Raw genomic sequence first — 57,671 nt, forward strand, 5'->3', positions numbered from 1 at the left:
GAAAAATAATTAATTTACAACAAGGCAATGTAAATATAGATGGGCAAAAATATATTATTGTTAAAGGTAGTATCATTAACAAAACTATGAATATTTTTTATTACGTACCTACGAATACAGTGGTAATTAATTCAAGAGGAATTATAAAGGCAACGGTAATTGTAGTATTTGTATGTTTACTCTTATTGTGTGGATTGGTGTGGTTATTTTCAAATACCCTTGTGAAACGTATATTAAAATTAAATAGAAAAATGGAATTGGTAGAGTGTGGGAAGTATGATATTCAGGTATCTTCAAATTCTAAGGATGAAATAGGTCAACTATACAATAGTTTTGGTAATATGATAAAGAAAACAAATTACCTAATTGAAGAGGTATACAAAAGCAATATTACTCAAAAGGAGGCAGAGTTAAAATCACTCCAAGCACAAATAAACCCTCATTTTTTGTATAATACCTTATCTGTTATTAATTGGAAGGCAACAATGATAGGTGCAAGTGATATTAGTCATGTAATAAAGACTCTGTCAAAGTTTTATAGGACAACCCTTAATAAGGGTGAAAATACTATATCTATAATAGATGAAATAGGAAATATACAGGCATATATCGAAATACAATTAGTGATGCATGACAATAGCTTTGAGGTGCAATATGATTTTGACGAAGAAATTTTTAATTATGATATGATTAATCTTGTATTACAGCCCATAGTTGAAAATGCTATTGAGCATGGAATAGACCATAATCAGAATAAAGAAGGAGTACTAACTATTAAAGGAAAAATTAAAGGAAAATGTGTAGAATTTATAGTGCAAGATAATGGATGTGGAATGAAAACCGAGACAGTTGAAGAAGTTTTTATTAAGCATTCAAAAGGGTATGGACTGAAAAATGTACAGGAAAGAATATTATTATTTTTTGGAATGGAATATGGTATGACAGTTAATAGTGAATGTGGGAAGGGAACTTCTATAAATGTACTTATTCCAAAGTATAATAAACCACCATATAATGAGTAGTTTACTAAAAGTTTAGGATAACATTATTTTAATATGCGTGAATTTTTGATATGTTTCTAAAGGATTCAATATTTAATGTAGGAGGCTTTAGAGATATAATAAGAACATAGGAATCTTAACTAAATTCCATGGATGTAAATCAATTCACAAATGTAAACGATATTAATTAAGATTAGTAAAGAAAGTATTCGGGGGGGGTTTATAATGAAAAAACAACTATCAATTATTCTTGCTTTATCAATTGTTCTTTCTACTGTATTAACTGGATGTGGCAAAGGTAGTAATTCATCTCTGTCTACTACTGAAGTTAAACCTACTAAAAAAACCGTTATAACTTTTGCAAATTGGAATAAAGAAGAAAACTGGAAGGATTTTATTGCGGTTATAAATGCAAAGGTTCCTGAAGCTGATGTACAATTTCAATTTGTAGACAACAAACAATATGATAATGTAATATCTACACAATTAGCTGCTGGCGAGGGGCCGGATTTATTGTGCGTTACTCAAGCATATATTAAAGCTGGATATGTATTAGATATAACAAGTGAACCTTATGTTAAAAAATATAGTGATTCTGGACTTATTGGATACCGTAGCAATGACAAAGTGTATGCTATACCTGCTAATAGTTGGTTTGAAGGAATGTTTTATAATAAGGAGATATTTAACAAATTTGGGCTTAAAGCACCTAAAAATTGGGCTGAATATATGGCCTTACATGAAACTCTTAAGAAAAATGGTGTACAGCCACAAGTTATGGGAGCTAAGTCATGGGAATCATTGAATAAATCAGCCCTTGGGTTCCTTTTAAATGATTTTTATCAAACAAATTCAGGAAAGACTTTTGACAAAGATTTTAATGATGGGAAAGCTACTTTTACTGGAAACTTTAATGAATCATTAAAAACATGGTCACAATTAATATCTAAAGGATATATTACTAAGGATATGCTAGGTTTAGATTATGACCAAGCACTTGATGCATTTGCTACTGGAAAAGCAGCAATGTGGGAATCAGGACCTTGGGCAGTAGACACAATTAAACAAAAAAATCCTAACTTGAAACTTGGTATGTTTCCTTTTGTTGGTACAAAAGAGGGCGCAGGTTGGTTAGTTGGTGGTACTTCGACTGGATTCGGTATTAATTCTAAGAGCAAAAATATAGACATAGTTAAGAAAGTTCTTGCTGCAATAACAACCCCAGAAGCACAAAATGCAATGTTAAAGGCAAATCCAGGAAGTAGCTCTTTCCTTGTAGGATTAGATACTACTCTTGATCCAATATATACAGATTGTGCAGCTACTTTTAAGGCTGGTAATGTTTATGATAATTGGGATAGATGGACTAATTACAATAATCAAGCTTTAATTCAAGAGCAGGGATCTCAATACCAAAAATATCTTGGAGGTAAAACATCCTTAGATGAAGCAGTGGCAGCGATGGATAAAAAAGCATCTACAGTTAAAATAAGTGAGTAAAAGACATTTTGCATTAAATGAAAAACATTAAAAATATAAAGGCTGTGGGATGTAAAATTCTGCAGCCTTTATAAAAGAAAGGTTGATAAAAATGAGGGCACCAAAAATAAAGAATATAAAAAGAGAATTGAGCTATGAATTGTTTTTGTTACCTGTTCTAATTGCATATTTCGTATTCTTTGTCATACCGGTTGTCTCCTCTTTTGCATATAGTTTTACAGATTGGAATAAATTTAGCCAGAGCGTTCATTTTATTGGAATTAAAAACTATATAAATTTGTTTGGAGATCAAGAGATTTTAACTGGTATCAAAAATTCGTTGATTGTTGCTGCTTTGTTGACATTTTTTCAAAATATTATTGGCGTTCCATTAGCAATTATCTTGGATAGACCACTTAAAAGCAGAAATATGCTTAGGGCAATTTTCTTTTCGCCGGCAGTATTGAGTACGCTGATTGTAGGATTTTTATGGAGCTATTTAATGTCTTCTGCAGACTATGCCGTTCTTAATAGAATTTTGAATTTAGTTGGTATTCATGCTGTAAATTGGTTGGGTGATAGTGAAATAGCGCTTTATTCGGTAATAGCTACACAAGTTTGGCAGTGGACAGGATGGGTAATGATTATATATATTGCTAATTTACAAAGTATACCTCAAGAATTGTATGAGGCAGCAAAAATTGATGGTGCAAGTGGGTGGAAAACATTTACTCATATAACAATGCCGCTACTATACCCTGCTGCTTCAGTATGCTTAGTAACGGGGCTGGTTGGAAACTTGAAAGTTTTCGATATTATTTTCGCCTTAACTCAAGGAGGGCCAGGTGGTGCAACAGATACAATATTGACAGTTTTAATAAAACGTGGAACCTCAGAAGGATCTTTTGGCTATGCATCCGCATTTGGTATGGTATTTTTAATATTAGTACTATTAATTACAGGCATTGTTATGAAGTTTCTTAAGAAATGGGGGGATAGCTTATCATGATTAATCAAAATTTAGCAATTAGTAAAAAAGAGAGAATTACAAATTGGATTTTTGAAATAGTAATGATATTGTTGGCATGTATGGTATTGCTCCCTATTTACTATTTATTCGTAACTACATTAAAAACCCAGCAAGAAGCTACATTGAACCCTTTTGGGCTTCCTAATCATATTAGTATCTCAGGTTATATAAATGCTTGGAACACTATGAGATATCCAAGAGCTTTTATGAATACACTAACAATTACCATGTGCTCTGTAAGTGGTATAGTCATTATTACTTCTATGGCAGCTTACACTTTAGCAAGGAGAAATAATAAGTTGAATAAATTTATTTTCATGTTTCTTTTAGCAGGTATTATGGTGCCATATCAGGTATCAATTATAGCCTTATATAAGATGGTAATTTACCTTCATTTGATGAATAAACTCTATGGAGTAATAATTATTGTCATAAGTTTGAATTTACCAATGGCTACTTTTCTTTTTAAAAATTTCATAAATACGATTCCAATTGAGTTAGAGGAAGCAGCAGCTATTGATGGAGCAGGTATTATGCGTATTTTCTGGCAGATTACATTTCCTCTTCTAAAACCTGTTATGGCTACGGTTATTATACTAGATACCTTGGCAGTATGGAATGACTTTATGACTCCATTATTATTTTTACAAGATAGAAAAAACTCTGTAATACTTATGGAAGTCTTTAGAAATGTTGGTCAGTTTTCTACGGATTGGACTAGCACCTTCCCTATGCTAGTTTTAGGGATTTTACCTTTACTAATTTTCTATATATTTATGCAAAAGTATATTATAAAAGGTGTAGCGAGTGGATCTGTAAAAGGTTAATGGATTCTGGCACACCATCTACAATTTTATAGAAGTCTAATATTGTCCACTACTGTGGTATCACCTAACCTTATGTGTACGCTTGAAATGAAAAAACTAAAGATTTTAAATCAAAAATGCTAGTGGTAACAACTTTTTATGATTGTTAACACTAGAATTTTTTTGCTATGATTTAGTTTCATTACTTTTACAACTCTATAATAATTATATGTAGCTCTTGATAAACTTGATCCACTGAGCGGGATATTTTGAAGAGATATTATGTTTTGGATCAATCTCTAGGAGAATTAGCCTGTGATAGTGATAAAAGCTACAGTCAATTTGCAAGAATGAAGAGAAAAGCCTTAGAGAAACTAAGAAGACTTATGTAGAATTAATATTTTTAAAAAAACTCCGCACAAAACTTTTAAAGGGCATATATATTCAATGAAATCAAAATGAAAGGGGGAATTAACATGGCAGTTAAATCAACAAAGGTAGCCAGTGCGCTAAAACTTACTATGGTAGTAGGCGTTGACCTAAAAGGCAAGGACAAATATGCAACAAAAAGATTAAGCAATTTAAAAGTTGCAGCATTAGACGCGGACATATTTGAAGTAGGACAAGCTATCTCCAACATTAAAACTTACCCACTATTCGGACTAGACAGAGAAGATCAGTACAGCTTAGTTAATGCTTAGTTGCTAGCTGAAAATTGAAAGTGAAAATTCAAAACCTTGAGTCAAATAATTAAAAGGAGGAAAAGTGATATGCATAAATTAGCTATGAGATTTTTAACTTCTACTGAAGGTAAGTATTTTACTTTAACGGTAGATGACATTAAAGCTGATGAAAATGGAGTTCCAACTGTTACAGAAGCTGAGGTAAATTCTCTTATGGATTTAGTAATTGCAAAAAACATTTTTGCATCAGCTAATGGTAACTTAGTTGGCAAGAAGGATGCTAAGATAGTTACTACTGATACTAGTACAGTTGAAGTAGCTTAGGGAAATAGTGCCTGCAAGGGCACTATTTTTCTGCTTAAACATTTAAATAGGGAGGATGAGAATAATGCTTAGATTATGTTTTGATTATGGTCATGGTGGAGAAGATAGTGGTGCTTTATACAATGGAAGGAAAGAATCTAATGATGTTTTAAGTTTAGGTAGAGCTATAGCCTCAGATATTAGAAGGCATGGAATTACTGTAGATGAAACAAGAACTAGTGATGCGACAGTTAGCCTTAGAGATAGAAGTGATTTTGAAAATAGAAGCACATATGATTATTTTATATCCTTTCACAGAAATGCGTATCTACCTGAACAAACTAAAGGAGTTGAAACCTACACTTACTTAAATCCAGGTGCAAAGTCTAAAGGGTTAGCAAAGAGGATTCAAGCTTCACTTGTATCTATGGGTTTTGTAGACAGAGGAGTAAAGGCGGCTAATTTTCATGTGCTAAGAGAAACCAAGGCCTCAGCTGTGCTAGTTGAGATTGGGTTTATTGATAGCACTAATGATAATAACGTTTTTGATAGTAAAAAAAGTGAGATTGTTAAAGCATTAACTAAAGTTATACTTGCAGAAGTAGGTGTAAGCTAAAATGAACCTTCATTACCGGAACAAGCAAGCGTACAAAATATTTATAGGGTTGTGGCAGGTTCATATGCTACACGGGAAAATGCTGAGAAACAAGTTGAAAAGTTAAGGGGGGCGAGGTTTGAGGCAATAATTAAGTAATGCTAACTAAGTATGATGATACTTAGGATAGAAGTGAAGAGCAAGCGCTAAGTGTTTCATAATCAAATTATTAGCAACCACAGGTACAATTTTTGCTATACAAAAGAAAGAGGTCCTAAAGCATAATACCTAGATATAAGGTATATATACTTTAGGAACTTTTGTATTTAGGCTTCAAATAACATCCTAGTAACCTTTGTTTAGTTTAAATCAAATTATCTAAGCCATTAACCATAGTTTGTTCATTGTCATTAATAGGAATAACTATGCATTTTCGGCCATCAATTATTTGAGATTTTATTTGAGATATTTTTTCGGGTTTTACTTGAAGTATAACATCATAATGAGGAGTAGCCTTACTATCTTCTGGATTTGTATCCGGAACTTTCTCTAGATTAGTTCCTAAAATTTCTTCTAGATTAGTTTCTAATGTTTCTTCTAAATCAGTTGTTGAAGCTTCTTCTAAAATCACATTATCATCATTAACTTCTGTAGAGAGGTGAGTTTCATTATCTATAGCATTCTCTTGTTTAATTTCATCAAGTCTAGCTTGAAGTATTTCTACTTGTTTGTGAAGGCGTTCTTCCTTTTTTCTTTGCGCATTTTCTTTAAGGGTCTTTGCGTCAATTAAATTTTTTGCTAAGGGAATATCGTCACCAAAGCTTTCTACATAGCATTTTTCAATCTTAGCAGTAATTTCGACCGGAACTTCACTTTCTATTAAAAGGTTTTGTATATCCTTCTTTGTTAAGCTTATAGGTTCACAATCTGTATCTTCATAAAGAGTATTATATTCTTCTATCATAGTGTTTAGGTTTTCTTGTATATCATTAAAAATTTTATCAGCTTTCTTTTCATCAGAACTAAAAGAATCTTTAATAATTGATTGGAAGGTTTCCTTTTGCACCGTAGCAGTTTGTTTTGAAGGACAACCTAAAGCATTTTCCATTAATTCAGTATGTGTATCCTTTGCATTTTTTGTGTAATACATAATAGAGTTAACAACTGAACTACGGTCAATAAAAGCAGGAAACACAAAGCCGTTAGTGGGGGCCTCAACTACCCAATCTCTAATACGTGCTTTTATTTCATTTTGCTTCTCAAAGTATCTAAGACCAGGCTCTGAAAGTGAAACAGGACATATTGCACATAACACATATTCATATACTTCTTCAGATTCATCTATCTTTACATTATCTTTGGTTTTGCTAATAATATCATAAGCATCATGAAAAAGGAGTATTAAAAAATTACCAGTGTAATCATAATTATCTATAATCAAATCATAAAGATTATCAAGAAGAGCATCATCTTTTAATTGACTGTTTTTAAGCTGCATAAGAGAAATTTGCCTTTCATTTATAAAATCTTCATTAGTTTCAAAGTTAAGCTCTAAAATATTATTTCCGATAGTTCCAGACAGTACTTTTTTAGCGATTTCTAAGTATTTAAAATATTCGTCCTCATCTAAATTTAGAAAGCTTTCTCTAAATTTTAAAATAGTATGTTTTTCTCCATTAACATAACAACCACACATTTTAGTGAAGGTGCATTCTCCTTTCTTTAGACGTCTTTTTAACTCAAGTATATCTTTTTTTCTCATATATAAACTCCTCAAATTATAGACAAACCTTGCGTAAGCTTATAACTTAAGTGGTTTGTCTTTAGTATTTTTTATTTGTAGCTATAATTAATATATTATCATTATTAATTATAGTATTTTTTTAAAATTAAATAAAGGTTTTATGTATTAATCAATTTTTCATTATGATCTAACTTTTACATTTAAAGATGGTATGGAGTTAAAGTGGAATATACAAAGATGAACAAAACCCACAAGGTTCATAGCTGTTATAAAAGACTTTGTGACAAATTAAGGTATATTTAAACAATGTGGAGAATATAGAGATATATGTAATTAGATGCTAATTAACACAATTATACATACTCATTTAATATAGGGTCTATTTTTATAGGGGGTGGCATAATTTCTATAATAGGGCCATTTTTGGAGATATAATATCTTGAGTTAAATTTAAATGGTAAATAAATATAAAAATAGAAAGGTGGATTTTTATGAAAATAAGTTCAGAAAAGAAAAAAGAAAAGAATTTTCTACTTAGAAATAATGTGACCCTATTCTTCGCTGTTTTCGTCGTACTTGGGATTTTCATATCAAAAGAAACGCCCTATAACATGATGAATGTACTTGTACAGAGTTTTACTGGCTACTCTCTCCTTGTCCTCTCTCTACTCATACCAGTAATGGCGGGTATGGGCTTTAACTTCAGTATTGTCATTGGGGCAATTGCCGGTCAGCTCGGCGTCATCATGGCTGTGAACTGGGAGTTGTCAGGGATTTTAGGCTTCCTGACTGCAGCTCTTTTTGCCACCATCTTTGCCGTTTTACTTGGCATTCTAACAGGGATGCTGCTCAATAAGACTCGTGGTCACGAGATGATTGCCTCATGGTTTGTTGGTTATTTAGGAAATGGCATATACATGTTCATCGTACTTGCCCTCATGGGGTCTGTTATTCCAATAACTTCCGCTGAGCTTTTGTTAGGTGACGGCGTAGGTCTTAAAAACACAATTAACCTAAAAGGCACACTTTTGCATTCTGTTGATGGACTACTGCAAGTCCAGTTCTTCTTACTTCTCATCATCGTAGGGATTCTCTTTCTCGGATTCACTATTTATCACTTGATGAAAAAGGATGCTCACTTTGACAAGAAGACAGGTTACACCAGAATAGCCCTATTCACTATCATCATTCTTATGAGTTCTTTGATTATGTATGGTGATGTCCTTCCAAAGGAGATCAATGAACTTAAAAATATTCAGTTCCCCGTGATAACAGGTGTACTCATTTGTGCCGTTGCAGTTTTCAGCCTAATGATTACTCGCACCAAGATTGGGCAGGACTTCACTCAATTATCTTCTAATCAGCAAAATCCCATAGACTCTCATCGACACAATTCAAAAGTCAGAATCACTGCCATCACCATTTCCACTATTGTGGCGGCATGGGGGCAAATAATATTATTGCAAAATAGAGGTTCTTTTAGCACCTATGGTTCTCACATGGGTATTGGCGTATTAGCTGTGTCTGCACTCGTTGTTGGTGGTGCTACAATCAGTAAAGCAACAGTCCGAAACGCACTTCTTGGAATCATAGTCCTACAAGGTTTTAATATTATTTCGATTCCAGCGCTATTTCCATCAAATGTATCTGAGATCCTTAGAGTCATCCTTATAAACGGTGCAATCCTTTATACCTTTATAAGGTCTAGACGTGATAACCAGATCGGATAAAAAACCTCATCAAATCATGATCCAACCAACAGCCGATTGTCAGGATGAATCGGTGACTGAAGTAATCAGATTGTAGATAATAGAGAAGGTCTATAGGGGAGTTCCATTCTTGGGATGCTTTCAATTTACCGGCAAGGATCGATAGAAGCATTGTAATTGTTATGCTGATTGTGCATGTACTGGCCTGCCTCCAAAGAAGGCTCTATGGGATTAGTTATAAGCTATGGGTGGAAAATTAAGTAGCAAAGGGACATAGGGGTATAGAGGCACAAAAATACCATGAAGAAATAATAAGGTCTCAAGAAGAAAAACATTTTAATGAAGAAGCAAGACATGAAGAATTATTACGTCAGAATGAAGAAAATGCACATAAAAGAGAAGAATTTAATAAGAAGGTAATAATACAAAATGAACAAATGATAAAGCAAAATAAAGAAAAAATCAAAATAGAAAAACAGAGGTTAGCAGAGTCAGAAAGAATTAGAAGAGGGATGGAAGTGCAGATCGCTAACAAACTTTATATCATTATAGTGTTTAGTTAATAAAGCCGAAATGTTTGGGGCAGTACTTATTTTAATTACTGTGATTTGATTTTAAGGTATATATATAAATAAAGTGAATGCAACATAATACTGATGGGTTACTTCTTCTTGGCTGACTTTAACTTCATTGACATGAATGTGTGTGCACTTTTTAGCAGAAATCCTATACAATTTAGCGATAGTAAATTAATTATCATTTTGAAAAAGTCGCTAAATTGTATCAAAATCATAGTCATTATACAACCTTATCACTGTCCGTATTCTTGTTACTATTACTTGGTTCTACCTTGAAGATAACATCAATACGGTCAACATAGATTATAATTCTATGTACAAATGTTTCAATAACTTTCCTTTTAACTTCTGGATCCTCAACTTCGAGGTTTTCCATAGAAGCTAAGAGGAATTTTTTTATTTTGTTTTCATCAAGCCAAGAATAGTCTTTATTATCAAGTTCTGACTGTTTTTGCAATATAGTATTTAATTCTATTTCTAATTCATTTGTTTTTTTAGCAAGTAATGTATTGGTTATTTTTTTTTCAAATGCCATATCAAAGGCCATATCAATTTTAGTTTGAATTGTTTTTTCTTGAATAATAAGAGAGCTTTTTTCTTTTTCAGTGGAAATATTTTTTTCTTTTAGTTTATCATATATCCCTGAAGTGATTTTTTCTATAGCGTCAATATTAAAAACATTTTCCTTAAGTTGTGTTATAACATAACCTTCTAAAATATCCTGCCTTATATTTTTATTACTACAGATATGACTTCTCTTATTTGTACATGAATATATTGGGTACTTGGCTCCGTTTCTACCAGGAACATATCCAGCACCTACGCAAGAAGCTCCGCATTCTCCACAAACGATTTTCCCTGTAAGTAAATAAAATCTTTTTTGGTTCATTCTAGGACCCACCTTCTTTCCATCCATTTTAGTTTTAACAGTTAAAAAATCAACTTTAGATATTATCATTGGGATGGATTCACAAAAGAATATGGAAATAATATTCGCGAGAGTGTATTTCATGAAGTGAAAAAAATGATGCAATGTGGTTCGCTAGAAAATGGATTTTTGGAGTTCAAATGCGACACTTGTGGTGAAACTAAAAATGTAGGATTTACTTGTAAAAGTAGATTGTGTTCGTCATGTGGAAAAATAAGAATAGATGATTGGGTAGGAGACCTTATTAAAAGGATGGCGAGAGCACACCATAGGCATGTCATATTTACTATACCAAAAGAGCTTAGAATAATTTTTCAAAGACATAGGAAATTGTTAGAGCTACTACCTAGATGTGCGGCAGATGCGGTAAAAAGTTGGTACTTAGATAAAAGTAAGAGTGAAAAATTTATGCCCGGTATTGTTGCGGTAATTCATACTTTTGGCAGAGATTTAAAATGGAACCCACATGTACATATGCTTCTCACCGAAGGTGCTATGGGAGAAATTACAGCATGGAAAAAAGTGAATTTCCTCCCTTATGGAATATTAAGAAAAAGGTGGCAAAAGATATTGCTTGATGCAATAGAATTAGAACTAGGTAAAGCAAAATTTAGAAAACTTAAAAATATGTTATACAATAAACTTGAAGATGGTTTTTATGTATATGGTAAAAATGAAGTAAAAGATACTAAAGGTGCGGCAAAGTACATAGGAAGATATACAGGCAGACCTGCTATCGCAGAATCTAGAATAATTAAATATGACGGTGAAAAAGTGACATTTTTTTATGAGAGACATGAGGATAATAAAAGAATTGAAGTAGAACTAGATGCTTTTGAATTCATTAAGAAAGTTATAATACACATACCAGAAAAACAGTTTAAAATGATTAGATACTATGGAATTTATGCTAAAAATAATAGATACAAAAACAAATTCTTTAAACTTGTAAATGAGAAGATAGCTATGGAATTAAAGAAACTTAGAAAATGGGAATACAGGATTTTAAAAGCTTTTGGAATAGATCCATTAAAGTGTGAGAAATGCGGCAGCGCTATGCATTTAGATGGAATATACTATAATAAATCGGGAAACCTCGTTGAAAAATATAAAAGAAATTTATTAAACAAAGTTAAACTTAAGATAGAAGAATTAAGGGAAATAAACACGTCAGTAAAAGTCCTAAGTCCATTAGGAATGGGGGCTTTGTTTGCTGAGTAAAAATTGGAGGAGAATCATGGCTGTAAGAAAAAAAAGAGTTAAAAAGGAAGAGAAACAAATACTATTTAAATGCAATGGATGTGGAACAGAAGAGTTTATACCAGAAGATGTAGTTAACTATTTTGATACTCTTGATGGTGGTGATACTAGCGTACCACCAAGATTTACTTGTGAAGAATGTTCTGAACTGATGGAGCCAGTTGAGTATGAAGGCGTTCATGGAATAACATATAAAATAGAAAAATAACTAAAATCAAAAAGCTACGCTTTAAAAATAGGCGGTAGCCGGTCTATTAATTTGCGTAGCAATTTGAAAGTATAAATAATTATTTTAAAAACTATAGTTTTAACAAAACCTAAAATTTTGAAAGGGCGGCTTTGCCGCTTTTTTTATTATTAATTGACTATTAGGGGTAGTAACCGCGAAACGCGGAAAATATACGTTAATACATATATTACCAAAATACCAATATATTCAGAGGGAATATTAAATATACTCATGTTAATTTAATATTTTTCTCGAAGATTTTATATTAGCTAACAAATATTTTTTATTACTATCTTAGTTAGTATTATCAATACTATAATTGTACTTTAACTAACTTGTTTCGAGCAAAAAAAGAAACAACAGTTCGAGCCAAATATTGCACCAGATATAATAGCTCCTAATGTTAAATACAAATGTGTGTTGTTATAGCAAGCTGTACAACAATAGGCATCATAAGTGCTGATGTTCCCCAGAAGGAACTTGGTTTCTTTCAAAAATAACTTTATGAGCATTACATTATTTAATGATTTGTTCGCCATCTAAGGTTAATATTGTTTTATACCATTCAGGCCTTCTATCCCTGAATAGTCCCCAAGAAGCCCTTTTTAATTCTATATCATCTAGATCAAATTCCTGAACCAATACAGTTTCTTCAGTCCTGTTAGCCTCTTTAACCTTACAGCCAGTCATATCAGTAATGAACGAAGACCCGTAGAAAGTTATACTTGAATCATCAATAACTTCAGTACCAACTCTATTGGATGTTATTACAGGAACCAGATTAGAACCGGAATGTCCCTGCATACATCTTTGCCAGTGGTCACGAGAATCAATGCTCCCATCTTGAGGTTCTGAACCAATAGCAGTAGGATAAAAAATCAATTCTGCTCCCATTAAGGTAAGGCTTCTTGCTGTTTCTGGATACCATTGATCCCAACATATACCTATTCCTATTTTTGCATATTTTGTCTTCCAAACCTTAAAGCCTGTATCTCCAGGATTAAAATAATATTTTTCTTCATAGCCTGGACCATCTGGAATATGGGTTTTTCTATATACTCCAAGCACTTCTCCGTCTGCATCTATAACAGCGATAGAATTATATTTCGCTTTATTATGTCTTTCAAAAAAGCTAATTGGAAGAACAACTTCAAGCTCCTTTGCAATTTTCTTAAAATGATTAATAGCTTTGTTGTTTTCTACTTCACTTGCTAGTTGTAAATATTTAGGTTTTTCTTTCTGGCAAAAATACGGAGTTTCAAAGAGCTCCTGGATAAGAATTATTTGTGCTCCTTGGGAAGCTGCTTCCCTGACTAATTTTTCTGCTTTACTGATATTTTCTTCTACATTCCAACTGCAGCTCATTTGTGTTGCTGCTACCGTTACATTTCTCACGAAATAATCACCTTCCTTATATAAATTAGCTATAATCTAATGCATTAACTTTTGGGTTTTACCTACTTTGTTTAAAGCATTGATCATTGCGAGGGATGCACCCTTGAGAATTTTAGGTACTGCTCCTTGCATATCCGCTTCCTTGAGCATGCGAATAGTTTCAAAGATGTCCAACAGCTCCTGCTTTGAGAGATCAATGTTATCAAGTATGTATCTAACTGTTCCAGTTGTTCTTGTTATTGCTCTTTCAGAATAGCAAACTTTTAAATTGAAGTCCATGGCTTTTGTCAGATTGTATCTCTTAGACGTTCTCCTTTCTAGGGAGTCGTAAAAAGTCATGAGCATAGTGAATTTTCTTGAATAACCTCTAGATTTACTAGATATTGTTTTTAACTACTTGAACCAACTCTTCAAACGTATTTATATTCATTTTATTATAAATATTTGATAAATGCTTTTTTAGTGTGTTTTCAGAAATACAAAGTCGTTCAGCAAATGTTGAACGAAGAAACCCTTCGTTTATGTAAGCTATAATCTCTCTTTCTTTTGAGGTGAGTCTATATTTTGGGGATAATGGGCATGAAACTTGAGAAGTATATACGTTTGTGTAACCATTAGGAAATTCATATACTAATCTTATGGAAAGATGTTCATTTATAACGTTAAATATTTTTATATCTTTATCTTTAAAATCGCCTTCTGATTGTGATCTAAATAAATATATATTGCCATATGGGTAATTATTTTGAGCAACAGTCATGCCCATAGAAAAAAACATATTAAAAGGTGTAAGCCATTTTTTCATTAATTTAGAATTCTCTCTAAGAGAATCTGATATTAAATCTGTATCCCTAAAGACACGAGGAATGGGTTCATCTGCATACCAGTTAATAAAGTCAGTATTTTCATATCTATCGCTGTATAGTTTTAAATGTTCTTCTGGTAAATCTCCACTACTATAATTAAAGCATACTATTGAACCTCCAACAATAGCGGAGTAATGGTACATTGAATGAGAAAAATATAGTGTTTTTTTCAATTCTTTTATAGTAGTCATAAATAAGTCGTTAATAGCAATAGTATAGATTTTTTTGATTATTTCATTTAATTCATTCCACTCTTCTGAAGAAATTGTATTCAAATTTAGTTCCCCCCATTTATATGTAAAATAAGTACTTATAATTACTCAAGCATCGATTTATCTAGTTTTTTAGAGACGTTAGGATTAGTTTTAATTGCTTTAACTCACATTATACTGCTCAATCCAAGAAAATGCCAACAATTCATTTATTATACAGAGCTGAAGCATGATTTTTTTCAAGCACTAATTTAACTTAAAATTATAAATTACTATTACTATTTGTGATTCGCAGATTTTTTTATATAATATTGCTGATAAAATAAGCTTCAATTCATTTTCATAGTTCACTTTTGGTAATAAACTGAACGCCAAAAAGACCCTCGCGAAAGAGCACTATAAATATTTACATACATTAAATTCATACTAAGCACCAAGGGCGTACGCCCTTAATCAATAATGAAAGTTTCATTACCAACTAGCCTACTAGTCTCCACTGGTACCTATTGTCTTTTGCTATTGCCGACAGGCGTATTTTATTAAGAATATCTCCTGTACATGCTTTGAAAATAAAAGTTATTAATCCTCTTATGCCTAGCTGCATAACCTTTTTTGCTAGAAATTCACTGTTTACAAGTAACACATTTATGAATCTACCTATTTTCATAAGATGGTGAAATCCAACCATAGCATTCCAATTATAGGAAAATCAGTGTTCATATTGATATCCTTGATGTTTTACTACAAGAAAATTATTTTCAATTTTCCATCGATAGCGTCCGATCTTAATACACTGATTTTCTACATTACTTTTAGTAAGCTCTTTCCCAGATATCCATACATATCTAGCTGATTTTAGTTCAATTTTACCAGTAGTCCTGCTTGTTTTTTCCCAAGTCTCTTCGCAAGTTACTGCGTGTAGCATTGTTACTGCAATTTTGAGTTTTGGAAACCTTGCTTTTACTTTTTTAGAAAACCGATAAAAAGCTTTGCGTTCACAGTCTTGTTTATCAGCACTAACATCATTATACTCCTCATCCTCATTATTTAAAAATTCGCTCATTAATGGCAAAGTTATTCCATTATTAAAAATAACCACTGACTCTAAAACATATACATAGAATTGTTCTTGTTTTTCTTTACCAACATGACGCTCCAAATATTCCTGTGACCATTTTTCATTTCTCATGAATTTCTGAGTACCTCTTTGTTTGTCTAGGATCTTTGATTTTACTCATTCTTTTAAGAAGTATCGGTAGCAGTCTACTATAAACCTTTAAGGCTGATTCTGTAGTTTCCTGTCTATCCGTCATTTCTTCTTCAGCTGTGTTATAGCTGCATTTTTTATTAGCTATATTTTTTTTCTTTCTATAATGTTGCCTTTAAATAATAATTCCTTTGGCTTCTAACTCTTTGTTTTTAACTTCTTTTTCCTGTTCCCTTTTTTTCTGTCGTTCTTCTGCTCTATTCATCAGGATTCACCACCTTGCATGGTTTAAGTCCCTTAAGACAATCTTTAAAATCCTTTTGGAGTGGATACATATAGATAGCTTTGGGAGGTAATAACATCTCTGTATTTTTGTCCATTCTGCCACGCCCTTTGGTATGACCTAGATATGTCCAGTTCGAAGCTTTATAACAGGTACCCGCAAATTGAGAGATATCTACAAAGGTCTCTAATAACACTGGCGAATAACAATATTATGTGAGCCAATCTATTTGAATTTGTTTTATGGATAAAGCTAATACTTTACTTGCTAAATTTTTGATATTAACCCAAGGAAATATTAAAAATCTACTATTATTCAGTATAAAATGAAGCCTTACATTTTTATCTTCAATACTCCATCCTATCCATTCATCACGTGATTTAAGTGCCCACGCTGACGCGGAAATTGAAGACACCCAAGCTTCTTGTCTCCACTTTTAACAAAATAGTACAATCTAGAACCAAATGCCTGCTAATTCTCTTCTTGATAAATGAGAATATTTATTTCTTGTCCATTTGATAAGTTCTATATCTTCTGAAGTGAAATTTCGTCCGGAGGATGCCATGATAATATTGTCCATATTGTGCCCCACCTACCTTTCCAATATTATCATAACATTTGAGCTGTGGTGTTGTTCAGGGGCATTTAAGATTTCAAAAAAAACTTATAGTCCTTGATATGCAAGGGCTATATTTTTATGATTCAGGTCTGTTTAGTAGAGGTTTATTAATTTGCAGAAATGATGTTAAAAAAGATAATATTCAAATTTAAATTTTATAATTATGTAAATATTTAGAGTTACAAATATTGTGACTATTTGAAAGATACTTCTTGAGTACTTCAATGTAATTACAATTATAAATAATGATTTGGGGTAATTGCAAGTGGTATTTAACATAATTTAATATGTACTTATTAAATGTAAGAAAGGGGGTTTAATAATGACAGAAGAAATAGTAAGGTCAAAAAAGAAGATAAAACTTTTACCAATGATATGTATGATGTATTTATTCATATCGGGTGGAGGTTTTGGATTAGAAGACATGATAGGAGGTGCAGGTCCGGGAATATCATTAATTATCTTATTGATACTTCCTATTGTTTGGGCGTATCCATATGGACTTATTTGTACTGAACTTGGAGCAAAGTACACAGAGGAACCTGGATTTTATGGATGGATTAGACGTGCATTGGGGAAATTCCCAGCATATATTGCAGGCTGGGCAATGACTCTTGGGAATTTTGTTGATACTTCTGTATATTTAGTTCTTTCAATGGAATATTTAAATTCTGCATTGAATTTGAATTTAACGCCAAATCAAAGATGGATGATAGGATTAGTATTTGTAGTAGTATTTTGCGTACTTAATATTTTAGGAATTGAAGTATTAGCATTTTCAGCAACAATTTCAGGGATAGTGATCTTATTACCATTTGTACTTACGATAATCTTGGCAATTCCTAAGCTTGCATACAATCCATTTGTACCGATATTTGCCAATGGTTCGTTGGGTATAAAAGGAAGCTTGGGTAATATAAACACAGCACTATTGGTTGGATTTTGGATGTTTATGGGGTATGAATCTCTGCATTCTTTTAGTGATGAAGTTGAAGGAGCTGGACCATTAATTTCAAAAGCGTTCATGTGGGCAGTGCCAATTGCAACATGTATGTATATTTTACCTACATTTTTCGGACTTGCGGTTACAGGAAATTGGCAAACTTGGTCAACTGCGGGACCTATAGACTATGTGGCAATGGGGAAAATTGTAGGCGGTAATTTTCTTATGATACTTTTCTTAGTTGCAGGTATTGTTGGTAATCTTGGATTGTATAGTAGTTATATTGCTTTTGGCTCTCGTATTACAGCTGATATGGCAGAGGATGGATTGTTTTTTAAAGGATTTGATAAAACTAGCAAAAAATACGGAACACCATATGTTTCTATAATAATAGCTTCAATAATTACTGCTATATTAAGCCAAGGTTCTTTTTCAAGCTTAATAATTATAGATGTAGTTTTAATGTTAATACCAATTATGCTTATTATTGTTTCTGGTATTGTACTTAGATTTAAAGATAAGGATAAAGAATGGGATTGCTTCACAATTAAAGTGGGAAATAAAGTATATATATTAATAGCACTATTACCACTATTACTTGCTAGTTATGCAATTGCTACAACAGAAATAGAAATTCTAAAAGCGGGAATTTGGTGTCTAGTAGTAGGAGTCATTATGTATTTTATTTTCCCTAAGATAAATAAGAAAAAAGAGATATAGAGGAGGAAAAAATTAAAATGAAAATTAATAAAATAAAGAACTATTTAGATTGTTGGGATTACTCTACTGAAGAATTGTTGGAAATGGTTAGCCTTATTCGTCAGTTAAAACAAAATGCGAAGGATTATTGTGTTCCTAAAATACTTAAAGATCAATCACTGGCTATGATTTTTAATGGAAATTCTACTAGAACTAGAGTATCATTTGAAGTTGCAACACACCAATTAGGAGCACATGCTTTATATCTAACAGGAGGAGAGCATGGAGAACTTCATTTAGGAAAAAGAGAAACCATTAAGGATAGTGCACTAGTAATTTCCAGTATGGTTGAAGGCATTTCTATGAGATGGGGCGATGTTGATGAAATTGAGGAGTTTGCTAAGTATTCATCAGTTCCAGTATTTAATATGATGGATTACATGAGACATCCAACACAAACATTATGTGATCTTACAACTATTATAGAAAATCTTCCTGAAGGAAAAAAACTTAAGGACATTAAATTAACTTTTATAGGAAGTGATGACTTAGGTGAGTCTAGCGCAGGTGATTTAGCAAAACTTCTTCCACGTTTTGGTATAACTGTAGTTATGGGATGCCCGGAAAATCATGCCTTTGATGAAAGATTCAATATGATAGATTCAAATCATGATCAAGAGAGAATTAGAAGAACTCTTGAGCAACGTGCACAGGCTTGTGAAGAGGGTGGTGGAAAAATTTATTCAACACACGATCCAATTGAAGCAGTAAAAGGTGCAGATTTTATTTATACAGGCTGTTTCTGTTATGAGGGAATGGAAAACGATAATAATTTTGAATATTTTAATAAAATTTTTATTGATGCTGGTTTTCAGGTTAGTGAAAAGCTTCTTTCACATTGTAAAGGGGCAAAAACAATGCATTATCTTCCAGCTCTTAGAGGAAAAGAAATGACCGATTATGCTATGGATTTTGAAGGCTCTCTTCTTTGGAAACAGGCCGAAAATCGTTTACATACCCAAAGAGGTTTAATGGCTTACTTAATGGGTTCAAGAACAATTAATGAGTATAAGCTAGTAGAAAATACAGAAGCAGAAAGACTTGCCGTTGAAAAAATTAAAAAAATGTATGAGACTTTTGGTTCAGAATATACACATAAATAATTAGAAAGGAGTAAAAAAATATGTCATCACAATTATTGAATACATTACCTATTGAGGATGGATTTGTAATGCCTGCTGAATATGAGCCTCAAGAATCCGTATGGCTTTTACTTGCATATGACATAACGAATTGGTATAACGGAGGATTTCCAGCTAGAAATGCACAGTTAGAAATTATTAAAGCAATAAATGAAGCGGGTACACATGTAAATATTGGAGTTCCAAAGCAGTTGTATTTAGAGGCTGAGTACTTATTTTCAGGAATGGATGTTTCAATTTATGAGATTTCATCTGTGGATTGTTGGGCAAGAGATACAGGTGCAATTTATGTGAAAAATCGTGAAACAGGAGAAATAAGAGGTGTTGATTTTAAGTTCAATTCCTGGGGTGGTGAGCAAAGAGGCAGTCATGGTTGTACTCTTGATTATGGCGATGATGATTTGGTTGCAAGAAAAATGTTACAGATAACTAATCATGATAGATATAGAACATCTTTTATTTTGGAAGGTGGTTCTATTACAACTGATGGAGAAGGGACAGTAATTACTACTGAGAGTTGTCTCTTGAATCAGAACAGAAATTATGCTCTTTCTAGAGAAGAAATAGAGCAAAAGTTAAAGGAATATTTAGGGTTTGAAAAGGTAATTTGGTTACAACGAGGAGTTGATCTTGAAGATGGAGAAACAGATGGACACATAGATGATGTGTGTGCATTCATTGGTCCTGGAGAAGTAGTAACGTGCTATACAGAAGACGAATCAAATGAATATTATGAAATTTTTAAGGAATGTTATCAAGCCCTTTGTAATGCTACAGATGCAAAAGGCAGAAAACTAAAAGTGCATAAACTAGTAGCTGCAAATCCGTTTAAATTTAATAAAGAAGAAGCAGAAAATATGACAGTGTTGCAAGGAATTGCAGAGGATAAGGATGAAAAATGGAGAGCAGAAGGTGATTTTGCAGTGCCTAGTTATGCTAACTTTCTTATTACAAATGGAAGTATCATTTTTCCAATCTATGGTCTTGATACAGATCAAGAAGCGGTTGAGTGTATGCGTAAAATTGTAGGAGATAGATATAAAGTAATACCTGTAAATGCACATAATCTAGCCCTTGGTGGAGGCTCGGTACATTGCATTACACAACAACAACCATTATCAAAATAGAAAAGGAGAATGAAATATGTCAAGAATTGTAATTGCCTTAGGGGGAAATGCATTAGGAAATAACGCTCAGGAACAACAAAAAATGATTGAAGATGCGGCTCCTTCTATTGTTGAATTAATTAGACAGGGACATGAAATTATTATAAGTCATGGAAATGGTCCACAAGTTGGAATGATTAGTCTAGCATTTGACCTTGCAGCTAATGAAAGCGATAAAGTTGCACCAATGGAGTTAATGGAATGTACTGCTATGAGTCAGGGGTACATAGGTTACCATCTTCAAAAAGGAATTAAAAAAGAGTTGCAAAGACAAAAAATGCCTTGGAATGTTGTATCGGTTATTACACAAGTAGTTGTTGATAAAAATGACAAAGCCTTCAACAATCCATCAAAACCAATTGGAGGATTCTATACGGAAGAGAAGATAAAAGAGCTGGCTGTAAAAAAGCCAGAGCTACAATTTGTTGAAGATGCCGGAAGAGGGTATAGACGTGTAGTCCCATCTCCAAAACCTGTGGATATTGCAGAAAGAGATTCTATTTTAAATCTTTTGAATAATGGGTATATCGTTATAGCTTGTGGAGGTGGTGGTATTCCGGTTATTGTTAATGATGATGGTGATTATGAAGGAATTCCAGCAGTAATTGATAAAGACTTTGCAGCTGCGAAACTAGCAGAACTAGTTGAAGCTGATTATCTATTCATCTTAACTGCTGTAGATAGGGTTTCTATTAACTGGGGAAAACCAAATCAAGAAGAATTGTCCGAAATTACAGTAGAGAAGGCCGTGCAATATTGTGACGAAGGTCATTTTGCACCAGGAAGCATGCTTCCTAAAGTACAAGCAGCTATTAGTTTTGTCAATAGTAGGGAAAAAAGAAGAGCAATCATTGCATCTTTAGAGAAGGCATCACTAGCTATAAGAGGAGAAAGCGGTACATTAATTACTGGAAAAATATAATTTATTGTGTTTTACAAGTAAGCTACACATCCTAAACGTGATATAGGAGGTACAAGGCTTTGGAGATTTGATCCAAATGTAGACTATGGTGTCTTGAATAGTCTATCTAAAAACAAATTACGTGAAGACCTTATAATTAAGTCCAGGGATGATATGCTTAGGGTTGCTGGTTCACTTAAACTTGGAACCAGCAACCCTACAAGTCTTATAAAAATGTTACAAAGAGGCGGGAAGCCAACTATGCTTGGTCGTGCAATGGGCGAATTCGGACGAATTTTTAAGACCACTTACGAACTGTCATTTTTGGATGACAAGAATTATCGCAGGCGTATTTTGACACAGCTAAATCGTGGAGAAGCGGAAAATGGGCTTAAAAGAATCGTTGTACGGCAAGAAAGGAGAGATTCATCAACCTCACCGTTAAGGTCAGGAAGATCAATTAAATACGTTAGGGTTAGTTACAAACGCTATTATCCTCTGGAATACAGTCTATATGGAAAAAGCATTAGATGCTATTCGAAATGCAGGGTATATCGTGAATTTAGATGACGTAAAACGAATTTACCTCTTGGCTATGATCATATAAATATTGTAGGGAATTATTCATTTGACTTAGCAAAAAATTATCTGGTAAGCTGAGACCATTGCAACCAATGGATAAAAAACCATTTGGTAATAAAAGGTAATTACATTGCCGTTTCTGTCCCATTACTACACAACCCCCTATACGGCGTGTATTCCGACAGTATAAGGGTAAGGATACCGGCGAAATCAATGGATTTACTGTAGTAGTTGGCTAAAGTGTTGAAGAATATTTATTTGTGAGAATATTAACACAATATCGTTTGTGACGTCATTATTTTACATTTGAATTGAATAACATACCCCAAAATGCAATAGTTATTTGATAGAGCTTTCCCAATATATAATTCAATATTATATTAAAATATGGGGGTTATAACTATGAGGTTTAGCATCAAGACAAAGTTGTTACTGGGATTTGGCATTACCTTGATCATCTCGATTATTGCTATGGCAATCTTATATTATGCTAATATTAGTACAAAGACACTTTATAATAACTTAATTCAAAAGGATGAGTACAAGGTATCTCTTGCAAAAGATATCCGTTTTTACGACATAACACTTACGGATTGTGTTAGAGGGGTCATCATAGATCCTGGAAATAAAAATGAAACAGATAAATATAATGTTTATGGAGTAAAAATTGATGAAACCATAAAGAAAGTAAAAAACATGAATTTGTCTGTAGAAGAACGAAAAATATTTAAAACCCTTGATACTAATGACCAACAACTCGCTGATTTAGAAACTAAAATGATGGATTCTAAAACTGATAGGAGTAAGGTTCTGGAAATATTTAATGGTGAATACAACAAATTAAGAAAAGTCTTTTCAGATAATCTAAGTGATTTTGATGCAATACAATCTAGTTTAATAAATCAAAAGACTTTAAATGTAAATAATAGCGTTAATTCAAAATTGAACTGGGTTTTAATATTTATGGGAATGTATATACTGACAGGCATATTTGTAAATATTATTACCTCCAATAAAGTAACAAAGCCCATAAAATTATTACAACATAGTCTTACAGTATTGAGTGAAAAGGGTGGAGATTTAACACAGAAAATTGATATTACATCAAAGGATGAAATAGGTGCTCTGTCAGACTCAGTAAATAAATTTCTTGGAAACCTACGTGAAATTATTACAGGGGTAGTCTCTGAAGCAAAAAATGTAGAAAATGCAGTCACTACAGTAAATAATAATGTAGTAGAGCTTAATAAAAATATTGAAGATGTTTCTTCAACTACTGAGGAGCTCTCTGCTGGCATGGAGGAAACAGCCGCTTCTATGCAGGAAATGAATGCCACTTCAACTGAAATTGAAAATGTAGTAGCATCAACAGCTGCAAAGGCTCAGCAGGGATCAATCTCAGCAGGTGAAATCAAAAAACGTGCTGATGAATTAAAAACTATAGCGGTTTCATCACAGAAGATAGCTCACGATATTTATCTAAGTACTCAGGGCAAATTGATGAGGGCTATAGACGAATCTAAGGCTATTGATGAAATTAATGAATTGTCTAATACTATATTAGCTATTACCGACCAAACTAATCTTTTAGCATTAAATGCTGCAATTGAAGCTGCTAGAGCTGGAGAGGCTGGAAAGGGCTTCGCTGTTGTTGCAGACGAAATAAGAAAACTTGCAGATCAATCTAAAAATACTGTCGGTAAAATCCAAAACATTACAAAATCGGTAGTAACTGCAGTTGAAAATTTGTCCAGCAGTGCCCAGGGTGTATTGGGTTTTATTGATAAACAAGTTCTTAAGGATTATGAAATGTTAGTTAGAACTGGTGAGCAATATAGTACAGATGCAGAAATGATAGACAGCTTAGTCGGAGACTTTAGTGCTACATCTGAGGAATTGTTGGCTTCCATGAATAGTATGGTAGATTCAATAAATGAAGTAACAAGAGGAACAACTGAAGGAGCTGAGGGAACATCAAACATTGCAACAAGAGCAACATCAGTTGTAGAAGAAGCTGAAAAGGTTATAGGTCAAGTAAATAATGCCAAAGTAAGCACAGACAAACTTATTAGTTTAGTTGCTAAATTTAAAGTTTAAGTAAATATAGCAACTAAAAGGAGACAGTCACATGGATTATGAATATAGGTATGTACAAACTTATAACACAAGTGACTGTTTATTACAAAATTGATTACAGATGAAGCAGCAATTTAGCCACCTAAACACATTTAAAGTATAAGTCGGTGCTTTAACACTAGAAGCTTTAAAGCAAATTGGAGAACATATGCTAGATAATTTAACCCCGCAGACTATGGTGTATAAGGGGTCTCTGTAGCAATGGAACGAAAACGGCAATGGAAAATACAATTTATAATCTCTAGGGTGACCTGTTGATGCATAATAGTGATTAATAAAGCTTTGAGGAATTAACTCGGATAAGTCAATATATTGGTCAAAAAGTTTAATTAACTTTGGTTTATCTTGCTGAAAATACTCATCAAGATCTGTATAAATATCAGCAAGAGATAACTGTTTTAAATTTGATTGCATGGAATTCTCTCCCTTCGGTGAATTTAGTTGTGATGAATATAAATTCGACAAAAGTGGGGGAATTCCTGTATATATAAAATTGCAAAGCCTTGCAGTCACTTGATTACAAGGTTATGCAATTAACTAAATAAATATTACAAAAGGGGAATACTATCATGAGCGACTATAACGCAGTATTAGCAAGAAATACGGAAAATGCTCCAAAAGGTATCGGTCCATATTCACAAACTGTAGCTTTCTCTCATTACAATAATCTTTCAGCTCAATTACCTATCGATCCAAAATCTGGTAAATTGGTAGCTGGTGGTGTAAAAGAGCAGGCGAAGCAGTGCTTTAAAAATATCAAGGCAATTGTAGACAGCATCGACCATGGTATGAGCGATGTTGTTAGAATCACTGTATTCGTTAAGAATATCAAAGATATTGACGCTGTAGACGAAGTTTATAAAACATTCTTCCCAAGCTATGTTCCTACACGGACGATAGTCGCAGTTGCAGCTTTGCCTATGGATGCTTTGGTGCAAATTGAAGCACTTGTTTCAAACGGTGAAGGTACAATTCCAAACGCACCACAAGCAGGCGACCTCATAAAGCTTACAAATAACACGGCAAATGCGCCAACAAGTCCTCTATCTACGCAAGCTGTAGCTTTTTCTCATTACAATAATCTTTCAGCTCAATTACCTATCGATCCAAAATCTGGTAGAGTGGTAGCCGGTGGTGTAAAAGAGCAGGCTGGACAGTGCTTAAAGAATATCAAGGCAATTTTAGAAAGTATTGACGTTCCTTTTGACGATATTGTTAAAATTAACATCTTCCTTAAAAACCTCTCGGATATTGAAGCCGTAAACGAAGTTTATACAACATTTTTCCCAGACTCGGCTATCGCCAGGGCCGCAGCCTATGTCCCTGCACGGACAACAGTTGCAGCTTCAGCTTTACCTATGGATGCTTTGGTACAAATTGAAGCAGTGGTGTCACACGGAGATGGTACACCCCCACAAGCTGTTGAGGACAGGCATGTACTCATCATAGAAGCAAACAATACGGAAAATGCACCAAAAAGTTCTCTATATACACAAACTGTAGCTTTTTCTCATTACAATCATATTTCAGCTCAATTACCTTTAGACCCAAAAACTGGTAAAATGGTAGCTGGTGGTGTAAAAGAGCAGGCTGGACAGTGCTTAAAAAATATCAAGGCAATTGTAGAAAGTGTCGGCCACGTTATGGACGATGTGGTTAAAATAAATATCTTCCTTAAAAATATCGCAGATATTGATGCTGTAGACGAAGTTTACACAACATTCTTCCCAAGCGGTGTTCCTGCACGAAGAACAGTTGGCGTATCAGCTTTACCTAAAGATGCTTTAGTCCAAATCGATGCAGTTGTATCAAACGCTGAAGGAACACCTCCAAAAGCATAACAGGCATTTGTTTGTAAATACAGGAAATATCAAAGTTACTTGTTAATGCCGACGGTGAAAATACTGATTTTAAAGTGTCTTTGGATGTTGAAAAATATTTAAGTGCTCGATTGGAACTACTAAATAGTAAATTAAAATATGTGTCTGATAATATAAAAACACTGAAAGGTGTATCTATAGAAAATAATAAAATTGTATTATCAAGATTAGAAAAATCTGTTCCTGATGAGGCAAAAAAATTATCTACTAAGATTTACAGTTTAATGCCTAGAGTAAATTTATCAGATATAATTATAGACATTTGTAAATATACTGCTTTTGATAAAAAGCTAACCCATGCCTCAACTAGCAAAGAACCTAAAGATAATGAAAGAGCCTGTGTAACAGCTGCACTTATGGCTCTAGGTACAAATATAGGACTTAAGAAAATGGAACAAGCAGCAAAAAGAATAAGCTACAAACAAATAAGTAATGCTGTAACTGGAGAATGAGTGATGATAATATGGAAAAAGCTATGACAGATATTGTGAATTGCCAACATAAACAGCCCTATGCTAAATATTGGGGAAATGGCAGTACCTCGTCGTCAGATGGTGTAAGAGTTAAATCGGCAGTTGAAGCTTTAAATGCATGCTATAACCCTCATTATGGCTTAGACAAAGGTGTGACAATGTACTCAGCTGTAAGTGATCAGTATTCAAGATTTGGAATAGGTATTATAAATACAAATTCAAGAGATGCAATTCATATGGTTGATATACTTCTGAACCATAAAACAGAGCTTGAGATTGAAGAACACTATACTGATACAGCAGGTTATACTGACCAAGTATTTGGTTTAACTATTTGTTAGGTTTCAGATTTGCTCCAAGACTTAGAAATATATCAGACTGAAACTATATTACATTGAAAAAAAAGAAGATTTTGAAAATATTCAAGAAGTTATAAAAGGAAAGATAAATACTAAAATTATAAAAGAAAACTATGATGATATATTGAGACTTGCATACTCAATAAAAGAAGGTAAGGTTTCAGGATCATTAATAATGGGTAAGCTTGGTTCTTATGCAAGACAAAATAGTTTAGCTAAAGCCCTAAGCAAACTTGGAAAAATAGAAAAAACTATTTTTATCCTAGATTATTTATCAGACGAAGATTTCAGAAGAAAAATTCAGATAGGATTGAATAAAGGTGAAGCAATGAATGCACTGGCTAGAGCTATATTCTTTGGAATACGATTTATTTACCTAAAGTAGTTGAGAAACTTAAAGAAAAAGAAGACGTTAATGAAGACTTTCTGAAACATGTTTCTCCACTTGGATGGGAACATATCAATTTTATTGGTCAATACAATTTTGATGATAATTCTGATTATGATTTAGTAGATAACATGAGACCTTTGAAAGTAATTTAACATTACTCCGATAATGGGTATAATATTCCTAAAAGTTACGTCAAATTGATAAATTAATGCGTCATATAAAGTATTAATAAACACATGTAAGTGGTAATTTAGTAATTTTAAAAAATGTCTTGTTTTCTATTTTAAAGCACTATATGATGTTTATAGACATCGATGTACTTTATAAAGAAAGGAAGAATTATGAATATAGAAATTCAAAAAACTTCGTTTTATAGAATTGCTTATATAAGGCAGGTTGGATCTTATGGGCAGAATAATATTAAAGTAATGGAAAAATTAAAGAAATGGGCTAAGTCTAATGGACTGCTTAATGAGCAATCTATCATACTAGGAATTGCCTATGATAACCCTAAAATAGTAGAACCTGAAAATTGTCGTTATGACACAGGTCTCGTTATTTCAAATGATTATTGCATTAGTGATGATTATATTAGTGATGGTAGCATTCTTGGAGGAAAATATGCAGTTTTTAAAATAAGACATACAGCTGAAGAAGTTCAAAAAGCGTGGCTTGCAATTTTTCCGGAATTATTCAAGAAAGGGTATCAACTGGATGAGGCAAGACCTATTCTTGAAAGGTATAAAACTGAAATGGTTAAAAACCATTTTTGTGAAATTTGTGTACCAATTCACTAAAGTTTAGTTTTAATAAATTATAGTTTATAGAATTTAATAAAATACGTAAGTCTTACGTATTAGTTGTGTCCCATTCTTCATACTTTACATCATAACAGCCACAAAATAGTAGTTCCGTTTTTGATTTATAGTTCATCAAAAATGGAGAATACTGTCTTATGGCTGTTTTTTTCAAGAATTGTTTCAATACCCCATATATTTAATAACTGTTTTATTATCACTAAATAGAATTATATGCTCCACCATATCATTTTTAAGCCATATTTGGTTAACAGTTTAAGGTTTATATAATATTAATAAATAATGGCTTACATTCAAATATAAGTTATTATAATATGCAATCAATTTTATAATGTTTTGTTTCAAGTTAATCTATATCCATAGATAAAAAAATTAGGTCTTCTTCATTCCGTCCGTATATAACTATTGACTCTTTGCTTGATTGATAGAATGATTGATTAGTAGAATTAGTATTTAGTACATCTGATTCATTAGTATAATTAGTTATTAGTAGTGTTCGATTTCCTGTTTCCAGCTTATCTGTATACAGTTCATCCGTTTGCTCGTGGCTAATACCAATCTATCTCAGAGTAATACTAGAGGAAGAACGATTAAAAGTATCCATGATTAAAGATGCCACAGAAGCTGAGAAAGCAAGCATTATCCTTGCTTTAAATTTTTTATCAATCCTTTCATGTGGTACTCCTAAATTTATCAAGCATTTTACATTGGAATTTATACATAAGCTAAACTGTTGTCTCAGTAGGGGTGGGGCATGAAACTAAAGAATAGATTTCAATATGTATAGCCTAGTACCATACCACTTTTCAAGTCTACCTTTTTAATATTATTTCACCCATTAAATTATATCTCCCATGCTCATCTCATTTATGATTTTAAACTATCTGATATTCCTTTGAAGAAATTTCCAATAGAAGCACACACACTTGCGAACCAACCTTTAGCCTTATCACTATCTAATGTATTTTTCATTGTACTAGCTACACCCTCAAGCTGTCCTTTTACTTTGCTGTAATCCAAGTTTAATTTATTTACATTTGTCATTAATCCAACAATACCACTTACATCATCTTTAGACAGGTTGTAATTGTAATCATTTGTTACATTATTTACTATTTTTGTTATACCTGCCTCATTCTTAGGTTTATCTTTTATAACTTCACTCTTTACTTCATTGATTAATCCCGCAGCTTTATCTTGTCCAATTTTTTCACCTAGTTTGCCTGTAACTGCGACCTCTTCATTAGCTGTTTTCTTTGTACTTTCATCTAATTTCTTACCGTCTTTACTATTTTCGAATCCTTTTAATATGCCAGTCATAGCTGCCGTACCTGATACAGAGAATGGTGCAGAAACTTTAACATTAGCATTCTCAATTCCTGCTGTAATTAGGGCATTCTTTATCATACTAGCATTTACCCAGGTTACATTATTTGTATTCACTACTAAACCACCAGTAGTTGTTGGCTCAATATAGGAACATGATATTGACTTATTACCTAATTGATCTCTAGATACTGTGCCTCCTAGATATTTCTTCTCCTCATTAGCTGTAACTTCAACAACACTCGCACTATTCTTATCTACACCAAAATACTTTAGCATGTCCTCTTTCTGTTGATTCGTCAAATCATACCCTATAGTAACACTTTTATATGAATCAGCGTATACATTGTTTATAGGTGTTGCAAACAAACTTGCTGTTAACATTACACCTAAGACTAATTTCTTATTCATTTAACAAGACCTCCTTAAAATGGCTATCAATATTAATAATATTTTTTATTATATTATAATGTGATAAAGAATTATGTTAAAAAGCGTATATTTGTTATTTTTTTAAAAAAGACTAATTAATTTTTCTTTTGAAATTGTAATTCCGCCAAAAGATTCAACTTTGCAATTCTCTATCATTTCAGTCTGGCATTGATTACATATTCTTTACATTTCCTAATCCTCCATGCTTCATTAATTATCTTCATTTTATATCACTGTTGCTACACTTCATTATACAATTGGTTCTAATCTTGATGCAAACTTTTTACTTATATAATTCAATTCTTCCAATGGACAGTGATATAGTTAGGTACGGTCCGCCTCCACCAACCATAAACAACAATTTTGATACAATGGAAAACCCTTGAATTCAGGGGTTTTTGTTGTTTTTTGATTAAAATGAAGTGTGAAAATTGAACTTGAAAACACAAAAGTTTGGATTAAATTGAAATAAATGCACACCCATTATGGAATTTTAGTACTCAACTAATTAATAGATTAGTTGAGGGTTTTCTTATGCTTTAACTTAGTTGGATTAGAGCGATGAGGGGTGATGCTTATCACACTATACTATAAAACTAATATTGTAGATTAATGAATTATCTTAAAAGATAAAATATGTGAGTAGAAATAGTTCACATTATTACCCTTATTTGTGCAGTTAAATGTATTTTTATATATTCTTAACTATAATATAATTAATTATGGTAACAGAGTTAGATGTAAATTTATTATGCTATTTATAAGAAGGGGTGTTAATGGTGAAAAAAATTGGAAGAAAGACTTTTGAAAAAGTGGAATTTGGGATCTTTGTGATGCCAGTAATAATATTTATTACAGTAACAATATATATTCCTTTTATAATGAGTTCTTTTTATTCTTTAACTGAATGGAATGGAATAGGAAGAACACCACATTTTATAGGGTTTAAAAATTTTATTGATATTTTTAAGGGGGATAGTAGTTTTAAAACTGCATCTATATTTACTTTGAAGTATAGTATTCTATATATTATATTGATAAATGTACTTGCACTTATTATAGCCGTTATGTTAGATAAAAAATTAAAAACTGTAAAATTGCTAAGAGCAATATTTTTCATTCCTTATATTTTTAGTTTAGTAGTTGTAGGTTTTATATGGAAGTTTATTTTCTCGCAGGGATTTCAATCATTAAATGAGATTACGGGATTTGAAATTTTTAATTGGAGTTGGCTTGGAGATCCCAAATTAGCGTTTATATCAATATTGGTTGTTTCAATATGGCAATCTATAGGTTTTTTTATAATTATTTATATTGCAGGACTACAAGGGGTACCACAGGATATATTAGAAGCAGCTACTATAGATGGAGCAGGGAAGATGCAGACATTTATCAAAGTAACATTACCAATGTTAGCTCCAGCAGTGACTACTTGTGTTTTCTATGCCTTAGTTAATTCAATAAAAGTATTTGATGTGATTTTAACTTTGACTGGAGGAGGCCCAGGAGGATCTACATACAGCGTGACCTATGATATATACAGAGAAGCATTTCAAAATAACGCTTATGGATATGGTACAGCTAAGGCTATGATACTTTTTGTTGTAGTACTAATAATAACAATGGTCCAACTTAAATTCTTTAAGGGTAAGGAGATTGAGGCATAATGAAGATAAAAAAAAGCAGAACAATATTATTTGAAATATTAATGATTGCGATAGCTTTAGTATTTATATATCCTATCATTTTAGTGGTTACCAACTCATTTAAAACATTTCCTGAAGTAATGACTAACGTAGTTTCTTTGCCAAAACATTTAAATTTTCAAAACTATATCTATGTGTGGAAATATGTAGAGTACCCAAGACTATTTTTAAATAATTTAATCATTGTTAGTGTAGGAGTTTCGGGAATAATTTTTTTCAGTTCATTCGCAGCTTATAAACTTTCAAGAACAAAAACAAACTATAGTAGTGCAATATTTATATTTTGTATAACACCCATGTTGATACCTTTTCAGACTATAATGATAACTGTGGTAAAGGTTGCAAAAATATTACACCTTTCTAATAGTGTATTAGGGTTAGGAATTCAATATTGGGGATTTGGTGCACCGCTAGCAGTGTTTATATATCATGGGTTTATGAAAAGTATACCAAAGGAAATGGATGAGAGTGCTATTATGGACGGAGCCTCAAGCTTTAGAGCCTTTTTTACTATAATTTTTCCTCTTCTGAAACCAGTAACTACTACAATAATGATAATTGATGTAATGTGGATTTGGAATGACTTTCTATTACCTTTGCTTATGGTAAATGGCTCTAACTCAACAAAAACATTAACATTAGCTGCATACTCCTTTGTTGGACAATATACAACAGATTGGCAATATACAATGACAGCGGTAGTTATGGCAGTTTTACCTTCGGTTATATTTTTCATTTTTATGCAGAAAAATATTATTAAGGGGGTAACTGATGGTGCAGTTAAAGGTTAGAAAGGTAAGAAGAAAATAAAACACTATTTTAAAATGAGAGGATGCTTTATGATGAAAATAATAAATAAGGTTAATGAAATAATATCTAAAGTAATCCAAAAAATTGCTAGTAAACTAGTAAGTAAACTTATACTGATTTTTACTACAATTATAGTTACTATAGTTGTATCACTAACATTTATATCCTACAAAATTATACAACACGAATCAATTAAAAACATTATTAGCAGTAATACTAATAATCTTAACCTTGTAAACAAAAATTTTGAAAAATACTTTTCAGATATAGGCAAAAGTTTTTTTCCACAATATAATTATGACAAAGTAATGAATGCAGTAGCAAATGAATCAGAAGATTATACTCAAAGAGCATACTTGGAGGATTATCTTAGAAGCTTTATTTATAACAGAAAAGATATTTACAGTGTATATTTATATTTTCCTAATGAAGAAAAGTATTATTATATAGAACGTGGCTATGATGATTTAAAGGTAAAAACAAATTATAATGAAAATATCTCTAACAAAGAATGGTATAAAAATTTGATGGACAGTAAGACAAATACATATATTGAGCCGTTGTTCTTGTCTAAAAATACTGAGTACTTAGCAAATAATCAAAATGAGTTTATGGCATTTCATAGGGTTTTAAGAAATATAACAGATAAAAAACCTAAAGCAGTAATTTCACTTTATTTTAATTCACTAAAAAAGGAAGATATTCTAAGTGACATACCAGTGAATAGCGGTGAGCACACAATTCTTTTAGATGCAAGTAATAATTTTTTATATATGGATACTAAGGATGTTTTAAATAACTTACAAAGTAAACTTTTTTTTAATAGTATTTATAGAAAAAAGAATAATGATTATTTCTATTGGGAAATAGATAAAAATAAATTTTTAGTTATATACGATATTTCAAAAGTGGATAATTGGAAGTTAATAAGGTTAATACCCTACAGCCAAGTAAATAAATTTGCTCAAATTAATAGCAATCTAAGTATTTTAGTTGGTATAATCTTTCTCGTTTTGTCAGTATTAACGGTAAGGTTTACGTCAAATTCTATAACAAGACCATTAAAAACACTTTCTAAAAAAATGAGTGTTTTTGGTAAGGGGAACTTTGATACTCAAGTTGAAATTAAAGGAAGAGATGAGATAGCTCAACTATCAAAGCAATTTAATGAGATGGTTATAAAAATAAATGAACTTATAAATGAACAATATAAAATGAAATTGGTACAAAAAAATGCTATTTTAAAAGCTTTGGAAGCAGAGCTAAACCCACATTTTTTGTATAATGCTCTTCAAGCTATATCTACTAAGGCATTAAAAAGTGGGGTGGAGGATTTAAGTGTAATGGTTGATGCTCTCGCTTTTACTTTTAGATACTGCATAAATGGAGTGGAAATTGTAAAGGTAAGAGATGAAATTAAGCATGTGGAGAACTATTTGATAATTCAGAAGGCTAGGTATGGTGACCGGCTTCAAGTTTCCTATGAATTAGAGGATTTAGCTTTAGACTTTGAGATTCCTAAGTTATCAATACAAAGCTTAGTTGAAAATTCAATAAAACATGCACTTGAAGAAAGAGCTACAATTAGCACTATATTAATTAAAGTAATTTCAGGAGAATTAAATGTTAGGATAATAGTAAAAGACAATGGTCCAGGGATAGATAGGGAGAGGCTTGATGAAATTTTTGAAGCATTAAATAGTGAGTGGACGGATGGCGAATATGAATGCATCGGCCTGAGAAACCTAAATACAAGATTAAAATTGATTTTTGGAGAAAGAGCAGGAATAATTATAAACTCAGATGAAACAGGCACAGAGATAAGCATTGTAATACCCAAGGGAGGGCAAACTTAAGTGTATAAAGTACTGATTATTGATGATGAAGAACCTGTTAGAGAGGCTATTAAAATTTTAGGCCAATGGGAAGCACTTCAAGTTAAAGAAGTTATTGAGGCCTTTAATGGAAAAGAAGGATTAAAATTAATAAGAGAGAATCAGCCAGATATAGTAATTGTTGATATGAAAATGCCAGAAATGAATGGACAGGAATTCTTAAAAATTTTGGAAGCTGAATATCCCAATATACAGTCTATTGTAGTTAGTGGTTATAATAGTTATGAATTTACAAGACAAGCTATACAATCAAAAGCTACTGATTATTTGCTAAAACCCGTAAATAAGCAAGAACTAAATAGCGCGATATCTAAATGTATTCATAATATTAGTGAAAAAAGACAAGTACAGAATGAGACAATTGGTAACAATATTATGCTGAATGTATCATTGCCAGTTTTAAAGGAAAAAATATATATGTCTATCATTGAAGGGAACTATGATAATGAAGATAAAGATTTATATTTAAATATGATTAATGTTAATGGAAAAACAAAATGCTTTGGAGTTGCACTTCTTATGATAATGAATATGGAAGAAGTAATTAGTAAAAAATTTGGTGATAATTTAAATTTAATGCATTGTGCAATTACTAATGTCATTAATGAAATATGCAATAAAAATATGGAATGCTTTAGTTTTGCTAATCCAGTTTTAGGAAGGGAAATTATAATAATAGTTTCTTATGATGGTATTTTTAGAGATGATATTAATGTATTATATTATGATGCAATTAAGAAAGCTCTTCAAAAAATAAGGGAATTGTTTAAAGTAAAAGTAACTGCATGCATTGGCGAAAATTATCTAAATATTGATGCTATAAGTGAATCCTATAAATCAGCACAGTCTATTTTGTATTCTATAAACATAATTGATATGAAAGAGAGAATTTACACTGATGTGTTAAAAAAAGTAAATCTAGAAAAACCCTCTATTTTAAATAATATGCTCTTATTAAAAAAGGCTTTCGAAAAGGGAAATGTAATTTATGCAAGAAGTATAATAAGTGAATATTTAAGTAAAGTAAAAGAAGCAGACTATTTTAGTTTTAAAGATGCATATAAAATTATTAAGGAATTCAATATTTTAGTAGAGGATATTGCAGTTAGCTTTGGAATCAACAACAATTTCATTTCGGAAGTAGGCAGGAAAAAGGCTAAGGGCGTAAGCTATGATTTCTCAACATTCCAAGAGTTTGAAAACATTCTATATAATATTGTTGACTTTTATTACATGGAGGTTAGAAATTGTATTAAGGTTAATGAAAATTTTAAAGTTGGAGAAATCAAGGATTATATTGATAATAACTATTATCAAGAAATAAAAATCTCCATGTTTACTGATAAATACTATTTGAGTAGAGAATACATTATGAAATTGTTCAAACAGGAATATAAATGTGGTATACATGAGTATATTCAAAATATTAGAATGAAAAAAGCTAAGGAATTGTTAAATGATATGCAGATAAAAATAAAAAATATATCTCAAATACTTGGGTATAGTGATACTAATTATTTTAGTAAAGCTTTTAAAAATTATTATGGTATATCTCCAACTGAGTATAGAGCAACTACAATGAATAAATAAATTTGCTTTTTTACCCTCAAAAAGCCACTTAAATGCATTTTATTAGAAGAGAAATATCTTTATAATTGTAAATAGTAAATATAATATTTAAAGGGGGTAAATCAAAATGTTAAAGAGAATTTTAAGTTTGGTATTGGTAAGTGTCATGGCAACTGGATTACTTACAGGTTGCGGATCAAAAAAATCTGCAGATGGTGCAGATAAAACAACTACGATAAGTGATAAACCTGCTACAATTAAAATGTTCGTAAATTCACCAGAGTATACGGATGCATATAATAGCTTCATTGCAGAATACAAAAAAGTTAAACCTAATGTAATAATAGAACTTCAAGTTATGCAGGCAGATTATCCAACTATTTTAAAAACTAAAATCGGCTCAGATGATATTCCAGATATATTTCAAACTACAGCCGGTGGAGAAATTAAGCAATATGCAGAATATAGTGCGGATTTGACAAGCGAGCCACTATCTAAAGCCATGATAGATTCGGTAAAAAAGAATGTGTCACTTGATGGTAAGGTATTAGGACTTCCTATTGCATCAAATCTATTTGCGCTGGCTTATAATAAAGATTTGTTTGCCACTGCTGGAATCACTAAATTGCCAAAAACAATCGCAGAATTAGAAGATGTCTGTAAAAAGTTAGAAGCAAAAGGAATTACACCATTTGCTAACGGTTATAAAGAATGGTGGGTACAAAAGCATATATTCCAACACTTTATTAATGCATCAACAGATAATTCGGAAAAATTAGTAGGTGATTTTATAGCAGGCAAGACAACATTTAAAGAAAATCCTACTCTATTAAAATATTTTGATTTTATTAATTTAACTGTTAAATATGGCACTCCAAAAGCTTTAGAAAAAGATTTTTCAGCGGAGACAAGTGATTTCGCAACTGGAAAAGCAGCTATGATCACTGGTCAAGGAGGTTGGGCAGAACAGGGAATTGTTAAAATTAATCCTAACATAAAGATAGGTATTATGGGATATCCAATAAATGATGATCCAAGTAAATCAACGATTATTGTAGGTTCAGGTGCTGTGTTAAGGATAAATAAGGATTCTAAAGTACTTAAAGAAACTATAGATTTTAGTAACTGGTTGTATACATCCGAATATGGTAAGAAATGGTTTTCAGATGTAGCCAAGGCAATTCCACCTATTACTGATGGCTCATATCCAAATATGCAAATGGTAAATGATATGCAGAATATTTTAAAGACTGAAAAATCAGGAGATGAAGCTATAATTTATTCATTGGATAGTTTCCATCAGAAGTTTGGAGAAATCATGCAGGCTTATATTGGAAAAGCAAAAACTATGGACCAGGCTATTGATGAAATACAAAAATCATGGATTCAATTAGGTGCAGCAAAGTAATTCTACCTGAAATAGTAAATATAAATCACAAATAAAATCTTGGTATCTTATACCAAGATTTATTTGTACCTCCAGCATGTGTAAAGAGTTCATAGGCTGAAGGAAGATGGGAGCAAGTTGAAGAACTTATAAAAAAGCCATATTGATAGGAAAAGGAGAATGCTTATATGTATAAAATAAAAAATGATTATATAGAAAAAGTATATGCAGGGTGGTTAGGTAAACTGATAGGAGTACGTCATGGAGCACCTATAGAGCTATGGACATATGAAAAAATTAGTAATGTTTATGGTGAGATTACTGATTATCTTGTAGACTATAAGGATTTTGCAGCAGACGATGATAGTAACGGGCCTATGTTTTTTTTGAGAGCACTAGAGGACTATACTTACACAAACGATATTACTTCAGAACAAATCGGACTTACTTGGTTAAATTATGCACCTTATGAACATGGCTTTTATTGGTGGGGAGGTTACGGTAAATCAACCGAACATACTGCGTATTTAAATTTAAGGAATGGAATTAAAGCTCCTTATTCAGGTTCTGTAGAACTTAACGGTGCAACAGTTGCAGAGCAGATTGGTGGACAAATATTTATAGATACCTGGGGATTAGTAATACCAGGCAATTATAAGTTGGCCGCGGAATACGCTAAAAAGGCTGCAAGTGTAGCTCATGGTGGAAATGGAGTATATGGGGGTATGTTTATTGCTGCTTGCATAAGTGTTGCATTTGATGAGCATAATATTGAAAAAATTATACAAGCTGGGCTTTCAGTTATTCCTCTGGATTGTGATTATACTATAATGACAAAAGCTGTTTTAGATTTTTATCGAAAAAATCCTACTGATTGGAGAGAAGCCTTTAAATATGTAAAAGATAATTTTGGCTATGACAGGTATCCTGGTGTATGTCATATAATACCTAACTCTGCAATTATCGTATTATCCTTATTGTATTGTGATGGAGATTTTTCTAAGGCACTGAATATATGCAATATGTGTGGATGGGATACAGACTGTAATGTAGCTAACGTTGGAACTATAATGGGAGTTAGAAATGGTCTTCAAGGTATTGATTATAATAAATGGAGAAAGCCGATAAATGATTTTTTAGCTTGCTCAAGTGTTATAGGCAGCTTAAATATAATGGACATTCCATGGTGTGCATATTACATTGCGAACTTAGGTTATAAAATCGCAGGACAGGAAGCACCATCAGAATGGAAAGATATTCTTGAAGGTAACACCGCTAAATTTAATTTTGAACTACCAGGATCAACTCATGCTTTCAGATTAGCCCATAATTCTGAAAAAAGTTTAGAATGGAAACTTAATCAAACTTTAGAAACTTCTTATACTGGGAAAGGTTGTCTAAAAATTGTTGTTAAGCCCATAAACTCTGGAAATGAGATTAAAGTATATCATAAAACCTATTATAGACCAAAAGACTTCCATGATAGCAGATATGATCCAAGTTTTTCACCTACTTTGTATCCTGGACAAATGATTTCAGCGGCTGTAATGATACCAGATGATTTAGATTTTAAGGTGAAGGCTGTTCTTTATGTAAAGGATGGTAACTCGGACAAGTGTATAGAGGGTTTTTGCACCAAATTAAAGGCAGGTCAATGGCAAGAATTATGCTTTCAAATACCACCTCTTAAGGGTGCTTGTTTAGAAGAAATGGGTGTTAAATTTATTGTAGATAATAGTAGTGATGGAATTCTTATGACTTATATTGATGATTTTAATATTTCTGGTGAGCCTAATTATACAATAGATTTTTCAAAAGAAAAAATGGAGGTATGGAATCCAATTCACCGTGAGGTGAGTCAATTTACTTACTTAAAAGGAATATGGGAAATAGAAGAAGGCGAGTTAAGCGGAAGTGGAAGTGATTATGCAGAAGCTTATACCGGTTATTATGATTGGAAGAATTATAGTTTTGAATGTACGTTAAAACCAATATTCGGTAAAAATCATAATCTCAACTTTAGAGTTCAAGGAGCTATAAGATCTTATTCAGTTGGGCTTGCTGATCACAATAAACTTGTTCTTTATAAAAACGATAATGGTTACAAAGAGCTTAATTCTATTGATTTTGTATGGACTATTGGTAAAGAATATACCTTAAAAGTAGACGTAAAAGATAACAATATTGTTGTAAGTTCTAATGATAGGACATTAATAGTTTATGAAGACAATAATAATCCATATCTAAGAGGACAAATTGGAGTTTCCGTACAAAATGGAAGTCACTGTCACTATAAAGACTTTAAAATAGGCACTAACGAGTAAACACCACTAGGGTAACTGTGACTTGGGGAAAAATAGTAAATAACAGAATGATTAAAGATGAAAAAAGTGTAAATAATTATAGCTATAGTAAAATGAATGGAGAATGAGCTATGGCTAAGAAGAAATTAATATGGTATCCAGGGGCAATGTACCATGTAACCAGTAGAGGAATAATAAATATTACTATCATATTTTAGTGGAGACAGAAGAGAATCATATAGAAGGTATGTTGAAGGTGAAGCTAGGAGCAAGTCCCACTTAGGTAAAATCCTCGACTAATTAGCTTAGTCGAGGATTTTTACCTATGTATAAGTTTAAAATTATTTAATTTCATACTAATAAATAACTATTTCATAAATTTAACATTTGAAAAAAATTCAACTCGATAGCTGTCGATTTGTAATGATAGTTATACAATTATGTTGATATTTAAAATAAATTATACTATCATAGTTAATGTAATGTTTCACAAAGGTGGTGTCTAATATTAAATCTATTGTAAAAAATATTGTATTTTTCGGTTTTATTATGGGTACAGTTGTTGGTGCCTTTTGTTGGTCATTTATATTTCTTATAAATCTATCAAGTAATTTTTTGTGGCATGAGCTACCTCATATTATAAAAGTAAGTAACTTTACCATTACTATAATTTTATGCATACTAGGAGGATTAATAATAGGTCTTTGTCAAAAGTTTTTAGGTCCTTATCCAAAAGAAATGGAAGAAGTACTTCACGAATACAAGATTACAAAAACCATTGACTATAAACCTCTACCCCAATATATTGTATGTGCTTTTTTACCACTAATTTTTGGAGGTAGTATAGGCCCTGAAGCTGGCCTTTTTGGAATGATAGCTATGCTTTCAACTTTTTTAAGCATAAAAATTAAAAATTCAAATCCTGAATTAAAAGAAGAATTTATAGAAACCTCTACTAGTGCTGTACTTACTGCTATTTTTCAAGTACCTCTTTTAAGTTCATTTTCTTATGATAAAAATTCAATTTATAAAGTACAACTTATTTCGAAAAAACTATTAAATTATTTTACATATAGCTGTACAGCGTTATCTACTTATTTTGTTATAAAATTTTTAAATAATTTAACACATAAAGAAAGTTTTATTTTTAAATTAAACCAAAATCATATTTCTAGTAAAGATTTGTTGTTTTTTATACCTATTTTAATTCTTTCAATAATAATAGGTATCTCTTTTAACTATATTGGCCATTTAATAGAATGTATTTGTAAAAAAACTAAATTAAGTTCAAATCCATTTATAGCTGCGATAATTGGTGGATTTATTTTAGCACTTTTAGGAGCTTATTTCCCTCTTATACTTTTTTCTGGTGAACATGCTTTAAGAGAAATTATTAATAATTCTGAGAAATTGGGAAATACTTACTTATTATTCATTGCTTTTTTAAAGATATTAGCTACTAAAATATCTATTAATTTCCGATGGGTTGGTGGCCAAATATTTCCTATAATATTTGCCTCCTTTAGTATAGCATTTGCTCTTAGTGGTATTTTGAATATTGATCCAACTTATCTTGTAGCTATTACTGCAACTGGAGTAATTACAGTAGTGCTTAGAAAACCTATTATAGCTGTAGTTTTAATATGTTTCTTTTTACCTGTGACATACTGGATTTTTGCCATAATATCATCCTTCTCAATAAATTTTATAATTAATAAATTTATATATAAAACATCTCTAAACTAATATTTATATTTTATAATACATATTATTTAGTTGATTAAGCCCAAAAGCACATATAGCATTTGCAAATATAAATGAAGTTTATGAAAGTTATAATATGTTTCCAGCTTTAGACAGCTTGGAATTTATAGACCCAATATATTTAGATGAAAAAATGCTAAAAGTGAACTAAGGATAACTGCGTGTGTTACAGTTATTCTTTTTTTGTTTAGACGTAAGATAAGATTTGTGTGAAAGCAAGTCTTTTTTCTTTTAGGTAGTGATGCTGCGTTTATTATGATTCAAACGGAATATGTTGGTGGATTTTATAGAAACTTAGACTTAATATAGATAATAAAAGTATTATTATATCACATCTTCCACCATATAAATGTTTAGACAAAGCTAGTAATGGTGTTTATTACGGAAGCCCGGCTATTAGAGATATGATAAAGAAAAAAAAGCCTATAAATGTATTAATATAGAAAAGATAAGAGATGATTATAATAGTAGATTTATTGAAATTGAAAAAATAAATTACAAGAATTTATTCGACAATATTGAGGGTAGAGCTTTAGATCAGCAGCAGAGAGAATGTGTAATAAAAGAGGAGATAAACAATCTTGTTATAGCAGGAGCAGGAACGGGTAAGACAACTTATAGCAAACAAAAATTGTACACTTCGATTCCAATATTTGTAATTTGATCGGGGGACATAACAATAAGTGGAAGTTTTTGTTTGCTATTATTTAAAGAATTTTACAAGGTGAATTTTTATTGCAGATGCATGAGATTGCGTTTGGAACTTGCCACTTGCCACGTGGGTGGCACCAGATAGGGGGAAGCTGCAAATCACTTCCTATTAATGAGTTGTTACGTATTATTTTTTTAATATAACGCAATATTAAGCCTTACCTGTGAATGTTAGGTACATGAGCACTGCATTTAATACTATTATCGCCGTAGCTACCAGAACACCCAAAAATTGCACAAAACGGTTATTAACTAAAATACCCATTAAATCTTTACGTTTAGCTATGATTAACATTTGAATTATTGGGAATGGCAGAATAAAACTAAGCGCAACCTGGCTCAAAATAAGAGCATTCATTGGATTAATTCCAAGTGCAATTATTATCAAGGCTGGCATCATGGTTATAAATCTTCTAATATTTATAGGTATGCTTAAATTAACAAATCCCGTCATAATTGATTGCCCCGCCAGTGTTCCAACAACAGAGGAGGATAGTCCAGATGCAAGTAATGCTATTCCAAAGGCGCCACTTGATAAAGGGCCTAATAATGGCTGTAACGATTTATGAGCCTGGTCCATTGTATCGACGGTCATCCCATTTCTATAAAAAACTGCAGCGGAGACTACAACCATTGCCGCATTAACAATAAAGGCAATATTCATAGCTATAGCAATATCTATTTTTTCCATTTTTAAATGCCTTAATTTTCCTTCGTTTGACGAATCAGTACTTCTGTGTTGAACTAACTGTGAATGGTAATATATCACATGAGGCATAACTGTTGCACCAAGCATGCCTACAGCAATTAATATAGCTTCGCTATTGGGCAGCATTGGAATTATAGTATGAATGCCAACTTGAGCCCAATCTGGTTTAGCAAGAAATAATTCTATTGTATATGCAATACAGATTACGGTAACAAGTACTGCTATTGTGATTTCTATAATTTTCTGACCATATTTCTCCAAATAACAAATTGCAAATGTTATAAGTCCCGTAAGAAGTCCTGCATATATCATAGGTATATGAAACAATAAATATAATCCTAATGTTCCCCCGAGAAACTCTGCCAAATCTGTTGCCATAGCACCTATTTCTGCAATAATCCAAAATATACAATTTACTTCCTTAGGGAATACCTTAGCGCACATTTCAGCTAGATTATGTCCTGTGGCTATTCCTAGTTTAGCAGACATAGTCTGTAAGAATATAGCCAATATATTACTCCATAAAATAACCCAGATGAGTGTATAGTTGAATTTTGATCCCCCACTTATATTAGTTGCGAAGTTACCTGGGTCAATATATGCAACGCTAACAACAAAAGCAGGACCTAAAAACTTCACCAATTGGTTGACCTTATTTAAGTTTGACATGAAATTATTTGTATGTTGTCTTGGAATAGATAAGCTAACATCTACTAAGTTTTTATTACTTTCCATAAAAATATCACCCTTCTTACGTAATTTTTTTGTATTTAAAATAGTTATTAATAGGTAACATTGTTAGTCTAAACTAAAATTATTTTTCTATAATATAATTTATGTAGTAGCTTAATAAATGTTACACTAAAGTAATTGTTTTATATATTTAAGCATATAATTTATTTAACAAACTATATCTTAAGTAGGTGAGAATATGTCAAAAAAAAATTTCTATACTTTTCAAGAATATATGAAAAAAGATAATAATTTACTTACTGCTTCTATGGAGGATTACCTTGAAATGATATATAGATTATCTATAAATACAGGATTTGCAAGGGTTCATGAACTTTCTAATGCACTTAATGTCCAACCCCCTTCTGCTACAAGAATGGTACAGAAGTTATCAGAGCTAAAGCTACTTAAATATGAAAAATATGGAATTTTAATATTAGAAGAGGAAGGGAAGAAGCTTGGAGAGGCGCTGCTTAATCGTCATAATACTATTGAAAGTCTTTTAAGAATACTTGATGTTTCAGAATCTGATGTTTTAGAAGAAGCTGAAAAGATTGAACATACAATAAGCAAGCAAACAACAAAATGTTTTCAGGATTTCGTACAATTCATTAAAGATAATCCTAAGATATTAGTTGAATTTAAAACTTATAGAAATGCTTAAAAATGACTCAAGTCTTTTATCTGTGTATAGATTTCTCCACACAAAACAACTTAGTGAGTATAAAGATATTCATTTTTATACGATAGATTAATTTGCCGCCTGTCTCATATTTTTTAAAGTCATGTCAAGCATTTTTGAAAATGTCCCCAAATAGTTAAAACATTAGCACCAGTTTTTCTGGTGCTTTTATATTATTTTTTGTTACCTAATAATATTATTTACTATATCTAAAAAAATATAACAATTTACTTTATTTATAAAAAAATAATAAAAGAGGTTACTACAAGGTTGGCTAACGCCAAATGAAAATTCACCACCCACTTATAGAAGATGGGTGTACTCTTTTCATAATACGATAGATTGCGTATTTTTGTGTGGAGATATAACAGCAGATTATGTAGTCACTTCTTTTAATGAGCTTGAAGTACCGCTTTTGTAAATCGTAAAGAATTGGAATGAGGTGGTGTGATGTTTACAATATTGATTGTGGAAGATGATTAAGGGGGCGGTACCTAAAATACATGTTGAAAAAGCAAAAAAAGTATTGTATAATTTAATTAATAAATATTATTATGTAGTAATTATTAAAATTTGAATAGGGGGCTTTAAAATGAAAAAACTTTACAATTCGGCATTTATATATTTATTAATTGGCGCTCTTGCCGGAGTTTTCTTTAGAGAATTTACAAAAATAAATAACTATACAGGTAAAACTACTCTATCAGTTGTGCATACTCATTTTTTAGTATTGGGATTTCTTTTCTTTTTAATTTTAACTTTAACTTATCCAATTTTAAACTTTGATAAGATTAAGAACTTTAATAAATGGTTTATAACATATAATATAGGGCTTTTGTTAACTGGTTCAACTATGTTAGCTAGAGGTGTTTTGCAAGTTACTGGAGCTGATTTTAATGGATTAAGCCATATTGCTGGTACTGCTCATGCTATCCTAGGTATATCATTATTTTGGTTTATGTTCATTTTAAAGAAAGCTTTAGAAGATTATTCTTTAAAATAAGACAAGCATCAAACGGGAGTATCCTTGCTATAAAAATATGAAATGATTGAACTTAGTCGTAAAAAGTGTTATGATATCAATGGTAAACTCAGTAGAATGTCTTTGCTATATAAAAATCAAATGTGAATTTGCAATTGAAAATATAATATATTGAAGAGCTTATTTTTATAGGCTCTTTTTTAGTGATAAAGAGAGGTAATAATATGATAAAAGTTGATAATTTGTCCTACTCATTTCCGCAAAAGGATCTATATAATAACATTTCATTTACATTGGAAGATGGTCAACATTGTGCTTTTATAGGAACAAATGGCAGCGGAAAAAGTACACTGATAGATATAATTATGGATCCAGAAAAATATATGTTCGATGGTAATTTAGAGATGGACCCAAATTGTAGAATTGGGTATGTAAGTCAATTCTCACAACAGGGCGAAATAAAAGAAATTACAGTTTTCGAATATATAGGGGAAGAATTTATTAAACTACAAAATGAAATAACATCTATTTGCAGCGAAATGGAAACATCTTCGGATATTGATTCACTACTAGAAAAGTATCAACAAACTTTAGACGCATTTGATGCAATTAATGGGGATGATTTCGAAAACAAAATTAATAAAAACCTAAATCTTGCAAACTTAATCAAGTATAAAGATCTAATGATATCTGAACTTAGTGGTGGGGAATTCAAGCTTATTCAAGTAATTAAGGAAATGCTAAATAGTCCGGACCTAATGATTATGGATGAACCCGATGTATTTTTAGACTTTGAAAACCTTAATGCGCTTAAAAATCTAATTATTTCACACAAAGGAACAATGATAATTATTACGCACAACAGATATATATTGAATCATTGTTTTAACAAAATTCTGCACCTTGAAAACATGGAGCTCCAAGAGTTTGATGGAAGCTATATTGATTATAACTTCTCACTACTTCAAACTAAAATTGAGTTACAAGAACTAGCTATTGATGATAATGAAGAACTTGAGCGAAATGAGAAGTTAATAAAAAAACTAAGATTTCTCGCAACTGAGTATGATCAATCTTCTAAAGGAAAATCTCTAAATGCTAGAGTTAAAATTCAAGAAAGATTAGAAAAACGTAGAATTAAAACGCCATTTGTAGATATTAAACAACCGAATATCAGTTTAGTTGTAGATAATGAAATGGTCGAAACTATTGCTTTAAAAGTTAATGATTACAGTGTTGCCTTTGATGATGTGCTTCTAGAAAATGTTAACTTTGAGATTAAATCTACTGATAAAGTAGCCCTTGTAGGTTCAAATGGTACCGGCAAAACGACCTTACTCCAAGAAATATTTAAAAATAATCATGATTCTATTGAGATAAATCAGCAGGTTGAAGTGGCTTATTTATCTCAACTTCAAGGCAAAACACTAAATGAGTCTAATACCATACTTGAAGAGTTCTTCGATGCTGGTTTTAAAACTTATCATGAGATTAAATCATATATTTTAAAATATGGTTTTGAAGAAGAAATCATTAATCAAAAGATAGGGTCTTTATCTGGTGGAGAAAAAAATATACTTCAATTGGCTAAAGTTTCTGCTAGTCAAGCAAACATGTTGCTCCTTGATGAACCGACAAGTCATTTAGACACCTATTCACAAATGGCACTTGAAAAAGCCATAGAAAACTATAAAGGTGCGATTCTGATGATTTCTCATGATTTCTATTCTATAGTAAACTGTATGGATTTTGTTTTAATCATTGAAGATAAGACAATTAGAAAAATGAGTATGCGAAAATTTAGAAAGATGATTTATGCTAGTCATTTTGACAGAGACTATTTAGAAATTGAACAAAATAAAAAATTAGTTGAAACAAAAATAGAATTGGCTTTAAAAGATACTGATTTTACGCTTGCAAAAGTTTTATCTGAAGAGTTAGAAGAGCTGATTAAGTTACTCTAAATTTAGTGAGTAGTCAGAAGCACTCCAAACATTTAATCAAGAGACTACCGAGTTCGAGGATGATAATCTAATTTGGAAAGATAAAAATATGCCAAGTTGGACAAATAATATATTAAATGAGTAGCTAGTAAAACTTAGTGTTTACTAGCTCTTTTTATTTAAAAAATTTTATAAAAATAAATTTGAAACTAAATGCTCTATTTTTCAGTCTAATACACGAAAATGAATATAGGACACCTATTTACTGAATTCGGTTGACTTTCAGTTGAAGTTGCCGTTATATAATCTGCTTACAACGAGGTCTTGTGACTGATACTCGGTTCATTCTGATTTTATAATTGTATTTTACAATCACTATAAACTATATACACATAACTTAATTTAATATAAATTCCATATTGTGATATAATTTACTTATTAGCTGATTTCAAGGGATAATAAAGCGAAGCAATTCTTTGCCCTGTTTAATGCTTTTTATGGGTTTTGGGTTAAGGGTAAATGGAGGTAGTGAAGTATGGAAATTAAAATTTTAGGTAGCCTCATTTCTGAATATGTAAAAGGGCTTATTATATTAAATAAACAGCAATTTGTTATATGGAGAAATGATATATATAAAGAAATATATAAGGGAGAAGAAATTTTAGGTAAAAGTTTGAATGATGTTTTCGGAATAGAAGTAAAAGATATAGAAAGTGAAAATAAAATATTTAAAAATTTATCTGGAAAAAAATACAGCATAAAATGTCGGAGAAATAAGGAAAACGAAGAGGAATATATATTGGTTTTCATAGATGAAATAACGGATTTTAATAATAATGAAGTGAAGATGTATTGTCTCGAAAAAATAATGGATTCCATAAATGATGGAGTTATAATAAGCAATTATGAAGGGCGTATTGTATTGTACAATAAATCCCAGGAGGCTTTGGAAGACTTGTCATCTAAAGAAGTTGTAGGAAAATATCTTTGGGAGGGTTACCACTCAAAACCAGAATTATCCGAGCATCGTAGTGTATATAAAACAAATGTCCCTATAATAAATAAATATCAAGCTCATGCATATAAAGATGGTATTGCTAAATATGTATCTTATAGTACCTATCCTATTGTAAAAGATGGAGAAACAATTGCGGTATATTCCATAAGTAAAAACGAAAATAGACTACAAGCACTCCTTCATGAAACCATTGAATTAAAACGTAAATTGTATAGTAAATCCAATTCTAATGAAGAAAAGTGTAGTAGTAATGGTACTAGGTATACATTTTATGACATTATAGGTGATAGTAATAGTATGGTGAATTTAATTAAAGATGCGGAAATAATAGCATTGCAAAATAGTCCACTACTAATTGTTGGAGAGACAGGTACAGGAAAAGAAGTATTTGCACAAAGTATACACAACTTTGGGAAAAATAGAGAAGAACCATTTGTTGATATAAATTGTTCAGCCATACCTGAAAATTTATTAGAGAGTATACTATTTGGGACAGTAAAAGGCGCCTATACTGGAGCTGTGGATCAGGCGGGTCTTTTTGAAGAAGCAAGGAATGGTACTTTATTTTTAGATGAAATAAATTCAATGCCTGTTTTAATGCAAACAAAACTTTTAAGAGTGTTACAGGAGAAAAAAGTAAGGCGAGTGGGTGGGTTAAAATCTGTACCGGTTTGTTGTAGAGTAATGAGTGCTATAAATGAAGAACCTGAAAAAACAATTATGGAAGGAAGACTAAGAAAAGACCTTTATTATAGAATTGCAGGAGTTAGTTTATATATTCCTCCATTAAGAGAAAGAAAAGAAGACATGCTTACAACAGCAAATTATTATATTGATAAATATAATAAGCTCCTTAATAAAAATATTAAAACGATTTCTAAAGAGCTTAAGGATGTTATGTTAAAATATAGATGGGGAGGAAATGTAAGGGAATTAGAACACGTGATAGAAAATATAATGGTTAGGGTATCAGATCATGAAATTCAGTTATCTATTGCGGATATGCCCCATTATCTTAAAGAAAACATTTTAGGTTCCCTTGTAAAAGAGAATGTGCAAATATACAACACATCTTTACCGAATATACTTCGAGATCTGGAAAGAAAATTAATAGTAGAAAGTTTAAACAATAATAATTGGAATTTTAGTAAGACGGCTAAGAAATTAGGAATCATAAGACAAAGTCTTGAGTATAGAATGAAAAAACTAGGAATAGAAGTTCACAAGGAAATTCTAGAAAAGAAGTTAAAATAGGTTTCTTAAATCAGGGCATAAGCCCTGATTTAAAATTACTTAGTTATATCTTGTGATTTTAAGAATGTAAATTTTACATCTTTAACATTTACGTCCTGGTTTCCTAAATCTAAACAAATCTGAACAAATCAGAATATTCTAGATTTAGACACCTTCTCCTTTCATTAAAATAAATTTAATTTTTGAAGATAGATGCGAGCTTTTTACAGGTTTTTGCTCAGCTCCTAAATTTCCGAAGAAACTTCAGCAATCCCAGCGTGCCTTTAATTTTGATAAAATTAAAGTTCTGAAGAATTGGGGCAGTTAACCCAGCTTAGTAACTCACACAAGCCTTTCTCTACGTGTACTTGTGCAAGGTTCTAGATTAAACATAAACTTATATCAAGCTAGAATCATATCTTTTATATTCTTACGATTCTCTATAAAGAATCTTGGATAACAATCCTTTTGCAAAATCATTTTCATTCTTTTTGAAACATTAGACCAATTACTCCATTCATTAGAATAATTAATATTTTCGTAAATCAGCTCTTCTTTTTTTATAGTTGGTATCGGTTTAAATAGGTTTCTATATAATCTAGGTACTTTTTCTTTAAATCCGTAGCTTCTTCTTGCTATAACCATAGCGGCACCATTATGAACATCCATACCAAATTGATGACAATACTTATACAAACCTATCTTACTTGTATACTGTGGTTTAACTTTAATAAATTCAACTCCATTTTTGTAACAAGCAGATTCTAATGTACAGAGCAACACTCTATAACAAAATTGTGCTGTTTTTCTAGCTATTTTAGAGTGAACATCTCTATCTTTAATAAATTTTAAATTTTCTACAGCTATAGCTGAACAATATGTTTGTGCTGTTAAGATTGCCTCTTTAACTAACTCACCACATAGATTAGTTCTTCTATTACCACTTGCGGTCAAAAGTTCTGAGTTTTTTAAATAATGATGCCATTTATAATTGCCCATGTTATCTATCATAGTTAACGCCAACCCATCTGGATTAGTATCAATTCCTATAGTATAGTTATGGCCAGTACAAACTAAATCAGTTTTATCTAAATTAAAAGTAACATGTGCATATATTTTCCCTTCTTTAATAAGCAATTCAACTTGATAAGGTTCTTCCTTAGCCACTTGAGTTAATAGTGCAGACTTATAATCAAATCCATTTATCTTACCAGTTTTCTTAGATAATTTTTGTGGTATATATATGGGAGTTAAAATCTTTTTATAAATTGGTTTTAACTTTGTATACGTTCCATCGGTTTTCAATCTAGGTTCTTTCACAGTACATTCTAGTGTTGTTATTTCAAGAAAAGATTCTCCATTTTTAATAACAATTCTAAGATTAGGATTACCTTTTTTTGTTTTGTCCCCACGAGAAACAAATTGATTATTTCGTCTAAGCTGATACTCTTCCTTAGATATTAAGTCTTTGCAACGTTTGTAAAAGTTATCCTTTCCCCCAAATATAACTTTCGGTAACCTGTTATTTCTTTTATAATCCAAATAAGTACAAAGCTTTCTTAGTCTTTTATCTAGTTTAGATATGAGACCTTGTCTTTTCTCTGTTTTAACGCCTTTATCGAATTTTTTAAGAATAGCCTCTACCTTACCTTCATATTCTGTAATATTCAAATCTAATAATTTTTCTTGTGAAATCAGCGTTTGCCTTGCTTGTTCTATAGCGTCTTTAGATTGTCTTGAATTTAAACTATATTTTTTAGATATAATCTTATCTAAATTATTAATCTTAAATTCTGCATTAAACCTATTTTCTTCAAGACGTTTATATGCACAATGTTTTGCCCGGCAAAAGTGTTCCATCATATCAACAATTATTTGAAAATGTTCAACACTTGGATTATAAAGTAAGCACCTTGAAGTTACCTTCATAATTATATTCACCACCTGTTCTACTCAGCTTTATTTAGAGCCAATTCATTTAAAGTCCTTTTAACTTTTCGCCCACCTCTAGCACCGTACAATTTAGCAGAAAAGCAGGTTATTATACTTATAATATCTTTAGTCATATCTTCGTTAACAGAGTTATTTTCATTACTTTCAACGAATTCTACAATTATTCCTAGGTTTTTTAGCATTATTATTAAATAGTTTAAACCAAATCTAGTTAATCTATCTGGATATTCTACAATTATTTTACTTATCCCATTTAAGTTAGATAACATTTTAATTAACTTTACCCTTTTGTCATTTAATCCTGAGGCTATTTCGCTATATGTCTCAATAACTTCATAATTTTTATTTGAGCAATATTCTTTTAATCTTTGAGTTTGTCTATCCAAATTACCGCTTTCAAATTGTTTTTTTGTAGAAACCCTTGAATATATATAAACTTTATTATCTATATTTACAGTGGTATTCGCAACCCTGCCGAGCGTTAAAGTCTCTATTTCGTCTAGTAAATATCTTCTATGGCCTTTTGGAGTTTTATAACTTTTTAGTATCCCTTCTTTGTCCCACACTCTCATAGTTTTAGGTGTTACGCCTAAAAATTGGGCAGCTTTTGTTATATTTACATATTCATGCATATATGATCACCTCTACTATTAGGTTAACCAATAATAGTATTTATATGTATATAAATGTTATTAAATGTTCATATATATTATAACTGCTTATACCTCCTTTACAGGTTTACTTTTAAAAGTCAGTTTACAAATAGATATTTATATGGGTGCATAAAATTTAGGCATGAATTTTATGCATATAAACTATAAAAAAACACCAAGGTTTTAAACTCTTGGTGTTTTTCATAATGCTACATCAAAGATTTGGACTTAATTCAAACCCAATAATTGTTGAATACCCCAAAGTAATACCCATGACGATTTAGACCACTGAGGTTTAGTTGGTCTAGTTGCATCTGCCTTTTTTCTTTCTTAAGAGTGATGATAAACAGGCATTAACATTTTAAATCCATTTTTTTTACATGCTTATTGCCGTTTTTGGTTCCATTACTACCTGTACCCCTATAGCAAGCTTTCAGAGAACTTGGAAATGTTATAAGAACTATTTATCTATTAGAATTCATATCCATTATTGAATGAAGAGAAAAAATAACTGAAAGTACTAATAAAACTGAAGCTTATAATGGCTTTTCAAAATGGTTCTTCTTTGGAGGCGAAGGCATTATGTGTGAAAATGATCCTGGAGAACAAAGTAAGATTGTAAAATATAATGATTTACTGGCCAATGCAGTTATACTTCATAATGTAGTTGATATAAGTAATGCTATTGAAAAAATGAATGAGGAAGGAATAGTAGTTACAATGGATTATATTAAAGCAATGAGTCCGTATATGACAAGCCATATTAAAAGGTTTGGTGAATATGTTATAGATTTAGATGAGGTTCCTGAGCCTATAAATAGATTTGATATTGAAGACATAATAGAACTGGAGACTAAGCAAAATAGTACTGCCTGATGATTGTTTTTATACGTTTACATTGCAAAAATATGATATGTAAATTTTTTCATGATATAATTGATTAGATATAATAAGGACAACATTTCTTTGTATTATGATGTAATACAAAGAAATTGATTCAACCAAGGTAATAATGAGAATTGAAGGCAAAACATGATGAAATTGAGGAGGTAAGTATATGGATGTTTCACATATTGTTGAAAGAATTAATGATCTTTTTAATGTAACAAGTAAGGAAATCTATTATAGTGAATCTGGGATTACATACCATACAGATAAAAAAGTTAAAAAATTAGGGTACTGTGTTAACCTAACGCTTGAAACTATAGAGGAAGCAAGAATTCATGGAGTTGATATGATGGTAACACACCACGATGCATGGAATGAAATATATGGATTAAAAGAGGCATGCATAGAAAAACTAGCAGAGTATGGTATAAGTCACTACTATAATCACTTGCCACTTGATGACTGTAACTTTGGAACAAATGATAGTTTATTAAAAAAATTGAATTTAGAAAATGTTAAAAGAACCCACGAATGGGAAGGGTTATATTTTGGTAGAATCGCAGAATATGATGAAGAAATTGAATTTAATGAATTAGTAAAAAATATTGAAAATCTACTGAAGAACCAGTTAAATTTTGGCGGTTTAATGACAAAAAGGTGAAGCGAGTGGGCTTAGTATGTGGTAATGGAGGGCCAACAACTTGCCTTAAGGAAGCAGTTGAAAATAAGTGTGATGTATATTGTATACGATTCAATATGCTAAGTTTAAAGGGATAAATCTTATCATTGGGAGTCATACTTTCACAGAATTCTTTGGAATTCAAAGTTTAGCATTGAAATTGAATGAGAATAAAAAAGAACTTGAAGTAGTGAGACTTAATGAAGAGCATTATGAAGCGAATATAAAATAAGACATAATATTAGAGAAGTCCGTCATAAACAACTGTAATAATTACTAAATAAATCAGATAAACTGGACAGGTTATGTCTATAATCAGAAGTTGAAAAAAAATAATAATTAATGGATGTGTGTTGGGAATACCAGATATATCTGAAAGTTCATGGTTAACAAACATTTATCTCTGTTAAAAAATAACGGGGATACGTCAAACTTGTAATCTATTGTAAAGTAAAAACTATTTGTATAGCATACAGATAAATAGTAATTTAATGGAGGGATTTTATATGTTTGGGAAAGAAAAAAAAGAAAAGAGATTTGTTATAAAAGAAGAACAGTCATTAGGATTTGGTGCAGTATATATTGTTGTTGATACTCAGACAGGAGTTAATTACTTAACAACTGTTGGAACTGGTCTGAATGGAATGACGCCATTATTAGATTCAGATGGTAAGGTACTAGTTGATAGATAAATTCCAATTTATAAGATTGAATTAACATAGTTTTAGACTCAGTTATTTCGCATCTTTCTTATATGTTGTAGCAACGGTATTATAATTTGTAATTGAGGCTATATCAGTTTATATAGCAAAGATGATGTTTAGGATGTAGGAGTGGATGGTATGGGCGAAAAATGGATTGCAGTGGTTGGTAGTCCTCGAAGGGGAAAGAATACAGATTTGATGGTAGACTATGTAATTGAAGGTTTAAATGAGAAAAGTATAAGAGTAGATAAATTTTTTCTAAGCAGTAGCAATATTTCAACTTGTACTGGCTGTGAACAGTGTATAAAGACAGGAACTTGCATTATTCAAGATGATGTAACTAAAATTATAGATAATATGAAAAATGCAGACGGATATATATTCGCTTCTCCATCATACAATTACAATATGACTGCACAGATGAAATCCTTATTAAATAGGACATTCTGTTTAAATGATTATAGTAACGGATGGGAAAGTCGCCTCTCACCAGAGAAAAAAGCAATCATTGTAGGTGTTTGTGCAGGTAAAACTAAAGAATATATGGGATATACAGTGGAAGGTATAAGTAAGCCTCTTTCTGAATTAGGCGTGAAAATCATTGATATAATTGAGTATTATAATACAAAGTATATATCCGTTATTAATAATGATAATATTAGAGGAAAAACAATTGAAAGAATAAGAAATCTTACAGAATTTTGAGGGGATTTATAGTAAGAACTTATATGACGATAGTAAAAAGTAAAATATTATGAAAGTTAAGGTGGAAATATATGGAGATTGAGATTATAAGACAAAGTGTAAGTAAAAATATAAATGAAAATGATTGTATTCTTAGGGAAGATATACAAAACCTGATTAAGGATTATAAAATTGAACTGAAATCTTTGAGTAAAATAGCTGGAATAGATTATGGATGGTTAAAAGATTTTATGGATGGAAAAGATATTTTCCTTGATTATTTTAATAACTTAAAAAATTTTACTGAGAATAATATAGAGAACATAAACAATTCAAATATTCCCAACCCTATATCTTAAGTATAGTTTCTATGCTATCTTATGAGAGAATAAATGAAGATGAACGAGTTAAGGCAGTAATAGATGTATTAATTGCTGAGTTTGAAATTAACTATGAAACTTTAGCCATATATGTAGGACTTATGGTAGAAGAGGTGCAGAGTTTTATGAATGATACGAATTCCATTTCCATTGAGAAAAAATATAAGTTAGCAGTAGCAAGTCTATCTTTGCATTATTTATTTAAAAGATTACCTAATTAATTCGCAACTTTCTTAAAGATTGAAGGTACAGGAGGAAAAATTATGTTTATTGAGACTAACCCTAAAGATAAATTTATATAGATTTAATAGATTTGGCATTTGAAATTTGTGATGAATTTGTACTTTCACGATAGTTTAGTTCCGTTATTAAAAGAGTGATAGTTCACATTTGTAAAAAAATAAAAAAATGCGTCACAGTTGATTTAATAATAAGAAATGTAGTTTCATTTTTAATGGAGGTTATTACTATGGATAAGGGTATTTTAACAGAAGAAAAGGAAACTTTACTTATTACACTATGGTAAAGCAAAAGAAAATGAAGCACCTATTATTATAGACAAAAAGGCAGTTGAGATTGTAAATCAAATTGAATATATTTTCGAATCATTGAAAATCCCTAAAAAGACAAATATAATGATGTGTATAAGGGCAAAATTAATTGATAACTTCATTAAAGATTTCCTTGCAAAAACTAATAAAAGTATAGTTTTGCATTTAGGGTGTGGCCTTGATAGCAGATGTAACAGAATTGAAAATAGCAATACTGACACGTATGACGTAGATTTTAAAGAAGTTATTGATATTCGCAGATATTTTTACGAAGAAACAGATAATTACCATTTGATTGCATCTTCTGTTATAGAACCCGAATGGATAGAAAAAATACCTAAGGATGAAAAACACAGTACATCAATTATGGTCGCAGGGCTGTTTATGTACTTAAAAGAAGATGAAATTAAAACATTGATAAGGCGTCTTAAAGAGAGGATTGGTAGTTATACCTTAATTTTTGATGCTTTTAGTGTTCTTACAGCAAAGAAAACAAAAAAATCATCCATCACTAAAGAAAACTGGTGCAAAAATTCATTGGGGTATTGATAATCCTGTAGAACTTACAAAATGGGGATTAAAAGCACAGTTCATTGAAGAGCAATATTTCACGTCAAATGAAGAAATAAAAAATTTGGACACCAGTACAAGAATTATATTTAAAATAGCAAATCTATTCCCATTTCTAAAAAAGCCCATAGATTATTGATTTATAAAATTGGTTAAAATTAACTAATATAATTAAAATACTTCGAAACTCTATTAGAATGATATTATATTTCTAAACAATAAAATTTAATTGTTAACCAGATCAGGGGGAGCATTATGCCAAAAAATGATAATATGCTAGCAATTTTATGGATGCTGAATTCAGGTACAAAAATAACTGCAAAGCAAATATCCGAAAGGTTAGAAATAAACATACGATCAGTTTATCGTTATATGGATGCACTGTGTGTTAGTGGAGTGCCAATAATATCGGAGCCTGGTCATAACGGTGGATATAGTTTGCTTAACAATTTTATCCGAGCACCCCTGTTTTTTAATCTTGAAGAGAAGAAATCACTTTTGCATGCTGCTGTTTTTGCAATGGAATCAGGATATCCTTTTATGGAATCACTAAATAGTGCAACATCAAAGTTAAAGATGTTTTCGAATCAAGAACAAGAAAAAGTTCTCAATCGTCATTTAGTTGGATTTGAAGTAGTGAGCCGTATTTGCGATCCAGCTGTCAAACCTATATTAATGGAACTCGAGCAAGCTGTTGCAAATGAATGCTCTATGGAAATTGAATACTGTACAGGTTATGAAGGTCATCCCAAGCATAGGGTTGTTGACCCCTATGGGATGCTTTACTGGAACAATAAATGGTACGCTATTGCATTTTGCCATCTTAGAAATGAAATTCGTAACTTTAGGGTAGATAGAATAATAAATATTATAAGCACTAAAAATACGTTTAAGCGTCCTGAAGCTTTTTCGGCACGTGAGTTTTTTACA

The 57,671-nt window shown here is 31.3% G+C and carries 54 protein-coding genes and 5 pseudogenes (2 of these 59 cut by a window edge); 43 read left to right on the forward strand and 16 right to left on the reverse strand.

Going from position 1 to position 57,671, the window contains the following annotated elements; all coding sequences use genetic code 11:
- The 8 genes and pseudogenes from G9F72_RS26470 to G9F72_RS26500 form a co-directional block, all read left to right on the forward strand.
- Positions 1 to 1,022, forward strand: the 3' portion of a protein-coding gene (locus G9F72_RS26470) for a sensor histidine kinase (protein WP_164959415.1). Its footprint begins 706 nt before the window's first position; 1,022 of the gene's 1,728 nt are visible here — the last part of the coding sequence; its start codon lies beyond the left edge, outside the window; it ends in the stop codon at positions 1,020 to 1,022.
- Between the two features lie 204 nt (positions 1,023 to 1,226).
- Entirely contained in the window at positions 1,227 to 2,501 is a 1,275-nt protein-coding gene (locus G9F72_RS26475; protein ID WP_164959416.1) for an ABC transporter substrate-binding protein, read from the forward strand.
- A gap of 91 nt (positions 2,502 to 2,592) precedes the next feature.
- Positions 2,593 to 3,489: a carbohydrate ABC transporter permease gene (locus G9F72_RS26480; RefSeq protein ID WP_164959417.1), complete on the forward strand. Its 897-nt coding sequence runs from the start codon at positions 2,593 to 2,595 to the stop codon at positions 3,487 to 3,489.
- A complete protein-coding gene (locus G9F72_RS26485) occupies positions 3,486 to 4,337 on the forward strand; it encodes a carbohydrate ABC transporter permease (RefSeq protein ID WP_164959418.1) in 852 nt (283 codons plus the stop codon). The genes G9F72_RS26480 and G9F72_RS26485 overlap by 4 nt, the downstream gene beginning before the upstream one ends.
- A 248-nt stretch (positions 4,338 to 4,585) precedes the next feature.
- A complete protein-coding gene (locus G9F72_RS27280) occupies positions 4,586 to 4,708 on the forward strand; it encodes a hypothetical protein (RefSeq protein ID WP_263487225.1) in 123 nt (40 codons plus the stop codon).
- A gap of 84 nt (positions 4,709 to 4,792) precedes the next feature.
- On the forward strand, positions 4,793 to 5,017 hold the full coding sequence (locus G9F72_RS26490) for a DUF1659 domain-containing protein (protein ID WP_164959419.1): 225 nt from the start codon (positions 4,793 to 4,795) through the stop codon (positions 5,015 to 5,017).
- Between the two features lie 69 nt (positions 5,018 to 5,086).
- Positions 5,087 to 5,323 (forward strand): DUF2922 domain-containing protein, encoded by a 237-nt coding sequence (locus G9F72_RS26495; RefSeq protein WP_164959420.1) that lies wholly within the window; start codon positions 5,087 to 5,089, stop codon positions 5,321 to 5,323.
- Positions 5,324 to 5,387: 64 nt separating this feature from the next.
- Positions 5,388 to 6,056 (forward strand): annotated as a pseudogene (locus G9F72_RS26500) (N-acetylmuramoyl-L-alanine amidase).
- Positions 6,057 to 6,261: 205 nt separating this feature from the next.
- On the opposite strand, the gene G9F72_RS26505 reads toward G9F72_RS26500, so the two are convergent.
- Complete coding sequence (locus tag G9F72_RS26505) at positions 6,262 to 7,659, reverse strand: DUF4317 domain-containing protein (protein WP_164959421.1); 1,398 nt, start codon at positions 7,657 to 7,659, stop codon at positions 6,262 to 6,264.
- Between the two features lie 473 nt (positions 7,660 to 8,132).
- Between G9F72_RS26505 and G9F72_RS26510 the strand changes: the two genes are divergently transcribed.
- Positions 8,133 to 9,371, forward strand: coding sequence for a hypothetical protein (locus G9F72_RS26510; RefSeq protein WP_164959422.1), 1,239 nt, complete (start codon positions 8,133 to 8,135; stop codon positions 9,369 to 9,371).
- A 777-nt stretch (positions 9,372 to 10,148) separates the two neighbouring features.
- Here the strand turns inward: G9F72_RS26510 and G9F72_RS26515 are convergent.
- Positions 10,149 to 10,886, reverse strand: a complete 738-nt coding sequence (locus G9F72_RS26515) for a zinc ribbon domain-containing protein (protein ID WP_224676332.1) — start codon at positions 10,884 to 10,886, stop codon at positions 10,149 to 10,151.
- A gap of 57 nt (positions 10,887 to 10,943) precedes the next feature.
- Here G9F72_RS26515 and G9F72_RS26520 point away from each other — a divergent pair, with 57 nt between their 5' ends.
- Positions 10,944 to 12,077, forward strand: coding sequence for a transposase (locus G9F72_RS26520; protein WP_318010986.1), 1,134 nt, complete (start codon positions 10,944 to 10,946; stop codon positions 12,075 to 12,077).
- A 16-nt stretch (positions 12,078 to 12,093) separates the two neighbouring features.
- A complete protein-coding gene (locus G9F72_RS26525) occupies positions 12,094 to 12,324 on the forward strand; it encodes a hypothetical protein (protein ID WP_164959424.1) in 231 nt (76 codons plus the stop codon).
- Positions 12,325 to 12,861: 537 nt separating this feature from the next.
- On the opposite strand, the gene aguB is transcribed toward G9F72_RS26525, so the two are convergent.
- The 9 genes from aguB to G9F72_RS27295 all read right to left on the reverse strand — a co-directional run bounded on the left by aguB (position 12,862) and on the right by G9F72_RS27295 (position 16,888).
- Entirely contained in the window at positions 12,862 to 13,740 is an 879-nt protein-coding gene (gene aguB, locus G9F72_RS26530; RefSeq protein ID WP_164959425.1) for an N-carbamoylputrescine amidase, read from the reverse strand.
- A 36-nt stretch (positions 13,741 to 13,776) separates the two neighbouring features.
- A complete protein-coding gene (locus G9F72_RS26535; protein WP_224676333.1) occupies positions 13,777 to 14,019 on the reverse strand; it encodes a hypothetical protein in 243 nt (80 codons plus the stop codon).
- Positions 14,020 to 14,116: 97 nt separating this feature from the next.
- Positions 14,117 to 14,881: a helix-turn-helix transcriptional regulator gene (locus G9F72_RS26540; RefSeq protein WP_164959426.1), complete on the reverse strand. Its 765-nt coding sequence runs from the start codon at positions 14,879 to 14,881 to the stop codon at positions 14,117 to 14,119.
- A 415-nt stretch (positions 14,882 to 15,296) separates the two neighbouring features.
- Positions 15,297 to 15,485 (reverse strand): hypothetical protein, encoded by a 189-nt coding sequence (locus G9F72_RS26545; protein ID WP_164959427.1) that lies wholly within the window; start codon positions 15,483 to 15,485, stop codon positions 15,297 to 15,299.
- Positions 15,486 to 15,527: 42 nt separating this feature from the next.
- Positions 15,528 to 16,007 (reverse strand): hypothetical protein, encoded by a 480-nt coding sequence (locus G9F72_RS26550; RefSeq protein ID WP_164959428.1) that lies wholly within the window; start codon positions 16,005 to 16,007, stop codon positions 15,528 to 15,530.
- A complete protein-coding gene (locus tag G9F72_RS27290) occupies positions 15,997 to 16,131 on the reverse strand; it encodes a hypothetical protein (protein ID WP_263487227.1) in 135 nt (44 codons plus the stop codon). The genes G9F72_RS26550 and G9F72_RS27290 overlap by 11 nt, the downstream gene beginning before the upstream one ends.
- A 151-nt stretch (positions 16,132 to 16,282) precedes the next feature.
- Positions 16,283 to 16,405 (reverse strand): hypothetical protein, encoded by a 123-nt coding sequence (locus G9F72_RS27700; protein WP_411955975.1) that lies wholly within the window; start codon positions 16,403 to 16,405, stop codon positions 16,283 to 16,285.
- 114 nt (positions 16,406 to 16,519) lie between these two features.
- The gene (locus G9F72_RS27705) at positions 16,520 to 16,723 is read right to left on the reverse strand and encodes a Druantia anti-phage system protein DruA (protein WP_164959430.1); all 204 of its coding nucleotides are present in this window, start codon (positions 16,721 to 16,723) and stop codon (positions 16,520 to 16,522) included.
- Between the two features lie 39 nt (positions 16,724 to 16,762).
- Positions 16,763 to 16,888 carry a hypothetical protein gene (locus G9F72_RS27295; protein WP_263487228.1) on the reverse strand — a complete coding sequence of 42 codons (126 nt, stop codon included), beginning with the start codon at positions 16,886 to 16,888 and terminating at the stop codon, positions 16,763 to 16,765.
- 361 nt (positions 16,889 to 17,249) lie between these two features.
- Between G9F72_RS27295 and G9F72_RS26560 the strand changes: the two genes are divergently transcribed.
- The 7 genes and pseudogenes from G9F72_RS26560 to G9F72_RS26585 all read left to right on the forward strand — a co-directional run bounded on the left by G9F72_RS26560 (position 17,250) and on the right by G9F72_RS26585 (position 24,517).
- Positions 17,250 to 18,590 (forward strand): APC family permease, encoded by a 1,341-nt coding sequence (locus G9F72_RS26560; protein WP_164959431.1) that lies wholly within the window; start codon positions 17,250 to 17,252, stop codon positions 18,588 to 18,590.
- 17 nt (positions 18,591 to 18,607) lie between these two features.
- Positions 18,608 to 19,732 carry an ornithine carbamoyltransferase gene (locus tag G9F72_RS26565; RefSeq protein WP_164959432.1) on the forward strand — a complete coding sequence of 375 codons (1,125 nt, stop codon included), beginning with the start codon at positions 18,608 to 18,610 and terminating at the stop codon, positions 19,730 to 19,732.
- 20 nt (positions 19,733 to 19,752) lie between these two features.
- Positions 19,753 to 20,898: an agmatine deiminase gene (gene aguA, locus G9F72_RS26570; protein WP_164959433.1), complete on the forward strand. Its 1,146-nt coding sequence runs from the start codon at positions 19,753 to 19,755 to the stop codon at positions 20,896 to 20,898.
- Positions 20,899 to 20,914: 16 nt separating this feature from the next.
- On the forward strand, positions 20,915 to 21,859 hold the full coding sequence (arcC, locus tag G9F72_RS26575) for a carbamate kinase (RefSeq protein WP_164959434.1): 945 nt from the start codon (positions 20,915 to 20,917) through the stop codon (positions 21,857 to 21,859).
- A gap of 42 nt (positions 21,860 to 21,901) precedes the next feature.
- Positions 21,902 to 22,246 (forward strand): annotated as a pseudogene (locus G9F72_RS27710) (Tn3 family transposase); the annotation flags it as partial.
- A gap of 49 nt (positions 22,247 to 22,295) precedes the next feature.
- Positions 22,296 to 22,445: pseudogene (locus tag G9F72_RS27715) on the forward strand (Tn3 family transposase); the annotation flags it as partial.
- 377 nt (positions 22,446 to 22,822) lie between these two features.
- Positions 22,823 to 24,517, forward strand: a complete 1,695-nt coding sequence (locus G9F72_RS26585; RefSeq protein ID WP_164959435.1) for a methyl-accepting chemotaxis protein — start codon at positions 22,823 to 22,825, stop codon at positions 24,515 to 24,517.
- 264 nt (positions 24,518 to 24,781) lie between these two features.
- Here the strand turns inward: G9F72_RS26585 and G9F72_RS26590 are convergent.
- A pseudogene (locus tag G9F72_RS26590) lies at positions 24,782 to 24,970 on the reverse strand (ISNCY family transposase); the annotation flags it as partial.
- Positions 24,971 to 25,125: 155 nt separating this feature from the next.
- Here G9F72_RS26590 and G9F72_RS26595 point away from each other — a divergent pair.
- The 5 genes and pseudogenes from G9F72_RS26595 to G9F72_RS26605 all read left to right on the forward strand — a co-directional run bounded on the left by G9F72_RS26595 (position 25,126) and on the right by G9F72_RS26605 (position 28,456).
- A complete protein-coding gene (locus G9F72_RS26595) occupies positions 25,126 to 26,397 on the forward strand; it encodes a RidA family protein (RefSeq protein WP_164959437.1) in 1,272 nt (423 codons plus the stop codon).
- Between the two features lie 80 nt (positions 26,398 to 26,477).
- Positions 26,478 to 26,888 (forward strand): Tn3 family transposase, encoded by a 411-nt coding sequence (locus G9F72_RS27300; RefSeq protein WP_263487232.1) that lies wholly within the window; start codon positions 26,478 to 26,480, stop codon positions 26,886 to 26,888.
- A complete protein-coding gene (locus tag G9F72_RS27305) occupies positions 26,885 to 27,250 on the forward strand; it encodes a Tn3 family transposase (RefSeq protein WP_164959439.1) in 366 nt (121 codons plus the stop codon). The genes G9F72_RS27300 and G9F72_RS27305 overlap by 4 nt, the downstream gene beginning before the upstream one ends.
- Positions 27,251 to 27,341: 91 nt before the next feature.
- A pseudogene (locus tag G9F72_RS27720) lies at positions 27,342 to 27,811 on the forward strand (Tn3 family transposase).
- A gap of 189 nt (positions 27,812 to 28,000) precedes the next feature.
- Positions 28,001 to 28,456: a GyrI-like domain-containing protein gene (locus tag G9F72_RS26605; protein WP_164959440.1), complete on the forward strand. Its 456-nt coding sequence runs from the start codon at positions 28,001 to 28,003 to the stop codon at positions 28,454 to 28,456.
- An 888-nt stretch (positions 28,457 to 29,344) separates the two neighbouring features.
- On the opposite strand, the gene G9F72_RS26610 is transcribed toward G9F72_RS26605, so the two are convergent.
- A complete protein-coding gene (locus tag G9F72_RS26610; protein WP_164959441.1) occupies positions 29,345 to 30,214 on the reverse strand; it encodes a DUF1002 domain-containing protein in 870 nt (289 codons plus the stop codon).
- A gap of 797 nt (positions 30,215 to 31,011) precedes the next feature.
- Here G9F72_RS26610 and G9F72_RS26615 point away from each other — a divergent pair.
- The 7 genes from G9F72_RS26615 (at position 31,012) to G9F72_RS26645 (ending at position 41,651) form a co-directional block, all read left to right on the forward strand.
- Positions 31,012 to 31,902, forward strand: coding sequence for a carbohydrate ABC transporter permease (locus G9F72_RS26615; RefSeq protein WP_187356111.1), 891 nt, complete (start codon positions 31,012 to 31,014; stop codon positions 31,900 to 31,902).
- Positions 31,902 to 32,732, forward strand: coding sequence for a carbohydrate ABC transporter permease (locus G9F72_RS26620; protein WP_164959442.1), 831 nt, complete (start codon positions 31,902 to 31,904; stop codon positions 32,730 to 32,732). Before G9F72_RS26615 ends, G9F72_RS26620 begins: the two co-directional genes overlap by 1 nt.
- 48 nt (positions 32,733 to 32,780) lie before the next feature.
- Positions 32,781 to 34,607, forward strand: coding sequence for a histidine kinase (locus G9F72_RS26625; RefSeq protein ID WP_164959443.1), 1,827 nt, complete (start codon positions 32,781 to 32,783; stop codon positions 34,605 to 34,607).
- The gene (locus G9F72_RS26630; protein WP_164959444.1) at positions 34,608 to 36,236 is read left to right on the forward strand and encodes a response regulator; all 1,629 of its coding nucleotides are present in this window, start codon (positions 34,608 to 34,610) and stop codon (positions 36,234 to 36,236) included.
- A gap of 106 nt (positions 36,237 to 36,342) precedes the next feature.
- Positions 36,343 to 37,623, forward strand: a complete 1,281-nt coding sequence (locus G9F72_RS26635) for an ABC transporter substrate-binding protein (RefSeq protein ID WP_164959445.1) — start codon at positions 36,343 to 36,345, stop codon at positions 37,621 to 37,623.
- A gap of 167 nt (positions 37,624 to 37,790) precedes the next feature.
- On the forward strand, positions 37,791 to 39,926 hold the full coding sequence (locus tag G9F72_RS26640; RefSeq protein ID WP_164959446.1) for an ADP-ribosylglycohydrolase family protein: 2,136 nt from the start codon (positions 37,791 to 37,793) through the stop codon (positions 39,924 to 39,926).
- A 528-nt stretch (positions 39,927 to 40,454) separates the two neighbouring features.
- Complete coding sequence (locus G9F72_RS26645; protein ID WP_164959447.1) at positions 40,455 to 41,651, forward strand: chloride channel protein; 1,197 nt, start codon at positions 40,455 to 40,457, stop codon at positions 41,649 to 41,651.
- Positions 41,652 to 42,531: 880 nt separating this feature from the next.
- Here the strand turns inward: G9F72_RS26645 and G9F72_RS26650 are convergent.
- Positions 42,532 to 43,824, reverse strand: a complete 1,293-nt coding sequence (locus G9F72_RS26650; RefSeq protein WP_164959448.1) for an Nramp family divalent metal transporter — start codon at positions 43,822 to 43,824, stop codon at positions 42,532 to 42,534.
- Positions 43,825 to 44,020: 196 nt separating this feature from the next.
- Here G9F72_RS26650 and mntR point away from each other — a divergent pair, with 196 nt between their 5' ends.
- From mntR to G9F72_RS26670, 4 genes are all read left to right on the forward strand, one after another.
- Positions 44,021 to 44,485, forward strand: a complete 465-nt coding sequence (gene mntR, locus G9F72_RS26655) for a transcriptional regulator MntR (RefSeq protein ID WP_164959449.1) — start codon at positions 44,021 to 44,023, stop codon at positions 44,483 to 44,485.
- A gap of 610 nt (positions 44,486 to 45,095) precedes the next feature.
- On the forward strand, positions 45,096 to 45,506 hold the full coding sequence (locus G9F72_RS26660) for a DUF2871 domain-containing protein (RefSeq protein ID WP_164959450.1): 411 nt from the start codon (positions 45,096 to 45,098) through the stop codon (positions 45,504 to 45,506).
- A gap of 203 nt (positions 45,507 to 45,709) precedes the next feature.
- Positions 45,710 to 47,449, forward strand: a complete 1,740-nt coding sequence (locus tag G9F72_RS26665; RefSeq protein WP_164959451.1) for an ABC-F family ATP-binding cassette domain-containing protein — start codon at positions 45,710 to 45,712, stop codon at positions 47,447 to 47,449.
- A 514-nt stretch (positions 47,450 to 47,963) separates the two neighbouring features.
- Entirely contained in the window at positions 47,964 to 49,700 is a 1,737-nt protein-coding gene (locus tag G9F72_RS26670; RefSeq protein ID WP_164959452.1) for a sigma-54 interaction domain-containing protein, read from the forward strand.
- 381 nt (positions 49,701 to 50,081) lie between these two features.
- On the opposite strand, the gene G9F72_RS26675 is transcribed toward G9F72_RS26670, so the two are convergent.
- The gene (locus G9F72_RS26675) at positions 50,082 to 51,608 is read right to left on the reverse strand and encodes an IS200/IS605 family accessory protein TnpB-related protein (protein ID WP_224676334.1); all 1,527 of its coding nucleotides are present in this window, start codon (positions 51,606 to 51,608) and stop codon (positions 50,082 to 50,084) included.
- Positions 51,609 to 51,628: 20 nt separating this feature from the next.
- Positions 51,629 to 52,264 (reverse strand): IS607 family transposase, encoded by a 636-nt coding sequence (locus G9F72_RS26680; protein ID WP_164960050.1) that lies wholly within the window; start codon positions 52,262 to 52,264, stop codon positions 51,629 to 51,631.
- 528 nt (positions 52,265 to 52,792) lie between these two features.
- Between G9F72_RS26680 and G9F72_RS26685 the strand changes: the two genes are divergently transcribed.
- From G9F72_RS26685 to G9F72_RS26725, 9 genes are all read left to right on the forward strand, one after another.
- The gene (locus G9F72_RS26685) at positions 52,793 to 53,161 is read left to right on the forward strand and encodes a Tn3 family transposase (protein ID WP_164960053.1); all 369 of its coding nucleotides are present in this window, start codon (positions 52,793 to 52,795) and stop codon (positions 53,159 to 53,161) included.
- Positions 53,162 to 53,342: 181 nt separating this feature from the next.
- Positions 53,343 to 53,834 carry a Nif3-like dinuclear metal center hexameric protein gene (locus G9F72_RS26690; protein ID WP_202054904.1) on the forward strand — a complete coding sequence of 164 codons (492 nt, stop codon included), beginning with the start codon at positions 53,343 to 53,345 and terminating at the stop codon, positions 53,832 to 53,834.
- Positions 53,835 to 53,913: 79 nt separating this feature from the next.
- The gene (locus tag G9F72_RS26695) at positions 53,914 to 54,084 is read left to right on the forward strand and encodes a hypothetical protein (protein WP_202054903.1); all 171 of its coding nucleotides are present in this window, start codon (positions 53,914 to 53,916) and stop codon (positions 54,082 to 54,084) included.
- Positions 54,085 to 54,358: 274 nt separating this feature from the next.
- On the forward strand, positions 54,359 to 54,544 hold the full coding sequence (locus G9F72_RS26700) for a DUF6440 family protein (protein WP_164960049.1): 186 nt from the start codon (positions 54,359 to 54,361) through the stop codon (positions 54,542 to 54,544).
- Positions 54,545 to 54,694: 150 nt separating this feature from the next.
- The gene (locus tag G9F72_RS26705) at positions 54,695 to 55,261 is read left to right on the forward strand and encodes a flavodoxin family protein (protein ID WP_164960048.1); all 567 of its coding nucleotides are present in this window, start codon (positions 54,695 to 54,697) and stop codon (positions 55,259 to 55,261) included.
- A gap of 71 nt (positions 55,262 to 55,332) precedes the next feature.
- Entirely contained in the window at positions 55,333 to 55,599 is a 267-nt protein-coding gene (locus tag G9F72_RS26710; RefSeq protein WP_224676335.1) for an HTH domain-containing protein, read from the forward strand.
- Positions 55,600 to 55,610: 11 nt separating this feature from the next.
- On the forward strand, positions 55,611 to 55,841 hold the full coding sequence (locus G9F72_RS26715) for an HTH domain-containing protein (protein WP_224676336.1): 231 nt from the start codon (positions 55,611 to 55,613) through the stop codon (positions 55,839 to 55,841).
- Positions 55,842 to 56,228: 387 nt separating this feature from the next.
- Complete coding sequence (locus G9F72_RS26720) at positions 56,229 to 56,720, forward strand: class I SAM-dependent methyltransferase (protein ID WP_224676337.1); 492 nt, start codon at positions 56,229 to 56,231, stop codon at positions 56,718 to 56,720.
- A 276-nt stretch (positions 56,721 to 56,996) separates the two neighbouring features.
- On the forward strand, positions 56,997 to 57,671 hold the 5' portion of the coding sequence (locus G9F72_RS26725; protein WP_164960046.1) for a helix-turn-helix transcriptional regulator. 288 nt of this gene lie beyond the right edge of the window; 675 of the gene's 963 nt are visible here — the first part of the coding sequence; it begins with the start codon at positions 56,997 to 56,999; its stop codon lies off the right edge, out of view.

Origin of the sequence: Clostridium estertheticum (assembly GCF_011065935.2) — a bacterium.
In the GTDB taxonomy this organism is placed as follows: domain Bacteria; phylum Bacillota; class Clostridia; order Clostridiales; family Clostridiaceae; genus Clostridium_AD; species Clostridium_AD estertheticum_A.

Excerpts from the sequence above, each read along its gene's own strand:
- G9F72_RS26475 (WP_164959416.1), top strand. The coding sequence starts at position 1,227 with ATGAAAAAACAACTATCAATTATTCTTGCTTTATCAATTGTTCTTTCT.
- G9F72_RS26480 (WP_164959417.1), top strand. The coding sequence starts at position 2,593 with ATGAGGGCACCAAAAATAAAGAATATAAAAAGAGAATTGAGCTATGAA.
- G9F72_RS26485 (WP_164959418.1), top strand. The coding sequence starts at position 3,486 with ATGATTAATCAAAATTTAGCAATTAGTAAAAAAGAGAGAATTACAAAT.
- G9F72_RS26490 (WP_164959419.1), top strand. The coding sequence starts at position 4,793 with ATGGCAGTTAAATCAACAAAGGTAGCCAGTGCGCTAAAACTTACTATG.
- G9F72_RS26495 (WP_164959420.1), top strand. The coding sequence starts at position 5,087 with ATGCATAAATTAGCTATGAGATTTTTAACTTCTACTGAAGGTAAGTAT.
- G9F72_RS26505 (WP_164959421.1), bottom strand. The coding sequence starts at position 7,659 with ATGAGAAAAAAAGATATACTTGAGTTAAAAAGACGTCTAAAGAAAGGA.
- G9F72_RS26510 (WP_164959422.1), top strand. The coding sequence starts at position 8,133 with ATGAAAATAAGTTCAGAAAAGAAAAAAGAAAAGAATTTTCTACTTAGA.
- G9F72_RS26515 (WP_224676332.1), bottom strand. The coding sequence starts at position 10,886 with ATGATAATATCTAAAGTTGATTTTTTAACTGTTAAAACTAAAATGGAT.
- G9F72_RS26525 (WP_164959424.1), top strand. The coding sequence starts at position 12,094 with ATGGCTGTAAGAAAAAAAAGAGTTAAAAAGGAAGAGAAACAAATACTA.
- G9F72_RS26535 (WP_224676333.1), bottom strand. The coding sequence starts at position 14,019 with ATGGACTTCAATTTAAAAGTTTGCTATTCTGAAAGAGCAATAACAAGA.
- G9F72_RS26545 (WP_164959427.1), bottom strand. The coding sequence starts at position 15,485 with ATGAAAATAGGTAGATTCATAAATGTGTTACTTGTAAACAGTGAATTT.
- G9F72_RS26550 (WP_164959428.1), bottom strand. The coding sequence starts at position 16,007 with ATGAGAAATGAAAAATGGTCACAGGAATATTTGGAGCGTCATGTTGGT.
- G9F72_RS27290 (WP_263487227.1), bottom strand. The coding sequence starts at position 16,131 with ATGACGGATAGACAGGAAACTACAGAATCAGCCTTAAAGGTTTATAGT.
- G9F72_RS27700 (WP_411955975.1), bottom strand. The coding sequence starts at position 16,405 with ATGGACAAAAATACAGAGATGTTATTACCTCCCAAAGCTATCTATATG.
- G9F72_RS27295 (WP_263487228.1), bottom strand. The coding sequence starts at position 16,888 with ATGGACAATATTATCATGGCATCCTCCGGACGAAATTTCACTTCAGAA.
- G9F72_RS26560 (WP_164959431.1), top strand. The coding sequence starts at position 17,250 with ATGACAGAAGAAATAGTAAGGTCAAAAAAGAAGATAAAACTTTTACCA.
- G9F72_RS26565 (WP_164959432.1), top strand. The coding sequence starts at position 18,608 with ATGAAAATTAATAAAATAAAGAACTATTTAGATTGTTGGGATTACTCT.
- aguA (WP_164959433.1), top strand. The coding sequence starts at position 19,753 with ATGTCATCACAATTATTGAATACATTACCTATTGAGGATGGATTTGTA.
- arcC (WP_164959434.1), top strand. The coding sequence starts at position 20,915 with ATGTCAAGAATTGTAATTGCCTTAGGGGGAAATGCATTAGGAAATAAC.
- G9F72_RS26585 (WP_164959435.1), top strand. The coding sequence starts at position 22,823 with ATGAGGTTTAGCATCAAGACAAAGTTGTTACTGGGATTTGGCATTACC.
- G9F72_RS26595 (WP_164959437.1), top strand. The coding sequence starts at position 25,126 with ATGAGCGACTATAACGCAGTATTAGCAAGAAATACGGAAAATGCTCCA.
- G9F72_RS27305 (WP_164959439.1), top strand. The coding sequence starts at position 26,885 with ATGAGTGATGATAATATGGAAAAAGCTATGACAGATATTGTGAATTGC.
- G9F72_RS26605 (WP_164959440.1), top strand. The coding sequence starts at position 28,001 with ATGAATATAGAAATTCAAAAAACTTCGTTTTATAGAATTGCTTATATA.
- G9F72_RS26610 (WP_164959441.1), bottom strand. The coding sequence starts at position 30,214 with ATGAATAAGAAATTAGTCTTAGGTGTAATGTTAACAGCAAGTTTGTTT.
- G9F72_RS26615 (WP_187356111.1), top strand. The coding sequence starts at position 31,012 with ATGGTGAAAAAAATTGGAAGAAAGACTTTTGAAAAAGTGGAATTTGGG.
- G9F72_RS26620 (WP_164959442.1), top strand. The coding sequence starts at position 31,902 with ATGAAGATAAAAAAAAGCAGAACAATATTATTTGAAATATTAATGATT.
- G9F72_RS26625 (WP_164959443.1), top strand. The coding sequence starts at position 32,781 with ATGATGAAAATAATAAATAAGGTTAATGAAATAATATCTAAAGTAATC.
- G9F72_RS26635 (WP_164959445.1), top strand. The coding sequence starts at position 36,343 with ATGTTAAAGAGAATTTTAAGTTTGGTATTGGTAAGTGTCATGGCAACT.
- G9F72_RS26640 (WP_164959446.1), top strand. The coding sequence starts at position 37,791 with ATGTATAAAATAAAAAATGATTATATAGAAAAAGTATATGCAGGGTGG.
- G9F72_RS26645 (WP_164959447.1), top strand. The coding sequence starts at position 40,455 with ATGGGTACAGTTGTTGGTGCCTTTTGTTGGTCATTTATATTTCTTATA.
- G9F72_RS26650 (WP_164959448.1), bottom strand. The coding sequence starts at position 43,824 with ATGGAAAGTAATAAAAACTTAGTAGATGTTAGCTTATCTATTCCAAGA.
- mntR (WP_164959449.1), top strand. The coding sequence starts at position 44,021 with ATGTCAAAAAAAAATTTCTATACTTTTCAAGAATATATGAAAAAAGAT.
- G9F72_RS26660 (WP_164959450.1), top strand. The coding sequence starts at position 45,096 with ATGAAAAAACTTTACAATTCGGCATTTATATATTTATTAATTGGCGCT.
- G9F72_RS26665 (WP_164959451.1), top strand. The coding sequence starts at position 45,710 with ATGATAAAAGTTGATAATTTGTCCTACTCATTTCCGCAAAAGGATCTA.
- G9F72_RS26670 (WP_164959452.1), top strand. The coding sequence starts at position 47,964 with ATGGAAATTAAAATTTTAGGTAGCCTCATTTCTGAATATGTAAAAGGG.
- G9F72_RS26675 (WP_224676334.1), bottom strand. The coding sequence starts at position 51,608 with ATGAAGGTAACTTCAAGGTGCTTACTTTATAATCCAAGTGTTGAACAT.
- G9F72_RS26680 (WP_164960050.1), bottom strand. The coding sequence starts at position 52,264 with ATGCATGAATATGTAAATATAACAAAAGCTGCCCAATTTTTAGGCGTA.
- G9F72_RS26690 (WP_202054904.1), top strand. The coding sequence starts at position 53,343 with ATGGATGTTTCACATATTGTTGAAAGAATTAATGATCTTTTTAATGTA.
- G9F72_RS26700 (WP_164960049.1), top strand. The coding sequence starts at position 54,359 with ATGTTTGGGAAAGAAAAAAAAGAAAAGAGATTTGTTATAAAAGAAGAA.
- G9F72_RS26705 (WP_164960048.1), top strand. The coding sequence starts at position 54,695 with ATGGGCGAAAAATGGATTGCAGTGGTTGGTAGTCCTCGAAGGGGAAAG.
- G9F72_RS26710 (WP_224676335.1), top strand. The coding sequence starts at position 55,333 with ATGGAGATTGAGATTATAAGACAAAGTGTAAGTAAAAATATAAATGAA.
- G9F72_RS26715 (WP_224676336.1), top strand. The coding sequence starts at position 55,611 with ATGCTATCTTATGAGAGAATAAATGAAGATGAACGAGTTAAGGCAGTA.